The 54,343-nt window shown below is 63.5% G+C and carries 59 protein-coding genes and 2 riboswitches (2 of these 61 running past the window's edge); of the genes, 28 read left to right on the forward strand and 31 right to left on the reverse strand.

Annotated features, from left to right (window positions below):
• From carB to carA, 4 genes are all read right to left on the reverse strand, one after another.
• Positions 1 to 2,768: the 5' portion of a carbamoyl-phosphate synthase large subunit gene (carB, locus tag AB6B38_RS02285; protein ID WP_371394079.1), read on the reverse strand. It extends 475 nt beyond the left edge of the window; only the first 2,768 of its 3,243 coding nucleotides appear in the window; it begins with the start codon at positions 2,766 to 2,768; its stop codon lies beyond the left edge, outside the window.
• A 135-nt stretch (positions 2,769 to 2,903) separates the two neighbouring features.
• Positions 2,904 to 4,490, reverse strand: a complete 1,587-nt coding sequence (locus AB6B38_RS02290) for an ABC transporter substrate-binding protein (RefSeq protein ID WP_371394081.1) — start codon at positions 4,488 to 4,490, stop codon at positions 2,904 to 2,906.
• Positions 4,491 to 4,529: 39 nt separating this feature from the next.
• The gene (locus AB6B38_RS02295) at positions 4,530 to 6,536 is read right to left on the reverse strand and encodes a S8 family peptidase (RefSeq protein ID WP_371394082.1); all 2,007 of its coding nucleotides are present in this window, start codon (positions 6,534 to 6,536) and stop codon (positions 4,530 to 4,532) included.
• 370 nt (positions 6,537 to 6,906) lie between these two features.
• Positions 6,907 to 8,112: a glutamine-hydrolyzing carbamoyl-phosphate synthase small subunit gene (gene carA, locus AB6B38_RS02300; protein WP_371394084.1), complete on the reverse strand. Its 1,206-nt coding sequence runs from the start codon at positions 8,110 to 8,112 to the stop codon at positions 6,907 to 6,909.
• Between the two features lie 169 nt (positions 8,113 to 8,281).
• Here carA and AB6B38_RS02305 point away from each other — a divergent pair, with 169 nt between their 5' ends.
• The 4 genes from AB6B38_RS02305 to AB6B38_RS02320 all read left to right on the forward strand — a co-directional run bounded on the left by AB6B38_RS02305 (position 8,282) and on the right by AB6B38_RS02320 (position 13,540).
• Positions 8,282 to 8,749, forward strand: coding sequence for a GatB/YqeY domain-containing protein (locus tag AB6B38_RS02305; RefSeq protein WP_371394086.1), 468 nt, complete (start codon positions 8,282 to 8,284; stop codon positions 8,747 to 8,749).
• Positions 8,750 to 8,806: 57 nt separating this feature from the next.
• Positions 8,807 to 10,630, forward strand: a complete 1,824-nt coding sequence (gene dnaG, locus AB6B38_RS02310; protein WP_371394087.1) for a DNA primase — start codon at positions 8,807 to 8,809, stop codon at positions 10,628 to 10,630.
• A 66-nt stretch (positions 10,631 to 10,696) separates the two neighbouring features.
• Positions 10,697 to 12,748, forward strand: a complete 2,052-nt coding sequence (gene rpoD / locus AB6B38_RS02315) for an RNA polymerase sigma factor RpoD (RefSeq protein ID WP_371394088.1) — start codon at positions 10,697 to 10,699, stop codon at positions 12,746 to 12,748.
• A 312-nt stretch (positions 12,749 to 13,060) separates the two neighbouring features.
• Positions 13,061 to 13,540, forward strand: a complete 480-nt coding sequence (locus AB6B38_RS02320; RefSeq protein WP_371394089.1) for a hypothetical protein — start codon at positions 13,061 to 13,063, stop codon at positions 13,538 to 13,540.
• A 95-nt stretch (positions 13,541 to 13,635) separates the two neighbouring features.
• Here AB6B38_RS02320 and purL read toward each other — a convergent pair whose 3' ends face one another.
• Genes purL through purQ form a run of 4 tightly spaced genes read right to left on the reverse strand, consistent with a single transcriptional unit; the run spans position 13,636 to position 17,040 of the window.
• A complete protein-coding gene (purL, locus tag AB6B38_RS02325; protein ID WP_371394090.1) occupies positions 13,636 to 15,870 on the reverse strand; it encodes a phosphoribosylformylglycinamidine synthase subunit PurL in 2,235 nt (744 codons plus the stop codon).
• Positions 15,867 to 16,175 carry a type II toxin-antitoxin system HicB family antitoxin gene (locus AB6B38_RS02330; RefSeq protein ID WP_371394092.1) on the reverse strand — a complete coding sequence of 103 codons (309 nt, stop codon included), beginning with the start codon at positions 16,173 to 16,175 and terminating at the stop codon, positions 15,867 to 15,869. Before AB6B38_RS02330 ends, purL begins: the two co-directional genes overlap by 4 nt.
• Positions 16,176 to 16,180: 5 nt before the next feature.
• Positions 16,181 to 16,378 (reverse strand): type II toxin-antitoxin system HicA family toxin, encoded by a 198-nt coding sequence (locus AB6B38_RS02335; protein WP_127566095.1) that lies wholly within the window; start codon positions 16,376 to 16,378, stop codon positions 16,181 to 16,183.
• The gene (gene purQ / locus AB6B38_RS02340) at positions 16,378 to 17,040 is read right to left on the reverse strand and encodes a phosphoribosylformylglycinamidine synthase subunit PurQ (RefSeq protein ID WP_371394094.1); all 663 of its coding nucleotides are present in this window, start codon (positions 17,038 to 17,040) and stop codon (positions 16,378 to 16,380) included. The genes AB6B38_RS02335 and purQ overlap by 1 nt, the downstream gene beginning before the upstream one ends.
• A gap of 158 nt (positions 17,041 to 17,198) precedes the next feature.
• On the opposite strand from purQ, the gene AB6B38_RS02345 reads away from it, so the two are divergent.
• Entirely contained in the window at positions 17,199 to 18,290 is a 1,092-nt protein-coding gene (locus tag AB6B38_RS02345; RefSeq protein WP_371394095.1) for a DUF5694 domain-containing protein, read from the forward strand.
• 4 nt (positions 18,291 to 18,294) lie between these two features.
• Here AB6B38_RS02345 and AB6B38_RS02350 read toward each other — a convergent pair whose 3' ends face one another.
• Both AB6B38_RS02350 and AB6B38_RS02355 read right to left on the reverse strand, forming a co-directional pair.
• Positions 18,295 to 18,591, reverse strand: a complete 297-nt coding sequence (locus tag AB6B38_RS02350) for a type II toxin-antitoxin system RelE/ParE family toxin (RefSeq protein WP_371394096.1) — start codon at positions 18,589 to 18,591, stop codon at positions 18,295 to 18,297.
• Positions 18,575 to 18,829: a type II toxin-antitoxin system ParD family antitoxin gene (locus AB6B38_RS02355; protein ID WP_371394097.1), complete on the reverse strand. Its 255-nt coding sequence runs from the start codon at positions 18,827 to 18,829 to the stop codon at positions 18,575 to 18,577. The genes AB6B38_RS02350 and AB6B38_RS02355 overlap by 17 nt, the downstream gene beginning before the upstream one ends.
• 125 nt (positions 18,830 to 18,954) lie before the next feature.
• On the opposite strand from AB6B38_RS02355, the gene AB6B38_RS02360 reads away from it, so the two are divergent.
• A complete protein-coding gene (locus AB6B38_RS02360; protein ID WP_371394098.1) occupies positions 18,955 to 19,338 on the forward strand; it encodes a VOC family protein in 384 nt (127 codons plus the stop codon).
• Here AB6B38_RS02360 and AB6B38_RS02365 read toward each other — a convergent pair.
• The 3 genes from AB6B38_RS02365 to purC are packed head-to-tail and all read right to left on the reverse strand — an operon-like array spanning position 19,335 to position 20,884.
• Positions 19,335 to 19,838, reverse strand: coding sequence for a hypothetical protein (locus tag AB6B38_RS02365; protein ID WP_371394099.1), 504 nt, complete (start codon positions 19,836 to 19,838; stop codon positions 19,335 to 19,337). The genes AB6B38_RS02360 and AB6B38_RS02365 overlap by 4 nt on opposite strands.
• A 16-nt stretch (positions 19,839 to 19,854) precedes the next feature.
• Positions 19,855 to 20,097, reverse strand: a complete 243-nt coding sequence (purS, locus tag AB6B38_RS02370; protein WP_371394100.1) for a phosphoribosylformylglycinamidine synthase subunit PurS — start codon at positions 20,095 to 20,097, stop codon at positions 19,855 to 19,857.
• A 13-nt stretch (positions 20,098 to 20,110) separates the two neighbouring features.
• The gene (purC, locus tag AB6B38_RS02375; protein ID WP_371394102.1) at positions 20,111 to 20,884 is read right to left on the reverse strand and encodes a phosphoribosylaminoimidazolesuccinocarboxamide synthase; all 774 of its coding nucleotides are present in this window, start codon (positions 20,882 to 20,884) and stop codon (positions 20,111 to 20,113) included.
• Positions 20,885 to 21,156: 272 nt separating this feature from the next.
• On the opposite strand from purC, the gene AB6B38_RS02380 reads away from it, so the two are divergent.
• A complete protein-coding gene (locus tag AB6B38_RS02380; protein ID WP_371394103.1) occupies positions 21,157 to 21,477 on the forward strand; it encodes a DUF1476 domain-containing protein in 321 nt (106 codons plus the stop codon).
• Positions 21,478 to 21,499: 22 nt separating this feature from the next.
• Here AB6B38_RS02380 and AB6B38_RS02385 read toward each other — a convergent pair whose 3' ends face one another.
• The 7 genes from AB6B38_RS02385 to ispH form a co-directional block, all read right to left on the reverse strand.
• Complete coding sequence (locus AB6B38_RS02385) at positions 21,500 to 22,384, reverse strand: aspartyl protease family protein (RefSeq protein WP_371394104.1); 885 nt, start codon at positions 22,382 to 22,384, stop codon at positions 21,500 to 21,502.
• A gap of 239 nt (positions 22,385 to 22,623) precedes the next feature.
• Positions 22,624 to 23,127 carry an MgtC/SapB family protein gene (locus tag AB6B38_RS02390; RefSeq protein ID WP_371394105.1) on the reverse strand — a complete coding sequence of 168 codons (504 nt, stop codon included), beginning with the start codon at positions 23,125 to 23,127 and terminating at the stop codon, positions 22,624 to 22,626.
• A 51-nt stretch (positions 23,128 to 23,178) separates the two neighbouring features.
• Positions 23,179 to 24,477 (reverse strand): adenylosuccinate lyase, encoded by a 1,299-nt coding sequence (gene purB / locus AB6B38_RS02395; protein ID WP_371394106.1) that lies wholly within the window; start codon positions 24,475 to 24,477, stop codon positions 23,179 to 23,181.
• A gap of 61 nt (positions 24,478 to 24,538) precedes the next feature.
• Complete coding sequence (rnhA, locus tag AB6B38_RS02400) at positions 24,539 to 25,000, reverse strand: ribonuclease HI (protein ID WP_371394107.1); 462 nt, start codon at positions 24,998 to 25,000, stop codon at positions 24,539 to 24,541.
• Positions 24,997 to 25,371: a nuclear transport factor 2 family protein gene (locus AB6B38_RS02405; RefSeq protein ID WP_371394108.1), complete on the reverse strand. Its 375-nt coding sequence runs from the start codon at positions 25,369 to 25,371 to the stop codon at positions 24,997 to 24,999. Before AB6B38_RS02405 ends, rnhA begins: the two co-directional genes overlap by 4 nt.
• A complete protein-coding gene (locus AB6B38_RS02410) occupies positions 25,368 to 25,796 on the reverse strand; it encodes a DUF1801 domain-containing protein (protein ID WP_371394109.1) in 429 nt (142 codons plus the stop codon). The genes AB6B38_RS02405 and AB6B38_RS02410 overlap by 4 nt, the downstream gene beginning before the upstream one ends.
• Positions 25,796 to 26,740 carry a 4-hydroxy-3-methylbut-2-enyl diphosphate reductase gene (gene ispH / locus AB6B38_RS02415; RefSeq protein ID WP_371394110.1) on the reverse strand — a complete coding sequence of 315 codons (945 nt, stop codon included), beginning with the start codon at positions 26,738 to 26,740 and terminating at the stop codon, positions 25,796 to 25,798. Before ispH ends, AB6B38_RS02410 begins: the two co-directional genes overlap by 1 nt.
• A gap of 149 nt (positions 26,741 to 26,889) precedes the next feature.
• Here ispH and AB6B38_RS02420 point away from each other — a divergent pair, with 149 nt between their 5' ends.
• The 7 genes from AB6B38_RS02420 to gcvPB all read left to right on the forward strand — a co-directional run bounded on the left by AB6B38_RS02420 (position 26,890) and on the right by gcvPB (position 34,692).
• Positions 26,890 to 27,453 (forward strand): hypothetical protein, encoded by a 564-nt coding sequence (locus AB6B38_RS02420; RefSeq protein ID WP_371394112.1) that lies wholly within the window; start codon positions 26,890 to 26,892, stop codon positions 27,451 to 27,453.
• Positions 27,454 to 27,465: 12 nt separating this feature from the next.
• The gene (gene argS, locus AB6B38_RS02425; protein WP_371394113.1) at positions 27,466 to 29,229 is read left to right on the forward strand and encodes an arginine--tRNA ligase; all 1,764 of its coding nucleotides are present in this window, start codon (positions 27,466 to 27,468) and stop codon (positions 29,227 to 29,229) included.
• Between the two features lie 83 nt (positions 29,230 to 29,312).
• Positions 29,313 to 29,403: riboswitch (glycine riboswitch) on the forward strand.
• Positions 29,404 to 29,519, forward strand: a riboswitch (glycine riboswitch).
• A gap of 65 nt (positions 29,520 to 29,584) precedes the next feature.
• Positions 29,585 to 30,697 carry a glycine cleavage system aminomethyltransferase GcvT gene (gene gcvT, locus AB6B38_RS02430; RefSeq protein WP_371394114.1) on the forward strand — a complete coding sequence of 371 codons (1,113 nt, stop codon included), beginning with the start codon at positions 29,585 to 29,587 and terminating at the stop codon, positions 30,695 to 30,697.
• A gap of 38 nt (positions 30,698 to 30,735) precedes the next feature.
• Complete coding sequence (gene gcvH / locus AB6B38_RS02435; protein WP_371394116.1) at positions 30,736 to 31,101, forward strand: glycine cleavage system protein GcvH; 366 nt, start codon at positions 30,736 to 30,738, stop codon at positions 31,099 to 31,101.
• A gap of 16 nt (positions 31,102 to 31,117) precedes the next feature.
• Positions 31,118 to 31,762: an FMN-binding negative transcriptional regulator gene (locus tag AB6B38_RS02440; RefSeq protein WP_371394117.1), complete on the forward strand. Its 645-nt coding sequence runs from the start codon at positions 31,118 to 31,120 to the stop codon at positions 31,760 to 31,762.
• On the forward strand, positions 31,762 to 33,108 hold the full coding sequence (gene gcvPA, locus AB6B38_RS02445; protein WP_371394118.1) for an aminomethyl-transferring glycine dehydrogenase subunit GcvPA: 1,347 nt from the start codon (positions 31,762 to 31,764) through the stop codon (positions 33,106 to 33,108). The genes AB6B38_RS02440 and gcvPA overlap by 1 nt, the downstream gene beginning before the upstream one ends.
• Positions 33,109 to 33,111: 3 nt before the next feature.
• Positions 33,112 to 34,692, forward strand: a complete 1,581-nt coding sequence (gene gcvPB / locus AB6B38_RS02450; protein WP_371394119.1) for an aminomethyl-transferring glycine dehydrogenase subunit GcvPB — start codon at positions 33,112 to 33,114, stop codon at positions 34,690 to 34,692.
• Between the two features lie 2 nt (positions 34,693 to 34,694).
• Here gcvPB and AB6B38_RS02455 read toward each other — a convergent pair whose 3' ends face one another.
• Positions 34,695 to 35,840 carry an acyltransferase family protein gene (locus AB6B38_RS02455; RefSeq protein WP_371394121.1) on the reverse strand — a complete coding sequence of 382 codons (1,146 nt, stop codon included), beginning with the start codon at positions 35,838 to 35,840 and terminating at the stop codon, positions 34,695 to 34,697.
• Positions 35,841 to 36,153: 313 nt separating this feature from the next.
• Between AB6B38_RS02455 and AB6B38_RS02460 the strand changes: the two genes are divergently transcribed.
• A complete protein-coding gene (locus AB6B38_RS02460) occupies positions 36,154 to 36,429 on the forward strand; it encodes a hypothetical protein (RefSeq protein ID WP_371394122.1) in 276 nt (91 codons plus the stop codon).
• 71 nt (positions 36,430 to 36,500) lie between these two features.
• On the opposite strand, the gene AB6B38_RS02465 is transcribed toward AB6B38_RS02460, so the two are convergent.
• From AB6B38_RS02465 to AB6B38_RS02495, 7 genes are all read right to left on the reverse strand, one after another.
• The gene (locus AB6B38_RS02465) at positions 36,501 to 36,995 is read right to left on the reverse strand and encodes a F0F1 ATP synthase subunit B (RefSeq protein ID WP_371394123.1); all 495 of its coding nucleotides are present in this window, start codon (positions 36,993 to 36,995) and stop codon (positions 36,501 to 36,503) included.
• Positions 36,992 to 37,540, reverse strand: coding sequence for a F0F1 ATP synthase subunit B (locus tag AB6B38_RS02470; protein WP_371394124.1), 549 nt, complete (start codon positions 37,538 to 37,540; stop codon positions 36,992 to 36,994). Before AB6B38_RS02470 ends, AB6B38_RS02465 begins: the two co-directional genes overlap by 4 nt.
• A gap of 108 nt (positions 37,541 to 37,648) precedes the next feature.
• Entirely contained in the window at positions 37,649 to 37,876 is a 228-nt protein-coding gene (locus AB6B38_RS02475) for a F0F1 ATP synthase subunit C (RefSeq protein WP_371394125.1), read from the reverse strand.
• Positions 37,877 to 37,925: 49 nt separating this feature from the next.
• Positions 37,926 to 38,702 (reverse strand): F0F1 ATP synthase subunit A, encoded by a 777-nt coding sequence (locus AB6B38_RS02480; RefSeq protein ID WP_371394126.1) that lies wholly within the window; start codon positions 38,700 to 38,702, stop codon positions 37,926 to 37,928.
• 95 nt (positions 38,703 to 38,797) lie between these two features.
• Positions 38,798 to 39,100 (reverse strand): AtpZ/AtpI family protein, encoded by a 303-nt coding sequence (locus tag AB6B38_RS02485; protein WP_371394127.1) that lies wholly within the window; start codon positions 39,098 to 39,100, stop codon positions 38,798 to 38,800.
• A gap of 125 nt (positions 39,101 to 39,225) precedes the next feature.
• Positions 39,226 to 42,663: a chromosome segregation protein SMC gene (smc, locus tag AB6B38_RS02490; RefSeq protein WP_371394128.1), complete on the reverse strand. Its 3,438-nt coding sequence runs from the start codon at positions 42,661 to 42,663 to the stop codon at positions 39,226 to 39,228.
• 91 nt (positions 42,664 to 42,754) lie between these two features.
• Positions 42,755 to 43,486, reverse strand: coding sequence for a DsbA family protein (locus AB6B38_RS02495; protein ID WP_371394129.1), 732 nt, complete (start codon positions 43,484 to 43,486; stop codon positions 42,755 to 42,757).
• A 159-nt stretch (positions 43,487 to 43,645) separates the two neighbouring features.
• On the opposite strand from AB6B38_RS02495, the gene gatC reads away from it, so the two are divergent.
• The 10 genes from gatC to AB6B38_RS02545 are packed head-to-tail and all read left to right on the forward strand — an operon-like array spanning position 43,646 to position 48,405.
• The gene (gatC, locus tag AB6B38_RS02500; protein ID WP_371394131.1) at positions 43,646 to 43,933 is read left to right on the forward strand and encodes an Asp-tRNA(Asn)/Glu-tRNA(Gln) amidotransferase subunit GatC; all 288 of its coding nucleotides are present in this window, start codon (positions 43,646 to 43,648) and stop codon (positions 43,931 to 43,933) included.
• A 5-nt stretch (positions 43,934 to 43,938) separates the two neighbouring features.
• Positions 43,939 to 44,523, forward strand: a complete 585-nt coding sequence (locus AB6B38_RS02505; protein ID WP_371394133.1) for a hypothetical protein — start codon at positions 43,939 to 43,941, stop codon at positions 44,521 to 44,523.
• Entirely contained in the window at positions 44,516 to 45,994 is a 1,479-nt protein-coding gene (gatA, locus tag AB6B38_RS02510; protein WP_371394134.1) for an Asp-tRNA(Asn)/Glu-tRNA(Gln) amidotransferase subunit GatA, read from the forward strand. Before AB6B38_RS02505 ends, gatA begins: the two co-directional genes overlap by 8 nt.
• Positions 45,985 to 46,305: a hypothetical protein gene (locus tag AB6B38_RS02515; RefSeq protein WP_371394135.1), complete on the forward strand. Its 321-nt coding sequence runs from the start codon at positions 45,985 to 45,987 to the stop codon at positions 46,303 to 46,305. The genes gatA and AB6B38_RS02515 overlap by 10 nt, the downstream gene beginning before the upstream one ends.
• Positions 46,306 to 46,307: 2 nt before the next feature.
• Positions 46,308 to 46,562: a hypothetical protein gene (locus tag AB6B38_RS02520; protein ID WP_371394136.1), complete on the forward strand. Its 255-nt coding sequence runs from the start codon at positions 46,308 to 46,310 to the stop codon at positions 46,560 to 46,562.
• Positions 46,559 to 46,825, forward strand: a complete 267-nt coding sequence (locus AB6B38_RS02525) for a hypothetical protein (RefSeq protein WP_371394137.1) — start codon at positions 46,559 to 46,561, stop codon at positions 46,823 to 46,825. The genes AB6B38_RS02520 and AB6B38_RS02525 overlap by 4 nt, the downstream gene beginning before the upstream one ends.
• The gene (locus AB6B38_RS02530) at positions 46,825 to 47,022 is read left to right on the forward strand and encodes a hypothetical protein (RefSeq protein WP_127566160.1); all 198 of its coding nucleotides are present in this window, start codon (positions 46,825 to 46,827) and stop codon (positions 47,020 to 47,022) included. Before AB6B38_RS02525 ends, AB6B38_RS02530 begins: the two co-directional genes overlap by 1 nt.
• Positions 47,015 to 47,158: a hypothetical protein gene (locus AB6B38_RS02535; RefSeq protein WP_371394139.1), complete on the forward strand. Its 144-nt coding sequence runs from the start codon at positions 47,015 to 47,017 to the stop codon at positions 47,156 to 47,158. Before AB6B38_RS02530 ends, AB6B38_RS02535 begins: the two co-directional genes overlap by 8 nt.
• A gap of 30 nt (positions 47,159 to 47,188) precedes the next feature.
• A complete protein-coding gene (locus tag AB6B38_RS02540; protein WP_371394141.1) occupies positions 47,189 to 47,416 on the forward strand; it encodes a hypothetical protein in 228 nt (75 codons plus the stop codon).
• Positions 47,413 to 48,405: an NADPH:quinone reductase gene (locus AB6B38_RS02545; protein WP_371394143.1), complete on the forward strand. Its 993-nt coding sequence runs from the start codon at positions 47,413 to 47,415 to the stop codon at positions 48,403 to 48,405. The genes AB6B38_RS02540 and AB6B38_RS02545 overlap by 4 nt, the downstream gene beginning before the upstream one ends.
• A 75-nt stretch (positions 48,406 to 48,480) precedes the next feature.
• On the opposite strand, the gene AB6B38_RS02550 is transcribed toward AB6B38_RS02545, so the two are convergent.
• The gene (locus AB6B38_RS02550; RefSeq protein ID WP_371394145.1) at positions 48,481 to 51,018 is read right to left on the reverse strand and encodes a hypothetical protein; all 2,538 of its coding nucleotides are present in this window, start codon (positions 51,016 to 51,018) and stop codon (positions 48,481 to 48,483) included.
• A gap of 250 nt (positions 51,019 to 51,268) precedes the next feature.
• Here AB6B38_RS02550 and AB6B38_RS02555 point away from each other — a divergent pair, with 250 nt between their 5' ends.
• From AB6B38_RS02555 to AB6B38_RS02565, 3 genes are all read left to right on the forward strand, one after another.
• Positions 51,269 to 51,676 (forward strand): NADH:ubiquinone oxidoreductase subunit NDUFA12, encoded by a 408-nt coding sequence (locus AB6B38_RS02555; protein WP_371394147.1) that lies wholly within the window; start codon positions 51,269 to 51,271, stop codon positions 51,674 to 51,676.
• A 7-nt stretch (positions 51,677 to 51,683) separates the two neighbouring features.
• Positions 51,684 to 52,145: an outer membrane lipid asymmetry maintenance protein MlaD gene (mlaD, locus tag AB6B38_RS02560; protein ID WP_371394148.1), complete on the forward strand. Its 462-nt coding sequence runs from the start codon at positions 51,684 to 51,686 to the stop codon at positions 52,143 to 52,145.
• Between the two features lie 91 nt (positions 52,146 to 52,236).
• Positions 52,237 to 52,761, forward strand: a complete 525-nt coding sequence (locus AB6B38_RS02565; RefSeq protein ID WP_371394150.1) for a DUF2155 domain-containing protein — start codon at positions 52,237 to 52,239, stop codon at positions 52,759 to 52,761.
• Here the strand turns inward: AB6B38_RS02565 and aat are convergent.
• Positions 52,728 to 53,378, reverse strand: coding sequence for a leucyl/phenylalanyl-tRNA--protein transferase (gene aat, locus AB6B38_RS02570; RefSeq protein WP_371394151.1), 651 nt, complete (start codon positions 53,376 to 53,378; stop codon positions 52,728 to 52,730). The two genes, AB6B38_RS02565 and aat, sit on opposite strands and share 34 nt — an antisense overlap.
• A 172-nt stretch (positions 53,379 to 53,550) precedes the next feature.
• Positions 53,551 to 54,343 carry the 3' portion of an acetyl-CoA carboxylase biotin carboxylase subunit gene (accC, locus tag AB6B38_RS02575; protein ID WP_371394153.1) on the reverse strand. It continues 560 nt past the right edge of the window, so 793 of the gene's 1,353 nt are visible here — the last part of the coding sequence; its start codon lies off the right edge, out of view; it ends in the stop codon at positions 53,551 to 53,553.

The raw sequence follows: 54,343 nt of genomic DNA on the forward strand, positions 1-54,343 counted from the left end.
CCGGTGGAGCGCATTTCCGGGCCTAGCACCGGGTCGACGCCGGGGAAGCGCGCAAACGGCATCACCGCTTCTTTCACGGCGACGTGCTCGGGCGTGTCATTCCAGACCTTGAAGCTGGAAAGCTTCTCACCTGCCATCACCTTGGCGGCAATGCCCGCAACCGGCGTGCCGATGGCTTTTGCGACGAACGGCACGGTGCGGCTGGCGCGCGGATTGACCTCCAGCACGAAGATCTCGCCGTCCTTGACCGCGTATTGCACGTTCATCAGGCCCTTCACGCCAATCGCCCTGGCCAGCGCGACGGTTTCGGCGCGCAGCTCTGCGATAATCTCCGCAGACAGGGAATGGGGCGGGATGGAGCAGGCGCTGTCGCCGGAGTGAACACCGGCTTCCTCGATATGCTCCATGACGCCGGCAATGCGCACCTCATCGCCATCGCACACCGCGTCGACATCGACTTCGGAGGCGTCGGTGAGATAGCGGTCGAGCAGAAGCGGGCTGTCGCCAGAAACGTGAACCGCGGCGCGAATATAGCGCTCAAGGCTTTCCTGATCGCGCACGATCTCCATCGCCCGCCCGCCCAGCACGAAGGAGGGACGCAGCACCAGCGGGAAGCCGAGCGTCTTGGCGCTTTCCAGTGCTTCTTCTTCAGAGCGCACGATGGCGTTGGGTGGCTGGCGCAGGCCGAGCTTGTCCAGCAGCGCCTTGAAGCGTTCGCGGTCTTCGGCCAGATCAATCGCATCCGGGCTGGTGCCAAGGATCGGAATGCCGGCCTTTTCCAGCGCGCTGGCGAGCTTTAGCGGCGTCTGCCCGCCATATTGCACGACGACACCCAGCAGAGTGCCATTGGCGCGCTCGGCCTCGATCAGTTCCAGCACGTCTTCATCGCTCAGCGGCTCGAAATAGAGCCGGTCTGCCGTGTCGTAGTCGGTGGAGACGGTTTCGGGATTGCAGTTCACCATGATGGACTCAATGCCCATATCGGCGAAGGCAAAAGCCGCGTGGCAGCAGCAATAGTCGAACTCGATGCCCTGACCGATCCGGTTCGGCCCGCCGCCCAGGATGATCGCCTTTTTCGCCTCTGTCGGCTGGCTCTCGCAATTGCCAGTCTCGTAGGTGGAATACATGTAGGCGGTGGGCGTGGCGAACTCGGCTGCACACGTATCTACGCGCTTGTAGACCGGGCGCACGTTCAATGCCCGGCGCGCCTCGCGCACCTTGGCTTCGGTGGATTTCGTCAGCTGGGCAAGGCGCTGGTCCGAAAAGCCCATCGCCTTCAGGCGGCGAAAGCCCTTCGCGTCCTCGGGCAGGCCCAGTGTGGCGATGTCTTCCTCTGCGTGGATGATTTCCTCGATCTGGCGCAGGAACCAGGGCTCATAGGCGCAGGCCGCATAGATATCGTCGACGCTCAGGCCCTCGCGCATGGCTTGGGCAATCACGCGCAAGCGGTCAGGGGTCGGACGGGAGAGCGCGGCCAGGACCGCCTGCCGGCGTCCCTCCGGCCCGTCGGCGGACTCAAAGCCCTCGATCTCGGTCTCATCGAAGCCGCAAAGCCCGGTTTCCAGACTGCGCAGCGCTTTTTGCATGCTTTCCTGGAAGGTGCGGCCAATGGCCATCGCCTCGCCCACCGACTTCATGGAGGTGGAGAGCAGGTTCTGCGCGCCGGGATATTTCTCGAACGCAAAGCGCGGGATTTTCGTGACGACATAGTCGATGGAGGGTTCAAAGCTTGCCGGCGTCGCCCCGCCGGTAATGTCATTGTCGATCTCGTCGAGCGTGTAACCGACAGCCAGCTTCGCCGCGACGCGCGCAATGGGAAAGCCGGTGGCTTTCGATGCCAGCGCAGAGGAGCGCGACACGCGCGGGTTCATCTCGATGACGACCATGCGGCCGTCCTTCGGGTTCACCGCGAACTGCACGTTCGAGCCGCCGGTTTCCACACCGATCTCGCGCAGGACCGCAATCGAGGCGGAGCGCATGCGCTGGTATTCCTTGTCGGTCAGCGTCAGCGCCGGGGCGACGGTGATGGAATCGCCGGTATGCACGCCCATCGGATCGATATTCTCGATGGAGCAGATGATGATGCAATTGTCCGCGCGGTCGCGCACCACCTCCATCTCGAACTCTTTCCACCCCAGCACGCTTTCTTCCACCAGCACCTCGGTGACGGGAGAGGCGGCAAGGCCGGACGACACGATCTCGCGGTATTCCTCGACATTATAGGCGATGCCGCCGCCCGTGCCGCCCATGGTGAAGGAGGGGCGGATGACGGCCGGCAGGCCCAGCTCGTCCAGTACCGCTTCGGCCTCGGCCAGCGAATGCACGGTGCGTGATTTCGGGCTTTCAAGGCCGATAGCGTCCATCGCATCGCGGAAGCGCTGGCGGTTTTCCGCCTTGTCGATGACATCGGCCTTGGCGCCGATCATCTCCACACCGAACAGTTCCAGCACGCCGCGCTTTTCCAGCTCCAGCGCGCAGTTGAGCGCGGTCTGCCCGCCCATGGTGGGCAGCAGCGCGTCGGGCCGCTCCTTCTCGATGATCTTGGCGACCATTTCCGGGGTGATCGGCTCGACATAGGTGGCGTCAGCCAGGCCCGGATCGGTCATGATCGTGGCCGGGTTGGAGTTCACCAGAATGACCCGGTAGCCCTCTTCTTTCAGCGCCTTGACCGCCTGTACGCCCGAGTAGTCGAACTCGCAGGCCTGCCCGATCACGATGGGACCGGCACCGATGATGAGGATGGAGCTGATATCGGTGCGTCTGGGCATGGAGGTGTATCCCGTATGTTGCGCGCGTTGCCGCACTGCCGGGCTTGTGGGGCAAGTCCGGGCGCGGGTCGACTCTGATTACATGCTAGAAGCGGGTGTTAGCGCCAATTTGCCCCCATGGCGAGGGGGTAGGTGTCACCCGAGTGACAAATCCCGCCAGAGCTGGGGCTGGAGGTTGACGTCGCGCCGCCGCACGCGGTCTGAAATCATCCAGAAGGCCCGCTCGTGCAGCAGCGGCACATTGCATTGCTCTTCTAGGAAAACCGCCTCGGCCTCGCGGTGAACGGCGATGCGTTCAGAGCGTGAGACGCGCCCGCGTGCATCTTCCATCAGCTGCGCAAAGCGATCCCGCCCCGGCCCGGACCAGCCGGTGTCGTCGGCAAATCCGCCCGGGGCGAACGGCTCCAGCATGAAATCCGGCTCCGATTTCAGGCCCCGGTTGAAATAGCCGAGCGTCATGTCGAACTCGCCGCCCGCGACGGCCTGATTGATGTCGTGCGGGTAGGAGGAGAGGATGTCGATATCGAGGCCGGCATTGCGCAGATCATCGGCTATCGCGATGGCAATACGCTCCCGGCTGCCCGATGACACCCGCAAGACCAGGCGCAGCGGATTGTCCGGCCCGTAACCGGCCTCGGCCAGCAGGGCACGGGCGGCATCGGCGTCCGGCCCCGGCGCGGTCTGGCCGTTCTCCTCCAGCGCCTGCGCGGTGATGACATGGATGGTGGGCGTGGCTTCGCCGCTGAAGAAGTTTTCCGCGAGGAAATGCCTGTCTACCGCCAGAGAAATGGCGCGGCGCACGCGCACATCGTTCAGGCCGGGGCGGTGGTGATTGAGCTTGAGATAGGTCAGTATGGGCGCGTCAAAGCCGTGCAGCCGGTCACCAATCTCGCGGCGCAGAAAGCCGATCTGTTCGGTCGGCGGCCGGTCAGCCAGGTCCAGATCGCCAGAGCGGAAAAGGCGCGCGCGTGTCGCTTCGTCTTCCACCACATCAACCCGGATATTCTCGATGGAAACACTGCGTTCGGCATGAAAACGCGGGTTTCTGGCGAGCAGGTAAGTCAGGGCGCTGGCCTGGCGCAGAATGTATGGCCCGGCGCTGACCCAGTTGAGTGGCCGTACCCACCGGTCGCCGTGCGCTTCTACGACGTGACGGGGCAGGGGGTAAAACTCGCGCATCAATACCGGGAAGGCCCCGACGGGCGCGTCCAGCTCAAATATGACGGTACGCGGATCCGGCGCGGAGACGCCGATTTCACTTGATGGCAGCCGCCCGGCCAGCGCAGTGCGTGCGCCCCGCACGGCAAAGAAATCGCCCAGATTGGCAAAGCCGGTGCGTGGATCGACGGCGCGCTGCGCGGTCCATACCACGTCGTCAGCGGTCAACGGCATGCCATCAGACCATTGCAGGCCCTCGGCAAGGCGGAAACGCCAGACGCGGCCATCCTCGGAGCGCCAGCTCTGGGCAAGGCCCGGTGCCAGTCCGCCAGACGGGCTATATTCGGTCAGCGGCGCATGAAGCTGCTTGTAGAGGAGGGCCGAGGCAGCGAACTGGCCTTTGAGCGGATCAAGGCTGTCCGGCTCCGTATCAATGGCGACGCGCAAGAGACCGTTCTCGCTGCCCCCGCGCGGCGAGCAGGCACCGAGTGCAAGCGTGCCTGCGCTGGCCGCTCCGCCAAGAAGCGCGCGCCGGGATAGGGGCAGGAGGACATGTTTGCTCATCGCCCTAGTTTTGCGGTGCTACGGACCGTCTGGCAATGCCTACCAGCGCGCGCGTACCGCCGCCCAGCCCAACCCTTCGGAAGGTGCACTGGCAATATGACCGGGCTGATCGGTAAGCCGGGCGGCCAAGGTCATATCCACACGCTCGGTCAGATTGCGCCGCCATGAGGCTTCCAGCGAGATCTCCCGGCCAGAGGGAGACAGGGAGGCCCGGCGCTCCTCATAGATGTAGGCGTAGTCCTCATCCAGCGCGACTGGGACCATCACGCTCACCTCGCCCTGTTCCACCCGCAAAGGCTGGTTCAGGGTGAGGCCAAACAGCCCGCCTGCAACGGGGCGTTCGGCACCGGCGCTCCACGCGCTGGCACGGATATCACGGGTCAGGGCAATGCCGGAGGGCAGGCTGGCCGAGGCGCTGGCCTGTTCGAACCGGGCAGAGGCGCGCCAGCCACCGCCAACAGGGCCAGACCACATCCAGCCGACGAATTGTGTATCCGTCTCGTCAGTGCCGCCGAACCGGCTCGCCAACGGTCCGCCAAGCGCCTGGAATGCCTCCTGCGAGCTGCCGGTCTCGAGCCCGAAAGTATGGCCACGATGACGCAGGTGAGCACCGGCAGCCGAGAACGAACCCAGCTGCGAGCTGGCCGTGCGCGCTGAAAAGCCGAGCGTGCCGGTGTCATAGCTGACCGACGACCATTGCTCGTTACCGGCCAGACCGGCGACGGCACCTGAAGCGGGCACGCGTGACAGGACCGATCCGCCTGCCATGCGTATTGGCGCTTCAGCGGAAAAGCCCCGTCCTGCCGCAACCGATAGCCCGCCCTGGCGGTAGCTAAAGGACAGATCGGGCTGGCTGGCATAGGTTTCGGCGGGCAAATTGGTCAAGGCGTGAAGCCTGCCGGGCTGCATGCGCATGCTGACGGCGGCCGGGCCGACCCGCGTGGTGCTGACATGTGCCAGCGCATTGCCGGCAGCGGTCTCGAAGGCACCCAATGCCGTATCGCCGCTGGCGCGCGGCGGCGCGGTGTCGAAGCTGAAGGCGCGGCCATAACGGTCTTCCAGAAGCGCCCGGTCCAGCAGGCCGTCAGCCCATATCCAGTCACCGGCTGCGCCAGCCGGATCTGCAAGTATGGCCTCTACCGGCACCGGTCCGGCGGTGGTGCCGGCAAACGCGACGCTGGTTGTGCCAATGGGCTGGAAGGCCGCTGCAAGGTCGATCAGCCCCATACCGTATTGGGCGTCGGGTCCGGGCGGGCCGAGGTCCAGCGCTGTGTCGAGGAGAATCTGGAGCGCGTCATTGCCGGTGAGGTTGGGAAAGGCGTCTATCAGCAGGGCGAGTGCGCCCGCGACGTGGGGCGCCGCAAATGATGTACCCGAATAAAGAACGTAGCGCGGATCGCCCTGACTATTGTTGAGGAAGGGTGTGAGGATGCGGCTTCCCGGAGCGGAGAGAAACCAGTTTTCCACGCCCAGTGCACCGTTCGAGTAGTTGGCCCGGACAGCGTTTTCATCTACCGCGCCAACCGCCACAGCAAAGCCTTGCGAGCCCGGATGGGCTGCGAGGCTGGCTGGAAAGGAGGGGGAGTTGGTTGGCGGAGTATCGGCGTCCTCGCGATTGCCCGATGACATGACCATGAACACGCCCGCTTCGGCCGCCCGGCGCATTGCGGCAAAGGTTCGGCTCCGGTCATCATTGGGGTCCGGCGATCTGCCCAGTGAAAGATTGATGATGCGTGCGCCGTTCGACACCGCGTAATCAATGGCGTTGGCGGTATTCCGGTCGCTGAAAAGGCAGTCATCGCCGCCATCGTTCTCGCAGCTTCCCACGCTGTCTGTGCGAATGGCCAGAATGGTGGCTTCAAACGCCACGCCATGGCCGCGAATATTGTTCCGGGCAGCAGCGATAACACCCGCCACGCCTGTTCCGTGGCCGTCAATGTCTTCCACGCCGCGATTGCTGACGATATCGCTGCTTGCCGCTGATATCCGTCCGGTGAATTCGGGGTGTGACTGATTGATGCCCGTGTCGACAACCGCAACGATCACACCGCTCCCGGTCGCGCCGTAGGCATAAGCAGTCGATGCGTTGATCAGACCCAGCCCGTATTGCCGGTTGTATTCCGCAGTCTCGAAATCACTGGGGTCGATCCCGGAGGGCGGTGGAGGCGGCGGAGGAGGCGGAGGAGGTGGTGGCGGTGAAGACGGTAAGGGGGAGGGGGTGGGTGTGACGCTGGGACTTCCACCCCCGCCACAGCCCGTCAGGCCGATCGAGACCGCGGCGAAAACCGAGACAAGCAGGACGTTGCGCCGGATCATCACGATCCCTCCTGAAGCTTTCATCCTGTCCCTGTCCCTGAATCTAGATCAGAAACGGCAGAATGAAAAACAGCTTTGGCGCAACGGGTTTGAACCGGGGTTAATGACCTGCCAGACGTCCGACGAACTGGTCAAACACGGCAAAGGAATCCTGCGGGCCGGGGCTGGCTTCCGGGTGGTGCTGAACGGACATGACCGGCTTGTCCGTCAGGCGGAACCCGCAATTGGTGCCGTCAAACAGGGACACATGTGTCTCCTCGGCATTGTCCGGCAGGCTGTCGCGGTCCACCGCAAACCCGTGATTCATGGAGACGATCTCGACCTGTCCTGAGAGCAGGTTTTTCACCGGATGATTCGCGCCGTGATGACCGTGCGTCATCTTCTGCGTCTTTGCGCCAATGGCCAGGGCGAGCATCTGATGGCCAAGGCAGATGCCCAGCGTCGGTACGCCCGCATCAATAACGCCGCGAATGGTGGCCAGCGCATACTCGCCGGTCGCTGCCGGATCGCCGGGGCCGTTTGACACCACAATACCGGCCGGGGACAGGGAGAGCACATCCTCCACGCTGGCCGTACCCGGCACCAGTTTCACGCGCGCGCCAGCGCCTGCCAGCCGCCGCAGAATGTTGGCCTTCACGCCGTAATCCAGAACCACGACCAGCGGGCCGTCTGCCGGTCCAATGCCGGGGCCGTCCGGCCAGGCCCAGTCAGCTTCCGTCCAGTCGCTGTCGGCATCGGTGAGAACATGGCGGGCAAGCTCTGCGCCTTCCATGCTGGGCGCTTCGAGAGCCGCCTTGCGCAAGGCTTCGGCGTCCAGCTTGCCGCCCGGATCGTGCGCGATCGCGGCGATAGGCATGCCAAGCTCGCGGATGCGCGCGGTGAGCGCCCGGGTGTCAACGCCTGTCACAGCTACGACGCCGCGCGCAGCCAGCCACTCAGCAAAGCTCTGTTCGGCGCGCCAGTTGGCGGGCGGGGTGATGGGCGCTCTGGAGACCATGCCGACAGCAGCCTTGCGGGCGCGGCCGCTGGCCGCCTCCTCGTCGTGCGCATTGGCACCGACATTGCCGATATGGGGGAAGGTGAAGCAGACGATTTGTCCGGCATAGGACGGGTCGGCGAGAATTTCCTGATGCCCGGTCATCGCCGTGTTGAAGCAGAGCTCTCCGGTGGCGATTCCCGATGCCCCGGCACCTTCGCCGGGGATGATCGTGCCGTCTGCCAGCACGATGGCTCCGGTCGCCCCGTCAAGATCGCTGTCGCGCCAGGGGTTTGCGGTCAGCACTTGATTCCCGGCCTGTTCCGTCATATCTCACCGCCTGATTACGCGTGCGCCGCACAAAAAGGGCGGCCCTTTAAACAAACGCGCGGACGGTATGTGAGCCTTGCCTAGACGTCAAGCAAGCTAGAAGCCGAAAAAGAAACCTGAAAACAAAGAGTTACGCGGCGTCGCTGTAACTCGTTCGAATGGAAGAACAATGTCGCTGCGCGACCAGATAACCGAAGACCTGAAAAACGCGATGCGGGCCAAGGACGGCCTGAAGCTGAGCACGCTGCGCCTCGTCCAGGCCGCCATCAAGGACCGGGACATTGCTGCGCGGGCCGAGGACCGCTGTCAGGGCTGCGGGGAGGGCGAGATCATGGCCCTGCTCCAGAAGCTTGTGAAGCAGCGCGAGGAAAGCGCGGAAACCTACGAGAATGCCGGCCGGCTGGACCTTGCCGAACGAGAGCGCGCAGAAGCTGAAATCGTGCGCGCCTATCTGCCCAAGCCGATGTGCGAGCAGGAGATCGAGCAGGCCGCCGAGACGGTCGTCGACGAGCTGGGTGCCACGGGCCTCAAGGATATGGGCAAATGCATGGGCGCGCTCAAACAGCGCTATACAGGCCGCATGGACTTTTCCAAGGCGGGCGAGACGGTGAAAACCTTGCTGCAGACCCGCGCCTGATTCTTCTGTGTGCCGATAATGGGGGGTGCAGGCACGCGCGCCGTGCTATGCTGAATCATGGCTCTTCCCGACGGATTCCTTGACGAAATCAAAGCGCGCATCCGCCTCTCCGATCTGGTGGGGCGGACGGTAGCCCTGCGCCGTCAGGGACGCGAGTTTGCGGGTCTGTCACCCTTCAAGAAAGAGCGCACGCCGTCCTTTTTCGTCAATGACGAGAAAGGCTTCTACCATTGCTTCTCCAGTCAGAAGAATGGTGACGCGGTCAACTGGCTGCAGGAAACCCAAGGTCTCAGCTTCATGGAAGCGGTGGAAACGCTCGCCGCCGAGGCCGGGCTTGCCATGCCTGCGCCTGATCCGGAAGCCGCGCGCAAGGATGAGCGGCGCAAGGAGCTGGCCGAGTGGAACGAGCTGGCCCAGCAATATTTCGTGCGCGAGCTGAACGGACCGCGAGGGGGCGAGGCGCGCGCCTATCTGGAGCGGCGCGGGCTTTCCCCGCACGACTGGGAGAATTTCGGCCTTGGCTATGCGCCGGAAATGCGTACCGGGTTGAAGGACTTTCTCATCAACAAGGGCGCAAAGCCCGATGAGCTGGTGACGGCAGGGCTGCTGATCGCGCCGGAAGATGGCGGAGCGGCGTTTGACCGTTTCCGCGGCCGGGTGATGTTTCCGATCCAGGATCCGCGCGGGCGGCTGGTGGCGTTTGGCGGACGCGCTTTGTCAAAGGATGCGCGCGCCAAATATCTCAACTCGCCAGAGACCCCGCTCTTTCACAAAAGCCATGTCCTCTATCGCTACCCGCAAGCGCGCAGCGCCGCCTCCGATCCCAAGGCGGGCATTCGCGGGCTGATCGTGGCCGAAGGCTATATGGACGTGATTGCGCTGAACCGCGCCGGGCTCGTTCATGCCGTCGCGCCGCTGGGGACAGCGCTGACCGAAGACCAGATACGCCTATTGTGGCGGGCCGGGCCGGAGCCGGTGATCTGCCTTGATGGCGATGCTGCGGGCCAGCGCGCGGCGGGGCTGGCCGCAGAGCGCGCCCTTCCCATGCTGGAGCCGGGCAAGAGCTTGCGGTTTGTGTTTCTGCCGGACGGGCAGGACCCTGATGATGTGCTGAAAGCCAAGGGAGCCGAGGCGCTGCGCGCGCTGGTGGCCGATACGCGCTCACTGGCCGAGCTGCTCTGGGACAAGGAGTTTGCCGCCGAGCCCCTGACCGATCCGGACCGCCGGGCAGGCTTCCGGCGGCGGCTGCGTGCACTGACCTCGAAGATCGCCGATCCGGATGTGCGCGAGGAATACAAGGCCGAGTTTGACCGGCGCCTGGCATCGGCCTTTGGCCGCAAGCCGGCCCGCGCGCCGTGGCGTGGGCGGCAGGATGCCAGCGGTATCTCTGACGGTCCGCCGGTCGCTGAAACGCGCAAGCTGGCGCAGGCGCGGCGTGCGGCGCCGGTGGTGAGGCATTTGCTGCTGGCGGCCATTGAGTGGCCCGAACTGGCGATTAGCGAGACCGAGACGCTTGCCGAGCTGGACTGCGGCCCGCTTGACAGTTTGCGTGACGCTATTCTAGACGCATGCTCGAATGGTCAAGGTGCGGATCATGAGGTTCTCAAGTCCGCTCTCGTGCGGCTGGGACATCATCCGGTCCTTCGCAAGCTGGAAGCTGAACGGGCACCGATGCGCGCAGCCATGGGGGGAGAGGACGCAGACCCGTCGAGCAGGCTGAACGCTTGGCGAAAAGCGGCGGCTTCCTATATGGAAAGGGTTGAAGAGGAACGCATCCGCGGTGAAGCGCGTCTTCTTGAAAGCGAGGCGCTGGCGCGCGGCGATGCCGCTGAAGTGCACCAGCTGATCGCAGGGTATAAGGCCAGCCGCCGTCGCAGATAGCGCACGGGCGGTCGATTTTGTTTGTGGCAGCTGGTATTCCGGCGGCCAAGGGAGTTCAAGTCAGGCATGACCAAAGCAGCGACCGAGACGGCTGAAGCAGCCCCGGAAAATCAGGACGGCCCGCTTCTCGATCTCAATGACCTGTCGGTCAAGGCGATGGTGAAAACCGCCAAGAAGCGCGGCTATGTCACCCATGACGAACTCAACAAGGTTCTCCCGTCAGAAGAATTTTCCTCCGAGCAGATCGAGGATGTGCTCTCCCAGCTGTCGGAGATGGGCATTACGGTCGTCGATTCCGAAGACGATGTTGAAGATGGCGAGGCCGTTGCTGGCGACGGCGAAGGCGACGAGGAAGATGATGGCCGCTCGCGCGCGGTAGCCGCCAAGTCGAAAACCGCCATTGCCGGCCAGAACACCACGTCTGCGCAAGACCGCACCGATGATCCTGTGCGCATGTATCTGCGCGAGATGGGTTCGGTGGAACTCCTGTCGCGCGAGGGCGAGATCGCCATCGCCAAGCGCATCGAGGCGGGGCGCAACGCGATGATCCGCGGGCTTTGCGAAAGCCCGCTGACGTTTGAAGCCATCATGGTCTGGCGCGAAGAGCTGCAGTCCGGCCAGGTGCTGCTGCGTGATATCATCGATCTGGACGCCACTTATGGCGGTGTGCGCGAGGATCACTCCGAAACCGGTGCGCCTGACGCTGGCCGCGGCCCGGCTGCCAATATCCGCGCCCAGGTGCGCTCGCGCGCCGAGGAGAGCGAGGAAAAGGCTGCAAAAGAGGGCGAGGAAGGCGAAGAGAACGAGAACGCCAATTCCACCGAGGATGAGGACGATGATGAGGACGGTGCAAACCTGTCCCTCGCGGCGATGGAAGCCGAGCTGCGCGAAGGCGTCATGGAGACGCTGGACGCTGTGGCCGGCGACTTCACCTCTTTCCGCAAGCTGCAGGACAAGCTCGTCAATCTGCGCATGGAGGGCAAGGACCTCTCCAAAAAGGACCGCGAGACCTATGAGGGCGTGCGCGAGTCCATCGTCGCCAACCTCAACTCCCTGAACCTCAACAACGCCCGTATCGAGGCGCTGGTCGAACAGCTGGATGCCATCAACAAGCGTCTGGTGGTGCTGGAAGGCAAGCTCCTGCGCTCTGCCGAGGCGCATGGTGTGCCGCGCCACGAATTCATGCAAGCCTATCAGGGCCATGAGCTGGATCCGAACTGGCTGGACGACTGGAAAGCCAAGTCGGCTGCGTGGAAGAAATTCGCCGAACGCGAAGAGAAGGAAGCCGCCCAGATCCGCGACCAGATCGCCGAGCTGGCGCAGGAATCCGGCGTGCCGATTGACGATTTCCGCCGCATCGTCGCGACCGTCCAGAAGGGCGCGCGGGAAGCTCGCATTGCCAAGAAGGAAATGGTCGAGGCCAATTTGCGCCTCGTCATCTCCATCGCGAAAAAATACACCAATCGTGGCCTGCAATTCCTGGATCTGATCCAGGAAGGCAACATTGGATTGATGAAGGCGGTCGATAAATTCGAATACCGCCGCGGCTACAAATTCTCCACCTATGCTACCTGGTGGATTCGGCAGGCGATTACCCGCTCCATCGCGGACCAGGCCCGCACGATCCGTATCCCGGTTCACATGATCGAGACGATCAACAAGATCGTGCGTACCAGCCGCCAGATGCTCCACGAGATCGGCCGCGAGCCGACCCCTGAGGAGCTGGCTGAAAAGCTCTCCATGCCGCTGGAAAAAGTGCGCAAGGTAATGAAGATCGCCAAGGAGCCGATCTCCCTTGAAACGCCGATTGGCGATGAGGAAGATTCACACCTCGGCGATTTCATCGAGGACAAGAATGCGGTCCTGCCGATCGATGCGGCGATCCATTCCAACCTGCGCGAGACCACGACGCTGGTGCTCGCCAGCCTGACCCCGCGTGAGGAGCGTGTGCTGCGCATGCGCTTCGGGATCGGCATGAATACCGATCACACGCTGGAGGAAGTCGGCCAGCAATTCTCGGTGACGCGCGAGCGTATCCGCCAGATCGAGGCCAAGGCCCTGCGCAAGCTGAAACACCCCAGCCGCAGCCGCAAACTGCGCAGCTTCCTGGATAGTTAGGGCAGGTTCTTTTCGTACTACGGTTCAGCGCCGCCGGATTTTGTCCGGCGGCGCTTTCCTTTGTGCGCGTGCGATGGTGCGCACTCTACTGCGGTAACTACGCACCCGCAGCACACAACGTCTCTGATTAAAAGCAATCAGATAGATTGTTTTGCAGCGGTCTGCTGGACAGGCGCGCTATTGCATTGCAACATCGAATTCGCAAAAAAATGAACGATGTTCACTTTTCAAACGCCGGTCAAAGCCCTATCTTGCCGGTGCGAGTTCAACGCAACGCCCAGCCAACAGGGCGCCCATCTTTCGGAGACTGACATGTCCTTCAAATTCTCCTCCCCGATCCTGATGACTGCCGCTGCCGCGATGATGGCTGCCGGCCTGTCTGTGGCCAGCGCGACATCTGCCGAGGCGCAGGCATGTGAGCCGGCTTTCGTGTCCCAAAGCACCGCGCACCGCTCGGTGCGTGCTTCTGTCCAGCGTTTCGAGCGCGGCCAGTGGCGCCAAGCTGCCCACTTCGCCAATGAGGCGCTGTCGCGCCGCAATGCGGCCCCGACGATGGCCGCTGCCCGCACCAATCTGTGCGGTGCGCTTGCCAATCTGGGTGATGCTGGTGCAGCCGAAGCCTGTGATGCGGCCGTAGAGGCCAATGAAGGCGGCTGGGAAGCGCTGAACAATCGCGGCGCGGCCCATGCGCTGGCCGGCAATATGGCCGCTGCCTCGGCTGATTTTGCAGCCGCCGCCGCCATTGAAGGCGCTGGCCCGCAAGCGGCTGCCAACGCTGCTGCCTGCCGCTAGAGCAAAAAGAATTTCCGCTGGCCGGGCAAATCCCCCGCCCGGTCAGCGTTGTTGAGCCGGACGCCCCTTCAGATGGAGTCCGGCTCTTTTTTTGCCTATTCTGCCGCGCGGGCCGTCTCTGCGGTCATCAGTGATGGCAGCCAGTTTTCATGGGCCTGTTTGAGGCGGATGAGATCGAGCGCATGGCCACCATTGATGGAAATGGCGCGTCCGCCCGCGATGCCAGCCACACTGACCGGCACATTGGCTGCAATGGCGTTCTGGCGGATGGTTTCCGCCGTCACTGCGTCAGCGGCGACCAGGTAGCGGGCCTGATCCTCACCAAACATCCAGGCATAGGCGGGCAGGGGGCCATTATAGGCGAGCTTCACGCCCATCCCTGAGGCCATGGCCATGTCGGCGATGGCGCAGGCGAGACCGCCGTCGGAAATATCATGGACCACACGCGCATGCCCGGCGCGGATTTCCGTGCGGACAAAGTCGCCATTGCGCTTTTCGGCAGCCAGATCGACATGAGGCGGCGCACCGTCCTCTTTCTCCTCGACATGACGCATATAGAGCGAGGCGCCGAGCTCCCCGCGCGTCTCGCCGATGAGGAGCACCACATCGCCCTCTTTCATGCCGCCGAATCCGGCGCGCTTTGAAAGATCGGGCAGGAGGCCCAAACCGCCGACCGCCGGAGTGGGCGGGATCGCCTTGCCATCGGTCTCGTTATAAAGCGAGACATTGCCCGACACGACGGGGAAGGAAAGCTGTTTGCAGGCTTCAGCCATGCCTTCCACGCAGCCGACAAATTGCCCCATGATTTCCGGGCGTTCGGGATTGCCGAAATTGAGGCAGTCAGTGATGGCGATGGGGTCTGCGCCCACCGCCGTCAGATTGCGCCAGGTCTCGGCGACGGCCTGCTTGCCGCCCTCGAACGGGTCGGCATAGCAATAGCGCGGCGTGCAATCGGTGGTGATGGCGAGCGCCTTGTTGGTGCCGTGCACGCGCACGATGGCGGCATCAGCCGGATCTTCGGAGGATGCTACGGTGTCGGCCATGACGTGGCGGTCATACTGGCCCCAGATCCAGCGTTTGGAGGCCATATCGGGGCTGGCCATGATGGTCAGTAGCGCTTCGCTTAAGTGCTCCGGCCCCTTCATGGAGCGCGGATCAATGCTGGCGCGCGCTTCGGGCTCGAACCACGGGCGGGTATAGGCCGGGGCCTCCTCGCCAATCGGATCGAGCGGCAGATCGCAGACCACTTCGCCCTTGTGTTTGAGGACCATGCGGCCGGTATCGGTCGTCTTGCCGATGGTGGCGACGTCCAGATCCCATTTCCTGAAAATCCGCTCGGCGATGGGTTCCGCGCCGGGCTTCAGGATCATCAGCATGCGTTCCTGCGATTCCGACAGCATCATTTCGTAGGCCGTCATGCCGGTTTCGCGCTGGGGCACGTGGTCGAGGTCCAGCTCGATACCCAGCCCGCCACGCGAGGCCATCTCCACTGACGAGGAGGTGAGGCCCGCGGCGCCCATGTCCTGAATGGAGCTGATCGCGTCCTCTGCCATCAGCTCAAGGCAGGCTTCGATCAACTTCTTCTCGGTAAAGGGGTCACCCACCTGCACGGTCGGGCGCTTTTCCTCACTGCCTTCGCCAAACTCGGCTGAGGCCATGGTCGCGCCGTGAATGCCGTCCCGGCCGGTCTTCGCGCCAACATAAAGCACCGGGAAGCCGGATTCCTTGGCGGCCGCGGTGAAGATGCCCTCGCGTTTCGCCAGACCCACCGCCATCGCGTTGACGAGGATATTGCCGTTATAGCCCTTGTCGAAATTGGTCTCGCCGCCAACGGTCGGCACGCCGACGCAATTGCCATAGCCGCCAATGCCCGCGACAACGCCGGAGACAAGCTGGCGGGTCTTGGGATGGTCCGGCGCGCCAAAGCGCAGCGCATTCATCAGGGCCACAGGGCGCGCGCCCATGGTGAACACGTCGCGCAGAATGCCGCCCACGCCCGTCGCCGCGCCCTGATAAGGCTCGATATAGGAGGGATGGTTGTGGCTCTCCATCTTGAAGACGGCGACATCGCCATCGCCAATATCGACCACACCGGCATTTTCGCCGGGGCCGTAAACGACACGCTCGCCGGTCACCGGGAATTTCTTCAGATGCACCCGGCTCGACTTGTAGGAGCAGTGCTCTGACCACATGACCGAGAAAATGCCGAGCTCGACCATGTTCGGCGCACGGCCCAGCACGCGCAAAATGGTCTCGTACTCGTCTGCCGTGACGTGCTCGAGCGCGATTTGTTCGGTAATGCCGGGGGCGTATTTGGGTTCAACACTCATTCGGCATGCGTCCGTTGCGGCTGGTGGAGCGGGGAGGGATCAGGCAGATAGGCGGTAACCAGAAGGCGGGCAGCCTCCGGCGCGCCAGGTTCAGGCCGGATCACGGAAAGATCTGACGGGGCAGGAACAGGCAGGCCCTCTCCCATCAGCCCTTCGAGATGCAAGGCGAGGGCTTCCTGCGCGTTCAGCGCGGCTTCGCTGGCGCTGTCGCCAGCCGATACGCAGCCGTCAAGATCGGGGAAGTAGACGCTGAAACCGGTTTCAGCATCGCCTTCGAGAATGGCGGGATAGACATGCAGTGTCATCGCACTCAGTCCTTGATTAGTTGCACGCCGCTCGCGCGTTCGATGGAGCGCAGCGTACCACGCTTCAGGTCCTTTTTGGGATGTGGCACCGTCACGATCGCTGCCACCCCGTCTTTCTTCATCTGCACATGGCTGCCACGTTGTCTGATTTTGCGCCAGCCAGCTTTCTCCAGCCTGGCTATGACCTCCCGGCTGGTGAGCATCACTCCCGCCCCAGAAGGCTTTCAAACACGCCGAGGCCGTCCGTGCCGCCATGGAGCGGATCAACCGCGCGTTCGGGGTGGGGCATCATACCGAGCACATTGCCCGCCGCATTGGTGATTCCGGCGATATCGCGGATCGAGCCATTGGGATTGTTCAGATAGCGGAAGGCCACCTGGCCTTCGCCCTCCAGCCGGTCCAGCGTCTCGTTATCGGCGAAATAATTGCCATCATGGTGCGCGACGGGGATGGTCACCTCGCGCGTCTCGCCATAGGCGCGGGTGAAGCGCGAATTGGTGTTCTCGATCTGCAGCGCGGTGCGCTCACAGACAAACAGCAGGCCGGCATTACGCATCAGCGCGCCGGGCAGAAGCCCCGTCTCGATGAGGATCTGGAAGCCGTTGCATACGCCCAGCACAGGCATGCCATCTCCGGCGCGCTTTACCAGATCGCGCGTGATCGGCGAGCGGGCGGCAATCGCGCCGGAACGCAGATAGTCGCCATAGGAGAACCCGCCGGGGATGACGGCGAGATCAAGCCCGTCCGGCAGGCTGGTTTCCTGGTGCCAGATCATGGCCGGGGCCTGCCCCGTAACCATGCGCAAAGCCTCGGCCGCATCGCGGTCGCAATTAGAGCCGGGGAATACAATGACAGCGGTCTTCATGGCGCGAGGCTTTAGCAGGGGATTCCCGTCAAGGCGAGAGGCGGGTGCGGCTAAGGTAACCGCGTTGCATCTTTGCCGCATCCGATGGCAGCATCTGCTGCATCTGACACAGGAAGGCTGGCGCACACGGGTGCCGGTCCGACGGGGAGAATGTCATCATGCTGAAACTTGCCGTTGCCGCGTTGGCCGGTCTCGCAACACTCGCCGCCAATGAAGCGCAGGCGCGTTTCGAGCCCTTCGATCCGCGGCCCTACGCCGCCCAGGTGCATGGGGACGTGACGGAGGCGTATGTGCTGGGCACGGCGCATCTGGCGCAGGCGGAAGGGTTTGATCCGGCGGCGCTCTCCGGTCTGCTGGACCGTCTTGAAGTGCTGGCACCGGACGTCATCACCATTGAGGCGCTTGGCCCGGAAACGATTTTCCTGATGCGGGCCTATGATACCCGCTATGACGGGGCGGCGGGCTTTTTTGCCCGTTCCGCGCTCGAAGGCGTGAGTCTCGCCGGAGAGGAAACCGGCCTTGATATGCCACAAGCCCGCGTCGCTGTAGACGGGGCGCTGGCAGACTGGCCGGACACACCTGTAGCAGCGCAGCGCCGCCATCTCGCCGCGCTCTTCGCGGCGTCCGGCGACATCTTTTCCGCGCTGGTGCAATGGCTGCGCCTTGATGCGGCGGAGCGGGTGGCGGGCGATGGCGTCACCGATGAGCTTGTGGCCCTGCTGGAGAGGGTCTCGGCCTCCCATAACGAGAACGTCCAGATCGCTGTGGCGCTGGCGGTGCGGCTTGGCCAAGAGCGGGTCTACGCTGCCGACGATCACACTGCCTCCTATCTGATGAGCCGGGTGGCCGGACCAATGACTGCCGCGCTGGAGACACCGGAATTTGCCAGCATTTTCGACCACCCGGTTTTCACCACTAGTGCGCTGGGTTCCGATGACTGGCAGAGCCCGGAAGCTATGCTGGACTATTTCCGGCGGCTGAACGCGCCTGAACACGGCGTGATGGATGTGGAAGGGCAGTGGCTGGTGATGATTGACCGGGAATGGCCCGAAGACGCCGGCCGGGTACGTATCGCCGAATGGGATACCCGCAATCTGCGCATGGCCGCCCATATTCGCGAGGCATCGGCCGATGCTGTAGGCGGACGCGTGTTGGCGATCGTCGGTTCCGCGCACAAGCCCTGGCTTGATGCCTATCTGGAGATGATGACCGATATGCGCAGCGGCGACATGCTGGCGGTGCTGGAATAGGGCATTACGCCAGTTCGGGCGGAAGCTGGCGGGCGTGAAGGATACGTAACACGCGCAAGCTGTTGCCTGGTTGGACCATGTAGACGATGCGATGAGATCTGATGGACCGGATCCGCACCCGAGTGCCGGACCAGGCATAAGCTGGCGCGGAATCGGGAAAGGCCAAGAGTAGTTTCAGCCCGTCATCCAGCGCCTGCAAATATCGGCGCGCCGCACTCATTCCGAACTCCATGGCGCCGAAATAGGCGATTTCGTCCAGGTCAGAGAGTGCTGCTGAGGAAAACTCAATCCGGCGCGCCATGGGCCTTCGCGCGCCGGAAGGCGTCCTCCTTCACGTCGTCGAATGACTTTTCGCTGACGCCGCTATCAATGCCTTCCTGGATGAGGCGCTCGAACTCGGCGCGTTTGCGCCTGTTCTCGTCGTCGCGCCGGATCAGGTCGCGCACATAGTCGCTTGCGCTGGCGTACTGGCCGGACCCGACCTGCGCATCCACCACCGATTTCAGGGCGTCGGGCAGGGAGATATTCATAGTGGCCATGGCGGGCGCTCCTCGCTTGTCTGCAGCACGATTGCCAATTTTTGCTAAAAATTGCGCAAAATGCAATTCTCGCCAGCGTCCGGGGCTAGTGATAGCCTCCTCCCAGGTCAGCCGGGGAGGCAGGCATGAGTGTTCTGGGTGTAGGCGGTGTGTTCGTGAAATCAGCGGACCCGGAGGCCAGCAAGGCCTGGTATCGCGATGTGCTGGGCATGGAGCTGAACGAGCATGGCGGCTTCACCTTCCGCCACGGTGAGGCAGCGGCGCGTTATGGCGATGGCGCACGCACCATCTTCGCGCGCTTCAAGGCTGATACAGAGTATTTCCAGCCCTCTGCCCAGCCCTTCATGATCAATCTTCTGGTGGATGATCTTGATGGTCTGCTGGAGCGCATCAAGGCGAAGGGCGTTGAGCTGATCGGCGAGCCGGAGTCTTACGATTATGGCCGCTTCGCCTGGATCATGGACCCGGACGGGGTGAAGATCGAGCTCTGGGAGTCGGTGGAGCTTTAGAGGTTTAGAAAAGCGCCCGTTAGATAGTTGGGACTCAAAATCGCAATGAGGCCGATCAATAGAGGAATTAAGGGGGCGGCATAAATAAAACAAATGTCAATAAATGACATTAAGTTATCGAGAGTGCTTTTTAATAAAATTAATTTTGAATTAACACCCTCGTCTCCTGTGTATCCACTGTTATGCCAGTCCTCATCAGATTCTTTTAAATCGAATTGGCTGTGAAATTTATAGCTTTGGCGGCGAATCTGATTTTCAGCTATTATTGAATAAAGGGATGAATAATAGCGGATGGTGTGCGAAAGACACCAAATGAAAGCTGCTATCAGCAGGGCAAGTGAAAGTCTCTCGATGCCAGAAGTTGAAATCGAAAAACCATAAATGTTTACATGGTCCCCCGAAATAATTTCGTGTTTTAGCGCGATGCTGAAAACGGATAACCCGACCAGATAGCGCTGGCTGTTTCTACCACCAGAGCTGAGCTGGGTGTCGTCTTGCAAAGCTCGACACTCCGCCCTACGCGCTCAGTTCGATGTCGTAGTTTTCGATCACCGGATTGGTCAGCAGCTTGTCGCACATGGCCTTCACGCGCTCGCTGGCTTCTTCTGCATCCAGGCTGGAGAGGTCGAGCTCGATGAGCTTGCCCTGGCGCGCACCGGTCACTTCGTCAAAGCCGAGCGTGCGCAGCGAATTGGCGACGGCGGTCCCTTGCGGGTCCAGCACGCCGGGTTTCAGATAGACGTGGATTTTCGCTTTCATCGTCTCTTTGATCCTATTCGCTTTCTTCAGACTCAGTCTGCGCGCCGTTTGCGCTGTCCATCTCGCGCATGATGCCCAGGCGCCGCGCCACTTCGGCATAGGCTTCGGTCACATTGCCCAGATCGCGGCGGAAGCGGTCCTTGTCCATCTTCTCGTTGGTCGTCATGTCCCACAGGCGGCAGCAATCCGGGCTGATCTCGTCGGCCAGCACCACGCGCGGCATGTCGTTCTGGTCGTAGAGGCGGCCAAATTCCAGCTTGAAGTCCACAAGCCGGATGCCGGCACCGGCAAACAGGCCGGAGACGAAATCGTTCACGCGCAGTGCCAGCGCGATCATCTCGTCGATTTCCTGGGGGCTGGCCCAGTTGAAGGCCGTGATGTGTTCTTCCGACACCAGCGGATCGCCCAGCGCATCATCCTTGAAGTAAAATTCCACGATGGCGCGCGGCAAGGGCTCGCCTTCCGGGATATTGAAGCGCGTGGAGATGGAGCCGGCGGCGACGTTACGCACGACGACTTCCAGCGGAATGATCTCCACCTCGCGTACCAGCTGCTCGCGCATGTTCAGGCGGCGGATGAAGTGCGTCGGCACGCCCATCCGGTTCAGGTGTTCCATGATGAACTCGCTGATCCGGTTATTGAGCACGCCCTTGCCCTCCAGCGTCGCGCGCTTCTGGGCGTTGAAGGCGGTCGCATCATCCTTGAAATGCTGGATGATCGTGCCCGGTTCCGGGCCCTCATAAAGGATCTTGGCTTTACCTTCGTAGAGTTTCTTGCGGCGTGACATGGGGGTCATCGCTCTCCGCTGGGCGTTGGAAAATCGTATCGCTGCGCCATGAGGCCCTTCATGCGCGCGAGTCTTGGGTGCGGGTCAATCGGTGTCGTGTCAAACGCGAAGCGGCCCGTCAATACGGGCCGCCTTTGTTGTTCAGGATACGCGCTTGGCCAGGTGCCCGCAATACCGGCCTGCAATGCGCTGCAAACGATTGATAAAGCCGCGCTGGCGCGATACCCATGGGATCAAACACTCCCCGTTCCATCTGTTACAGGAAACACCCAATGTCCGGCTTTGATGATCGCGAAAAGGCTCACGAAAACCGCTATGCGCGCGAGCAGGAGCTGGAATTCAAGGCCGGTGCGCGCCGCAACCGCCTTCTGGGCCTGTGGGCGGCTGAGAAGCTGGGCCTGGCGGGCGATGACGCTGAAAGCTACGCCAAAGAGGTGATCGCTGCCGATTTCGAGGAAGTGGGCGATGAGGATGTGTTCCGCAAGGTGCGCAAGGATTTCGATGCCAAGGGCGTCGCGGTCTCCGACATCGAGCTGCGCCACGAGATGACGCGGCTGCTCGATTTGGCCCGCGCGCAAATTCAGGCCGAGTAGGCACGCACGGACCCGTCCGGCGTCACCGGCCCGTCTGACAGCTCCAGTTGTCCACGCCCTCGATCCTCGCTGATCGAGAGCCGTAATCCACGGTGATGCGTGCGTGGCGGAGCACATCCATGCCTAGAAGGATGGCCGGTTCGTCTATCAATCCCAACCGGTCAAAGAAATAGACATCGGACACGGTGATCTGGAAGGTGCCTGCACACAGCTCACTGAGCTGGACGCCACCGAAAAGGTGACGCAATTCACCGCGCGTGACGATGCGGCTGGCCACGCCGTCAATATTGGCCGCAATGCCAAGACGGGCGGTGCGGTGTTGCCGGACCAGAGCCCTGTTGACGATCGACGCATTGGCCCCGGTATCCACAAACACGCGGACCGGATCGGGTACGCCGCGTATCCGGCCCTCGCCAGCGATGAGCCCGTCTTCGAAATGGAGCGTCATACCGGCCATTGAGGCGGTTTGAGGCATCAAGCGAAGTTCCAAGGCGGGATAATCGAGGACAATGATCTCGTCGCGGAATGCGTTTGAACCCAGAATGCCTGCGGCGCTGAGGACCGTTTCGTCGTGCTCGCGGAACACGGCCACTTCGACCGCGCGCGGCCCCAGACCGAAGTCAAGATGGTCGATCACGAAGAGGCCGGTATCGAACGGGCCTGTAACCGCATGCCCGGTCTGATCGAAAATTATGTCCCGGTCTGTAATAAGCTGGTTGGCAATCAGGCGCGGCACGCCGGTCTGGTTAGCGCCCGTATCCACGATGAATGGCAGCCGGCAGGCCTCAGGAGATCCGAGGAAGGAGACAGTCCGGCCAAGTGAGACCTCTATGGTGTAATGATTGTCATGGCCGCGCTGCATGGGGATCGTAACGAGTGCTTCCTGCACGCCCCTCGCGGTGGCCAACGGCACAGTGTTCGCGACGCCGGAGCAGAAAATTGCCAGCCCGACGCAGAGGGCCAAACCTGATTTTGCCCGCATACAGCCACCTTCCCCCCTCTGGTTGCGGAGCCGCAACCAAGGGAAAATTACCATATTGGCCAGTGGGGTTCAGCCCGGCTCACGCAGCTGTGTTCATGGCGTGCGCACGCGCGAGAGGCACCAGTCACACCAAAGCAATGGCCGGTCTGGGCGGGTGCAGTCGGCTAGCCGCCATCATCATCACGCGCTGGCGGCGCTTTACTTCCCAGCACATGGCGTTCCAGCGACACCAGCACTGTAAGCACGATCAGCGCCAGTAAGACGGCGCCGCCGCCTATGCCGAATGCACCGGCACCAAATGCCACGCCGACTGCGCCTGACAGCCACAGGGCCGCAGCGGTGGTAACGCCGTGAATATCCTTGCCAGCGCGAATGATGGCACCGGCGGCGATGAAGGCGACGCCCGCAGTGACGGCCTCGATGACGCGAACCGGATCGGCCTGGATTCCTGCCTCGTCATCACCCATCGAGATGGCAATCTGGAAAGCCAGCAGGGTAAAAAGGCAGGCTGCCAACGCCACCAGCATGTTGGTGCGCAGCCCCACGTGCCGGTGCGGGCGCTCGCGCTCGATCCCGATTACGGCGCCTGCGAGCGCCGCCAGTCCCAGCCGCATCAGGCTCTCCAGCATATCGCCGGGCGGTCCTGCATCGTTGAGCCATTCGGGCATGTGCTCCTCCACCCTGTTAACGGGCAGAGGGGGACGAGTGTTCCGGATTGGTTACCCGAACACCCGCGCGAAGATCGTGTCGACATGCTTGAGGTGATACGCCTCGTCAAAGCAGGCATCGATTTGCGCCGGGCTTAGCAGGGCGGTGACTTCGCTGTCGGCTTTGAGGTGATCGGCGAGCCTGCCGCCCTCATCCCAGGTTTTCATGCCATTGCGCTGGACGACGCGATAGGAGTCCTCGCGGCTGGCCCCGGCCTGGGTCAGTGCCAGCAGTACGCGCTGGGAATTATGGATGCCGCCATGGGCTTCCAGATTCTCCCGGCAGCGGTCGGCATGCACGATCAGGCCTTCAATCATCGAGGCGGTGCGGTGCAGGGCAAAGTCGAGATGCACGGTGGCGTCCGGCCCGATGCCGCGCTCGACCGATGAGTGCGAGATATCGCGCTCATGCCACAGGGCAACGTTCTCCATGGCGGGCGTGACGGCGGAGCGCACGAGGCGCGCAAGCCCGGTCAGATTCTCGGTCAGGATCGGGTTGCGCTTGTGCGGCATGGCCGAGGAGCCCTTCTGCCCCGGCGAGAAGTATTCCTGCGCCTCGCGCACTTCAGAGCGCTGGAGGTGGCGCACCTCCACCGCGATGTTCTCGATGGCCGACGCGATCAGGCCCAGCACGGCGAAGAAATTCGCATGCCGGTCGCGCGGGATAACCTGCGTGGAGATGGGTTCGACGGTGAGGCCCAGCTTCTCGGCGACATGGGCTTCCACCGCCGGGTCGACATTAGCGAACGTGCCGATGGCGCCCGAAATGGCGCAAGTTGCCACTTCCTCGCGCGCCCGCACCAGACGCTCGCGGTTACGGGCAAACTCGGCATGGAAGCGCGCAAATTTCAGACCCATCGTGGTCGGCTCGGCATGGATGCCGTGACTGCGCCCGATGCAGACCGTCATCTTGTGCTCCAGCGCGCGCTTTTTCAGCGCCGCCAGCACCCGGTCCATCCCCTCCAGCAGGAGATCGCTGGCGCGGGTCAGCTGCACGGCAAGGCAGGTGTCGAGCACGTCGGAGCTGGTGAGCCCCTGATGGACGAAGCGGGCCTCCTCGCCCACCAACTCGGAGAGGTGGGTGAGGAAGGCGATGACATCGTGCTTCACCTCGCGCTCGATCTCATCAATGCGCGCGACGTCAAACTCCATGTCCTTGGCTTTCCACACGGCCCTGGCGGCAGAGGCAGGGACCACGCCCAGCTCTGCCAGCTTGTCGGTGGCGTGCGCCTCGATCTCGAACCAGATGCGGTAGCGGCTCTGCGGGCTCCAGATCGCTTCCATTTCAGGCCGGGTATAGCGGGGGATCATCAGCGCGCCTCTTTATCCGTCACGGGGGTAGCGCGCTCTGTCGCCCCTCAAGGGCGCAAGGTCAAGGGGCGGGGGTGTCCGCCTCACCCTTCAGCGCCGCAATGCCCGCCCTGGCGAGCGCGTCGGCACGCTCATTGCCCGGATCGCCATTATGGCCCTTCACCCACACCCATTCGATGGAGTGGCGCTTCGTGGCTTCATCCAGCGCCTGCCAGAGATCGGCATTCTTCACCGGCTTCTTGGCGGCCGTTTTCCAGCCATTCTTCTTCCAGCCATGAATCCATTTCGTCACACCGTCGCGCACATAGACACTGTCGGTGACGAGGCGGACATTCGAGGGGCGCTTGAGCGCATTCAGCGCCTCGATGGCGGCTTTGAGCTCCATGCGGTTATTGGTGCTGTCGGCCTCCCCGCCAAACAGCTCTTTTTCATGGCCCTTCCATTCCAGCAGCGCGCCCCAGCCGCCGGGACCGGGGTTTCCCGAACACGCGCCGTCTGTGTGGATGGTGATGAGGCTGCTCACGCCTTGAGTGCCTGCTCGAGCGGCAGTCCTTGTGCCTCGAAAAAGCTCAGCCGGTCGAAATAGCCGCGCTGGTGAAGGATCAGACCGTCCTTGACATGGAAGAACCCGCAACCGCGAAGCCCCAAAGGATCAGACCACTCAAGAATGGCCCACTCCCCGTCCTCCAACAGATTTTCAATCTGGCAGACCATCTTGGCGCGGGCGAATTCCATTTCGAACAGCGCGCGGATCGCCGCCTTGCCTTCCAGCGGGCCGTACGCGATCTGATGGTTGACCGCCCCGTCTGCGTAGCACGCCATCAAGGCGTCGATATCGGCCGCGTTGAACGCGTCGACCCAGGCGAGCACGGTCTGTTTCGGAGATCGGGTCATCGCGCATGCACCGTCCACTGCGTATCAAGGTCTTTCAGGCCTGCCGCGATCAGCTCCCCCAGCACGTTCATATCGATATCGGTGAGGCGCTTCACATAGAGGCAGGACTTGCCCATGGAATGCTTTCCTAGCCGGTCCAAAATGGCGCTGTAATCGGCGTAACCCGGCATGATATAGATGGAGTGCTGGGCCTTGCGGGGTGAAAACCCCGTGGCGAAGAAATCGCCTTCACGTCCGCTCTCATAGCGGTAGTGATAGCGGCCATAGCCCACCATGGAGGCGCCCCACATTACTGGTTCGAAGCCGGTGACCTTGCGGAACAGCGCATCTAGCCGACGCGCTTCCTCGCGCTTTGTATCCGGTTCGATGCTGGCAAGGAAGGCCTCAACAGACCGCTTTTCCGGCTGGGTCTTGTTCTCGCCCATCACGCCACCTCGCGTGGCAGTTTGAACACCACGTCCTCGCTGGCGACGCGCACTTCGGCGATGGTCAGTTTGCGAAAGCCGGCCAGCTGGGTGAGGACGTCCTCGACCAGTTCTTCAGGCGCAGACGCACCCGCGCTGACGCCCAGCGTCTCCACGTCATCAAACCAGCTGCGGTCAAGGTCAGCGGCGCTCTGCACAAGGCGGGCATTTTTGGCGCCTGCGCGCTTGGCGACCTCCACCAGCCGCACCGAGTTGGACGAGTTCGGCGCGCCGACCACCAGCACGAGGTCCGAGCGCGGGGCGAGGGCTTTCACCGCTTCCTGCCGGTTGGTGGTGGCGTAGCAGATATCTTCCTTGTGGGGCGCGGCCATGGCGGGAAAGCGCGCCTGCAATGCCTCCACAATGGCGGCAGTATCGTCCACCGACAGGGTGGTCTGCGTCACGTAAGCGAGCTTTTGCGGATCGCGCGGCGTGAAGCTTTGCGCCTCTTCCACCGTCTCGATCAGGTGGATCGCGCCTTCGGGCAACTGACCCATCGTGCCGATCACTTCAGGGTGTCCGGCATGGCCGATCAGCACTATCTCCAGCCCGTTCCTGTGATGGCGGCTCGCTTCCACATGCACTTTGGAAACCAGCGGGCAGGTGGCGTCCACATAGAGCATGTTGCGGGCCCTGGCCGTCTCCGGCACGCGTTTGGGAACGCCGTGGGCGGAGAAGACGACAGGGCGGTCGTCAGGGCATTCGTCCAGCTCCTTGACGAAGACCGCGCCCATGGCTTTGAGCCGGTTCACCACATGCTTGTTGTGGACGATCTCGTGGCGCACATAGACCGGCGCGCCATAGCGCTCCAGCGCGCGCTCCACGATCTGGATGGCCCGGTCCACACCGGCGCAGAACCCGCGCGGCGCGGCAAGCAGTATGTGGAGGGGCGGCAACGTGCTCACGGTTTTCCTCAGTAGCAATGGCGCGTCGGCGTTGCTCTCGCGCAGTGCAGGGCTTAGACACTAGGGGGTGTAGCAGAGTCCGGCGCGCCCGTAACCCGTACTGCCCCGTGTCTGCAACATGGTGATGAACTGGTTCTTCGGGAGACCCCATGCGCTCAATCGCCGCTGTATTTGCCGCCGCCCTTGTCCTGACCGGATGCCAGAGCGTGCGGGACCGCTTCGACGGACCGCAGCCCAATCCGGGGCCGTGTCCCAATGCGTTGTCGCTGTATGATGCCCACCGTCTGGTGGAGTTCAGCGGCGAGGAGCGTGTTCTGCGCAATGTCGGCTTTACCGGCGAGGTGCTTAATGTGCGCAGTGCCTGCACCTACACTGACAGCAGCGCGTCACCCATCGACATGCAGATGGCCATCCGCTTTGCCTTCGGCCGCGGTGCGGCCGCGCAAGGCAGTGAGAAAACCTATCATTATTTTGTCGCCGTGACGCGCACCGACCGTGCGGTGATCGAGCGTCAGGTCTTCCCGATCACGGTGCGCTTCCCGCCAGGGGAAGACCGGGTCGAACTCACCGAGGAAATCGGTTCAATCACCATTCCGCGTGCAGAAGCGTCAACATCCGGCTCCAATTTTGAAGTCATTGTCGGGTTTGAACTGACTGCCGAACAGGTTGAATTCAACCGCTCCGGCCTGCGTTTCCGCGTCCCTGTCGAATAATTCTGGACCGCCATGACCCGTCTTGCCGATCAGCTCAGCGCCCTGCTGGGCGATGCCTTTGCTGTTATGGAACTTGATCCGGCGCTGGGCCGGGTGTCGGAGAGCGACCGTCCCGATCTGGCGCCCTATCAGTGCAATGGCGCGCTGGCAGCCGCCAAGCAGGCGGGCAAGCCGCCGCGCGCTATTGCGGAGGGGGTGAAGGCGCATCTCGCCGCCACCGCCCCTGATCTCGATATCGAAATAGCCGGGCCGGGCTTCCTGAATATCACGCCATCGGCGCAGCTTTACACCGCGCGGGCACGCGCGATCAGCGCCGATGAGCGCACGGGCGCGGGGCAAGTGGACGCCCCGCTCAAGGTGATGATCGATTTTGGCGGTCCCAATGTCGCCAAGCCCATGCATGTCGGCCACTTACGCTCCTCGGTCATTGGCGACAGCCTGCAACGCCTGATGCGCTTTCTCGGCCATGAGGTGACCAGCGACATCCACTTAGGCGACTGGGGCCTGCAGATGGGCCAGCTCATCACCGAGCTGGAGGATGAGCAGCCGGATCTGCCCTATTTCGATGCCAGCTTTACCGGCCCGTATCCGGCTGATGCACCCGTGACCATCGAAGACCTGGCCCGGCTCTACCCGCAGGCCAGTGCCAAGGGCAAGGAAGACCCGGCCCGGCAGGAGCGCTCGCGCAAGGCCACGGCCGAGCTGCAGGCGGGGCGTGCGGGCTATCGCGCCCTGCTGCGCCACTTCATCAATGTGTCGATTGCCGCACTGAAGGAGGATTTCTCCGCGCTCGGCGTGCATTTCGACCTGTGGAAGGGCGAGAGCGACGTCAATGATCTGATCCCCGGACTAGTGGAGGATTTCAAGGCGCGCGGCGTGGCGGAAGAATCCGAAGGCGCATGGATCGTGCGCGTGGCGCGCGAGGACGACAAGAAGGAGCTTGCTCCCCTCATCCTCGTCAGCTCGCAGGGCTCCGCGCTCTACGCGACGACGGACCTCGCCACCATCCTCGACCGACGCGAAAGCATTGATCCTGATCTGATCCTCTACGTGGTGGATCTCGGCCAGTCGGATCATTTCGAGCAGGTCTTCCGCGCCGCCGTGAAGGCGGGTCTCGCCAGCGAGGGCGGGCTGGAGCATGTGAAATTCGGGACGGTCAATGGCTCGGACGGCAAGCGCCTGCGTACCCGCGCCGGTGGCACGTTCCGGCTGGCAGATCTGATCGGTGAAGCGCGCGAGCGTGCGCGTGCGCGCCTGGCCGAAGCCGGGCTTGGCGAAACGCTGGATGCAGGCGCGCTGGAAGATGTGGCCCGCAAGGTCGCCAATGCGGCGATCAAGTTTGCCGATCTGCAGAACTACCGCACCACGAATTACATTTTCGAGATGGACCGGTTTGTGTCCTTCGAGGGCAAGACCGGGCCTTACCTGCTCTATCAGGCCGTGCGCATCAAATCCCTGATGAGGAAGGCCGCTGGCGAAGGGCTGGAGCCGGGCGAGATCAACATCTCTGCGCCGGAAGAGGCTGCTCTGGTGCGCCGGCTCGACGGCTTCCACGGTGCGTTAATGCGCGCCCATGATGACCGCGCGCCGAACCATATCTGCGAGCACGTCTATGGCCTCTCGCAGGCGTTTTCCAGCTTCTATGCGGCTTGTCCGATTCTGCCTGAAAAGGACGAGGCTGTGCGCCGCTCGCGCCTTGGCCTCGCCGCGCTGACGCTGAAGCAGCTGGAGCTTGGCCTCTCCCTGATCGGTATTGAAGCACCGGAGCGGATGTAGGGCGTTTCCTCCGCTCCCCCCGATTGACTCACGCGCGTGCCGCTCTAGTTTGCGCAGCGACCGGGGAGACCCGTTCGACATAAGGCACCCAAGCGGGAGAGACCGGCCGAAGATGCCGGCGCCGAAGGCGCAACCGCCCCGGAAACGCTCAGGCCGCAGGACCGCTGGGATCGCCGACGCTGGAAAGAGGATTTTGCCTTAGGGCAGCATCCCACCGAAGGAGCAAGCGGCACGTGGGGTCAGCCCCGTTGCAGCGGGAATCTCTCAGGTCACGAGACAGCGGGGGCAGGGCTGCCACGCGAGGCAACTCGCGCACGGCAGTGATTGCAAACCCGCGTTCAGGATTTCGTGACCCATGGCCGACACAGCAGACCTTCTCAAAACCCCGCTTTATGACCTGCATGTCGAGCTTGGCGCGCGCATGGTCGAGTTCGCTGGCTATGCCATGCCGGTGCAGTACCCGGCCGGCATCATGTCCGAGCATCTGCACACCCGGAATCAGGCCGGCCTGTTTGACGTTTCCCACATGGGGCAGGCGCACATCACCGGCGATGAAGCCGCGCTGGAAGCGCTGATTACGGCAGATCTCTCGGTGCTCGGCGCTGGCGAGCAGAAATACACACTCCTCCTGAATGCCGAGGGCGGGATCATGGACGATCTCATGGTCTCGCGGCCCTTTGGCGCGGATGGCGGGATTTTCGCTGTCGTCAATGCTGGCACCAAGGGCAAGGATTTCGCTCATATGCGCGCTGGCTTCGCCGGGCGGGGCACCACCCTTACCGAGCTTGCGGATCGCGCCCTGCTGGCCCTTCAGGGCCCCGCAGCGGCGGCTGTGTTCACCGGGCTGGTGCCGGAGGCGGCAAAGCTGGTCTTCATGCAATGCGGCGTGTTCACGCTGGACGGGGTGGAGATCTACGCCTCGCGCTCTGGCTATACGGGCGAGGACGGGTTTGAGATTTCGATTCCGGCAGACAAGGCCGAGAGAATCGCGCGCCTGCTGCTGTCTGATGAGCGGGTGAAGCCGATTGGTCTTGGCGCGCGTGACAGTCTGCGGCTGGAAGCCGGGCTTTGCCTTTATGGCCACGACATGGACGAGGACCGCACGCCAGTCGAGGCAGCGCTCACATGGGCCATCGCCAAGGTGCGCCGCGAGCGCGCGGACTTTCCGGGCGCGGCCAAAATCCTCAAACAGATCGCGGACGGTCCGGCGCAGAAGCGCGTCGGCATCAAGCCGCACGACAAGTCGCCGGCGCGCGAAGGCGCCGAGATTGTCCATGATGGCGAAGTCGTCGGCATGGTGACATCTGGCGGGTTCGGTCCCAGCTTTGGCGCGCCGGTCGCCATGGGCTATGTCCGCGCAGACCTTGCCAAGCCCGGCACGCCGCTGGAGCTGATGGTGCGCGGCAAGCCGCGCGCGGCTGAAGTTGCCAGCTTGCCCTTCACGCCGCACCGCTTCCATCGCGGCTGATTTTTCAATTTATCGCATCTGTGACAGGAGATTGCGCCATGACCACCCGCTTTACCAAAGACCATGAATGGGTCCGCCTTGAGGGCGATGTCGCCTTTATCGGTATTACCCAGTACGCGACCGAACAGCTCGGCGATGTCATCAGCGTGGAGCTGCCGGACGTCGGCAAGAGCTTCAAGAAGGGCGACGAGATCGCCGTGGTGGACTCGGTGAAAACCGCCGCCGAGGTGTATGCGCCGGTCTCTGGCGAGGTGATCGAAGTCAATGACGGCATCGAGGACGCGCCCCAGATCGTCAATGACGAGCCGCTGGCCGGTGGCTGGTTCGTGAAGCTGAAAATTGCCGACAAGGGCGAGCTGGACGGGCTGATGGACGAAGCCGCCTACGCCAAGCACATCAGCTAGGGATGTTTCTGCGCTGATGGTCTATCCGCCCCGCCAGTTTGCCGTAACGGACCGGGCCGAGGCCGAGACGGTGATGTCGGCCTATCCCTTCGCCACGTTCGTGGCGAGCGGCGCTGAGGGGCTGGTGACGGCGCGCACGCCGGTCGTGCTGGAGCGGGATCGCGAGGGGTGTGTAACCGCGCTGCTCGGCCATGTGTCCCGCGCCAATCCGGTCTGGCAGGCGGTAGGCGACGGGGCTGAGGCTGTCGCGCTCTTTTCAGGACCGCACGCCTATGTCAGCGCGTCGGCGTACCCGTCCAAGGCCGAGCATGGCCGGGCGGTGCCGACCTGGAACTATGTGGCCGCCGAGGCCCATGGACGCCTGACAGCCTTTGACGGTGCGGACGATCTTCGGGCGCTGCTGGAGGCGCTAACGGGCCGGTTCGAGGACGGACGGGCGGAGCCCTGGGCGGTGTCGGACGCGCCGCAGGACTATGTCGATGCGCTGCTGCGCGGGATTACCGGCCTTCGGCTGGCGGTCAGCAGCGCGACGGCGGTGAAGAAACTCAGCCAGAACAAGGCTGGGACGGATTTTGACGGGGTTCTGGCGTTTCTGGACGCCGAACCTGAACCCGATGCCCACCAGACGGCGGGCCTGATGAGAGAGTTGGAGCGAGGTTGATGCGCTATCTGCCGCTTACCCCTGAAGACCGCACCGAAATGCTTGGCGTCATCGGCGTCAGCTCGGTCGATGCGCTGTTTGCCGATGTGCCGCAGGCCGCGCGCCTCGACGGTCCGGTAAACCTGCCCCGCCGGGCGACCGAGCTGGAGGTGGAGCGCGCCTTTGCGGCCATGGCGAAGAAGAATGTCGCTGCCAGCGAAACGGCGTTCTTCGTGGGGGCGGGCGCTTACAAGCACCATATCCCGGCCAGCGTGGATCATCTGATCCAGCGCTCGGAGTTTCTCACCGCCTACACGCCCTACCAGCCGGAAATCAGCCAGGGCACGCTGCAGACCCTGTTCGAGTTCCAGACCCAAGTGGCGCGCCTGACCGGCATGGATGTGGCCAATGCCTCCATGTATGACGGTTCGACCGCGTGCGCGGAGGCTGTGCTGATGGCGGCGCGGGTGACCAAGCGCTCGCGCGCGGTTCTCTCTGGCAATCTCCATCCGCACTATGCCGAAGCGACGCGTACGCTCGCGCGCTACATGAATATCGACGTTGCCGCAGACGCACCGGTGCCGGGTGGTCTGGATGATGTCATCAGCCAGATCGACGAGGAAACCGCCTGCGTCGTGGTGCAGAACCCCGACGTGTTTGGCGGCATCCATGATCTGCGCCCGATTGCCGAGGCAGCTCACGCCAAGGGCGCGCTGCTGATCGCGGTGTTCACCGAGATTGTCTCGCTCGGCCTGATCGAAAGCCCCGGCGCGATGGGCGCGGACATTGTGGTCGGCGAAGGCCAGTCCATCGGGGTCGGCCTGCAGTTTGGCGGACCTTATGTGGGGCTTTTCGCCTGCCGCAATGACAAGAGCTTCATACGCAACATGCCGGGCCGTCTGGCGGGCGAAACAATTGATGCCGATGGACGGCGTGGCTATGTGCTCACCCTTTCCACGCGCGAGCAGCATATCCGCCGCGACCGTGCGACGTCGAACATCTGCACCAATTCCGGGCTGATGGCGCTAGCCTTCACCATCCACATGACGCTGCTGGGCGAGAAGGGCCTCAAACACCTTGCCGCCCTCAATCACGAGCGGGCGGTGGAGCTGGCCGATGCGCTAGGCGGTGTGCCGGGCGTCACGGTCGAGACCGGTGCCTTCTTCAACGAGTTCACGGTGAAGCTGCCGAAAAATGCCGCCGCCGTTACCGAGGCGCTGATCGCCAAGGGCGTGCTGGCGGGTGTTCCGGCCAGCCGCCTCTGGCCCGATGGCGGGCTGGATGACCGGCTCATCATCGCCGCCACCGAAACCAATACTGACGCCGACATTGCGCTCTTCGCGTCCGCCCTCAAAGAGGTGCTTTAACCCATGGCCATGAACCAGCAGGGACGTCCCACCCGTCCGAACGAAAACGCCGCCACGGGCGGTTATGCCGACACTATCTCCGGCTCGCGCGGCCTCGATCAGGCCGAACCGCTGATCTTCGAGCGCGGGCGCACGGACCTCACCGGCGTCGATTTTCCCGAACTTAAAGGCACGAAGACGCGCCTTGGCGGATTGGAGCGCAAGAGTGATATCGGCCTTCCCGGCCTCTCCGAGCCGGAAGCCATGCGCCATTATGTGCGCCTCAGTCGCAAGAATTACGCGATCGATCTGGGCATTTATCCGCTCGGCTCGTGCACGATGAAGCATAATCCGCGCCTGAATGAGAAGATGGCGCGCCTGCCGGGCTTTGGCGATGTCCACCCGCTGCAGCCGCAATCGACGGTGCAGGGCGCGCTGGAGCTGATCGGCGAGCTGGCCCACTGGCTGATGACGCTGACCAATACGCCGTGCGTGGCGATGAGCCCCAAAGCCGGTGCGCATGGTGAGCTGTGCGGCATGATGGCCATTCGCGCGGCGCTGGATGCGCGCGGCGAAACCGGCCGCCGCCGCGTGCTGGTGCCTGAAAGTGCGCACGGCACCAACCCGGCCACCGCCGTTCAGTGCGGTTTCCATTGCGATGAAATCCCGGCCAATGCCGATGGCCGCGTTGATATGGAAGCGTTCAAGGCGAAGCTAGGGCCGGATGTCGCCGGCATCATGCTGACCAATCCCAATACGTGCGGCCTGTTCGAGCGTGACATCAGGGAAATCGCCGATCTGATCCACGAGGCAGGCGGGTATTTCTACTGCGATGGCGCGAACTTCAACGCCATTGTGGGGCGCGTGCGCCCCGGCGATCTTGGCATCGACGCCATGCACATCAATCTGCACAAGACCTTCTCCACCCCCCATGGCGGCGGCGGTCCCGGCTCTGGCCCGACCGTGTTCTCGCAGGCGCTCGCCCCGTTCGCGCCGGTGCCTTACGTGGTGCAGAAGGGCGAGACCTGGCACATGGTCGAGCATGAGGCAGAGGCCCGCGCCGACGGCGCCGAGCCCTTCGGCCGCATGGTCGCCTTCCATGGCCAGATGGGCATGTTCACGCGTGCGCTCTCCTACATGATGAGCCACGGCTCTGACGGGCTGCGCCAGGTGGCCGAAGATTCCGTGCTCAACGCCAACTATGTGCTGGCGCGCCTGAAGCATGTGATGACGCCCGCCTTTGAGGGTACCTGCATGCACGAGGCGCTGTTTGATGACCGCTTCCTGAAAGATACCGGCGTCACCACGCTCGACTTTGCCAAAGCCATGATCGATGAGGGCTATCACCCGATGACCATGTACTTCCCGCTGGTCGTGCATGGCGCGATGCTGATCGAGCCGACCGAGACCGAAAGCAAGTCTGGCCTCGACCGGTTCTGCGACGTGCTGGAGGGCCTCGCAGAGGCGGCGAAATCCGGCGATACGGCGCGTTTCGCGTCCGCTCCGGTCCATGCCCCGGTCAAGCGCCTCGACGAGACGCGCGCGGCCCGCAATCCGGTGCTGGTGTGGCAGGAGAGCGAAGACCAGCCGCAGGCGGCCGAATAGCGCTACCGGTCAGGGAATCCGGTCTGTCCTGTCTGGACGTCCGGATCCTCATGGCCTGCCGGTGCGCGCTTCTGGCGGTGCGGCCCCTCAAACAGGCGGTCGCCCAGCTTTCGCGTAGCTTTCAGGGCTGGATATTCCAGCAGGCGGAACGCTGCGCCTGACACCGCGATGCATGCCACCAGAGACATGATGAGGAAGGCGAAATTCGCCAGCGGTCCGAAATCTGGCAGGACGCTCACCCATACCCGCACCAGAGCTGACAGGACCAGCAGGTGGGAGAGGTAGAGCGCGTATGACCAGTCCCCCAGTATCACCAGCCAGCCGGGCGGTTTCAGCCTGCCCTGCATCTCCAGGCTGACGGCGCCATAAACGATCAATGCCGAAGGGGCACCGAAGGCGGCAACGCGCGCCCAGCCGGATGGGAAGGCTTCGGCGTGCTCGGGCCATATCAGCCACGCAGCGGCGGCCAGCCACAGTGCAGCGATCACGAGGGCGGTGCGGGCAAAGCGTTTCTCGCCCGAACAGATCAGCATGCCGGCCAGCGCGCCCAGAATGAACTCTATCGTTAGTGGGTTCACTATCAGCGCGCCGATGGCAGGCAGGCCATCCAGCATCAGCGAGCCTGCAATCACGCATGCGGCCCAGCCCGCCAGAAGGGCGGGAAGCCAGCGCTCCGGAAAGACGAGGATCAGCGCGAACACCGCGTAGAAATACATCTCGTGGGTCAGCGTCCAGCCCACATGCAGGATTGGCAGCGCATTCTCTATCGGCCACAGGGTAAAGGACTGCCAGATATGCAGATCGGCCAGCTCCCGGGTCAGTGTGGCGGGGATGAATATGTAGGCCGCCAGCGCGAGCGCGGTGAAGAACCAGTAGACCGGGTAGATGCGGGTGAAACGCGCATAGGCAAAGCGCCCGATAAAGCGGACATCTGCGCGCGGCTTGCCTTGCGTGATGTAGACCATCACGAAGCCTGAAATGACGAAGAACAGGTCCACACCGGCAAAGCCCAGCGTCCACTGCCCGCTGGTAACCGGCTCGGCGAAGAAGCGCCCGCTGATCTGCGCGCCATGCCCGGCCAGTACAAGCAGCGCAGCCACAGCCCGCAAGGACTGCAATGCGTGAAGCGGCATGATGGCTGCGTGCATTCGGGCTCCAGATCTGGCCTTGAACGGACGCTATAGAAGCGGCTGGAGGCAGGCAATCGGCGTGCGGCGCAAGCTGGCTCAATCGCGATGAGTTGTATACCCATGTGGGAACCGGCCCTTGCCGGGGCGGGTTATTCGACAGAAGAGCGCCGAGGCCCGCCTGCCGTCCGCATTTGCGCCACAATTGGCATGCGGATGATCGCCAGAATGCAACACGTGCCCGGAATCAGCTGCTGACCGCCTTGCAGCCTCTGGTCAGCGGCTCACATATGGCGGGAGGGTCCGTTCCGCGCCCAGGGAGACAGCTTTGGTCATGAATGATGCAGTCAACGAGTTCAGCAAATCCCGCATTGGCGGGATTATCGTTCTCGTGCTGCGCGCGATTGGCGTTGCGCTGGGCCTGTTCCTGATGGCGGTTTCAATCCCGCTCTTCTTCCTGCCCATCCCGCTGGGCATTCCGCTCTTCATCCTCGCCGCCCTGTTGCTGGCGGCCTCGTCGCGCACCGCCCACGGGGTCGTGACAGGCTTCCTGAAACGCTTTCCGCCGGTCTGGAACCGGGTAAAGCGCATGTTTGGCGAGAAGGACTAAAAAGTCCTCAGGCGCAAAAAAAACGGGGCCAATTGGCCCCGTTTTCGTATCCGGTGATATGAGTACAGGCCCTAGTTCAGCCGTTCGGCCAGCTCGCCAGCGGCGTCTTTCACCAGCGCGTTACGCTGCGTCTTGGTGAGGTTTTCTGACAATAGCTTTGCCGCTGCCTCAACCGCGATGTCCGCGGCCAGCGCTTTCACGTCCTTGGCGGCCTGGGCCTCTGCCTGTGCAATGCGCTGCTCGGCAAGGGCGGTACGGCGCTCGATACGCTGGGCCAGTTCCTTGCGGGCGTTCTCGCGGATGAATTCGGCGTCCAGCTTGGCCTTTTTCACGATCTCTTCGGCTTCGCTGGCCGCATCGCGCTGCTGGCGCTCATACTTGGCCAGCATTTCCTGGGCTTCCTCGCGCAGGCGGCGTGCCTCATCCAGCTCGGTGCGGATGGCATAGGCGCGGCTGTCGAGGCCCTTGGCGATGGCCTTGTGAACGCCGAAACGCCAGATAATGGCGAAGAAGGCGACCAGGCCGATAAAGGCCCAGAAAGACGTGTCCTGAAGAAGATAGCTCATCGTGCTGCCTCCTGGCCGCGAACCGCGTCTACGGCAGATTCAGCGTCTTCGCGCTTCACCTTCAGACCGGCGAGGTGCTCGGTGACCGTGCTGGCAACATCGGCCGCCACATTGCGCACTTCGGACAGGGCCGCATTGCGGGCCTTGGCGATACGCGCCTCGGCATCGCTCTGGCGCTGGTCCAGCTCGGCCTCCATCGATGCGGTTTCGGCGGCTGCTTCGCGTTCGGCTTCTGCGCGGGCTTCTGCGCCCACCGCCTGCGCTTTCGCGCGGGCATCGGCCAGAGACTTTTCGTAAGCCTTCACCGCGTCGTCGGCCTGTGTTTTCAGGCTGGCGGCAGCATCGAGATCGTCAGCAATGCGGTCTTTACGCTCTTCGATGGTCGAGCCGATACGCGGCAGCAACCAGCGTGAGAGCAGGAAGTAGAGGACGGCAAAGCTGATCGCCAGCCAGAAGAGCTGGGATGCGAAATATGTCGGATCGAAGGGCGGGAACACGCCAGCGGCGGCGTCTTCATATCCCGCAGGTGGGCTCGGTTGTGCCATTGCGTGCCGGTCTCCTGTGAACCGCCATAACGCGCCCCTGCGTCAACCGCAGAGGCGCGTCGGTCCGTCTGGAACGGGCCGAGACCCGTCCCGAATAGCTTCCGGTTCCTAGAACGCGAACAGGAGCAGCAGGGCGATCAGCAGCGAGAAGATGCCCATGGCTTCCGTCACGGCGAAGCCGAAGATCAGATTGCCGAACTGCGCCGGGGCTGCAGCCGGGTTACGCATCGCGCCTTGCAGGAACGATCCGAAAATATTGCCCACGCCGATGGCGGCACCCAGCATGCCCAGGCAGGCCAGACCGGCACCAATGTATCTTGCGGCTTCCGCTTCCATTGAGGTAGCTCCTTGATAGTGAAGTAGTTGGGATAACGGGATGGATGGATCAGTGATGCCCGGGATGGAGGGCGTCGTTGAGGTAGATGCAGGTCAGAACGGCGAACACGTAGGCCTGCAGGAAGGCAACCAGGAATTCCAGCGCTGTCAGCGCGATGACCATCAGCAGTGGCAGGATGCCGACCGCGGCCAGTGCGCCGCCCGCCGCGCCCAGCATGACGATGAAGCCGGCAAACACCTTCAGAAGGATGTGACCGGCCAGCATGTTGGCGAACAGACGGATGGACAGCGAGATCGGACGCGACAGGAAGGAGATGATCTCGATCGGCGTCACGATCACGTAGAGCGGGACAGGAACGCCCGCCGGGAAGAAGATGGAGAAGAATTTGAGCCCGTTCTTGAACAGGCCGTATCCGACCACAACCGCCATCACCAGAAGCGCGAGCGCAACCGTGACGATGAGGTGGCTGGTCACGGTGAAGCCGTGGAAATCCGGGGCCGGGAAGTAGGGCATCATGCCCAGCATGTTGGCCATCAGGATGAACGCGAACAGGGTGAAGACCAGCGGGAAGAAGCGCAGCCCGTCAGTGCCCGCAGAACTGCGCACCATGTCGGCGATAAACTCGTAGAGGATTTCGGCGACCGACTGGGCGCGCCCCGGTACCAGGGCAGCGCGCGAGGTCGCTATCGCCAGGAGGCCAACGGTCAGGCCCACGGCCAGCACCATGAAATAGCTGGAATTGGTAAAAGACAGATCCAGCCCGCCCACGCTCAGATCAGCGATGGGATGAATTTCGAACTGCTTGATCGGGTTGGTGTCAGCCACGCCCGGCCCCTCGATTGTGATGCGGCGCGCCGGAAATCCGGCCTGCCCAGAAAACGTGACGTGCGCCTATCGCGACAGAGCGCGAAGCGCAAGAGCTAGTTCTGCATCGACTTCACTGCGCGCACGATATTTACCGCTCCGGCAGCGAAACCGAGTATCATTCCGGCAAGCAGCCCGAAGGGCGACCAGCCGAAAAAATGGTCTGCAAGCAGGCCGAGTCCTGTTCCGGCAAGAACACCGCCGAAAAACTCGGAGCCATAGCGTACCCCTTGAGACCAACCCGATGGCCCGGCATTCTCTTTCGCTTCCCGCTCCTGGCGCGCCTTCAGCTTGCCGGCAAGACGGTGTTCGAAATCGTCGGGGTCTGGATTGTTCGTATGATCGCTAGGGCGGGACATGGCTGCCTGTCACTTCCCGAAAAGGACACTCCCCCCGGAAAGTGCGCGCACACTATAAGCGCGGTATAGGCAAGTCAAGTGACGGGAGACGTGCTTCAAGGCGCTGATAAATAAGGTAATTTTACCTATTCGGCTGCGAGGAGCGCTTCTGCCGCACGCAGGTTTACCGAGACCAGCTGGGATACGCCCTGCTCACCCATGGTAACGCCGAACAGCCGGTCCATCCGGCTCATTGTGACGGGATTGTGGGTGATGATGAGGAAGCGCGTATCGGTCAGCTCGCGCATTTCCTCCAGCATCCGGCAGAAGCGGTCGACATTGGCGTCGTCCAGCGGCGCGTCCACCTCATCGAGCACGCAGACCGGGGCTGGATTGGACAGAAACACCGCAAAAATCAGCGCGGTAGCAGTGAGCGCCTGCTCCCCGCCGGACATGAGCGACATGGTCTCCATCTTCTTGCCCGGCGGGCAGGCCATGATCTCAAGGCCAGCTTCAAGCGGATCATCATGCTCGGTCAGGCGCAGCTCGGCCTCGCCCCCGCCAAAGAGCGTCGCAAAGAGCTGGCGGAAATGTCCGTCCACCACCTCGAATGCGGCCAGAAGCCGCGCCCGGCCTTCGCGCGACAGCGTATCGACCGCCTTGCGCAGGCGCGCGACGGCTTCGACCAGATCGTCGCGTTCGGCGGTCAGCCGGTCGCGCTCGGAGGTGAGTTCCTCGGCTTCCTCGTCCGCGCGCAAGTTTACCGCGCCCAGCCGCTCGCGTGACAGGCGGGTCTCGTCCAGACGGCGCTCCAGTTCAGCGGAAGAGAGGTTTGCGTATTCGCTCTGGCCGGACCGGGTTTGCAGGGCTTGCGGCGTTTCACCGGTTGCATCGGCGAGGCGTTCAGCCGTTTCGGTGATGCGGGTCTGCGCGCCTTCCAGCGTAGCGGCGGCGGCGGCGCGTGCCTCGCGGGCACTGCTTGCCTCGCGCTCTGCGGCGCGCAAGGTCGTATCGGCCTCGCGCAGGGCAGCTTCGGCGGCTTCAACCTCGGAGCGCGCCAGACGCGCACGCGATTCGGCTTCGCCCAGCTGGTCGAAGATCACGCTGCGGCGGTCTTCCAGCCGGGCAGGGACCGCTTCAGCTTCGCCAAGGGCGCTGCGCGTCTCGGCTTCAGCACTGTTGATCCCGGTCAGGCGTTCGGCGGCGCTCTGTGCGCGCCGCGACCATTCGGCTTCCTCGCGCTCCAGCCCGGCAATGCGGTGGCGGCGGCTCTGGGCGTCACGCCGAGCCGATTCGAGGGCGGCGCGGGCATCGGCGGCTGCGGCGCGGGCGCGTTCGGCTTCGGTGCGGGCTGCTTCCAGCGCCACGCTGCCATCATCGGCGTCCATGGCGGCTTTCAGCGCGGTTTCGGCGCGCTCCAGCGCGTCTTTCGCGCCGCTGGCCTCGGTGTCCAGCCGGCGTGCGGTATCTGTCAGATTGGCGCGGCGCGCCTCGGCGCGCACGGCGGCTTCACGGCCCTCGCTCAAGGCCCGTTCGGTCTCGCGCACGTCCCGCTGGGCCTGATCGAGTGCTTCGCGGGCAGCGCGCAGGGCCGTTGCCGATCTACTGGCTGACTGAGCGGCTTTGTCGTGCTCTGCACGCGCGCTGGCCTCGCGTGTCCGCGCCGCTTCCAGCTCGGCCAGAATTGTCTCCAGCCGGTTGCGCGTTTCCAGGCGGATGGCGGCGCTGGACGGTGCACCGGCATTGGCGGCGAACCCGTCCCAGCGGCGCAGCGCGCCTTCCAGCGTCACCAGGCGCTGGCCGGGCTTCAGCATACCGGCCAGCCGGTCGAGATCGGTCTCGTCAACCAGACCGATCGATTCCAGCCGCGCTTTCAGCGCTGAAGGCGCGTCGATAACTTCGCTGAGCGCCGTCACGCCAGAGGGAAGAGCCGGGGGCAGGGCGCTCGTTCCGGTCCAGCGGCGCGCAGCGTCTGCTGACAGCCCGGCCTCCAGATCATCGCCCAGCGCGGCGGCCAGCGCCTTTTCGGTGCCGGGCTTTGCGCGCACCTGCTCAACCAGCCCGTCATCATTATCGCCGGAAGCGACCAGACGGCGCAGGCTGTCGGCTTCGCGTGAGAGCGATTGCGTGTCGGCCTCGGCCGCGCGCAGGGCGTCGCGGGCGGTGTTGGCCGCATCGGTGTGCGCCTGGGCTGCGTCCTCGGCCCTGGCGAACGCCTCGGCGGCCTTTTCGGCTGCGATGCTGGATTCGCTGACCGCGCTTTCCAGGTCCTGAAGGCTGGGGCCGTCAGATTCGGGCAGTTCGGCGGCGCGCGCAGCGGCCTCGTCGGCCTCGCGGCGCAGGGCTTCATGGCGGCGGCGGGCATTGTCGGCGTCGCGCCGCGCGGCTTCGCGGGCAGCCTTCACCTCGGCAAGGCGCGCGCTGGCCTGGTCCAGCGCCTGCTCGGCCTGGTTGCGCCGGGTTTCAGCATCTGTCATCGCCGCTTCGGCTTTGGCCAGGGCTTCAGCGTCGCCCGCCAGCTCGTCCTGCAGCGTCTTGAGCGACGTGCGAACCCGCTCCAGTGACTGCGCCGCTTCCTGAGATAGCTCCGCTTCGCGTGCCTTGTTGACGGCCAGCTCTTCCAGCCGCGCCGTCAGCCGCTCGATATTGGTCCTGGCCTGATCGATATCGCGCTCCAGCGTGTCGCGTTCACGCTCCATCAGGCGCAGGGCGGCCGACGCCTCCGCTTCGCGTTCACGCAAGGGGGCCACCGCGTTTGAGGCTGCCTCGGCGGCGCTGGTGGCTGATGCGGCAAGGCTGGCGGCGTCCGCCACCAGGGCTTCGCAGGCGGCCAGATGCTCGCGGGCGCTGATTGCCGCCTCACTGGCTTCATGCCAGCGGCGCAGCCAGAGCACGGCTTCCAGCTCGCGGATGTCAGCAGACAGCTTGCGGTAGCGCCCTGCCTGCCGGGCCTGTTTCTGCAGGCCCTCATAGCGGCTCTGCAGCGTATCGACGACTTCCTGCAGCCGGTCCAGATTGGTTTCAGCCGCGTTCAGGCGCAGCTGGGCTTCGTGGCGCCGGGCGCGAAGACCGGCCACGCCAGCAGCCTCCTCAAGGACCCGGCGGCGGTTTTCCGGCTTGGCGTTGATAAGCTCGCTGATCTGGCCCTGACGCACGAGGGCGGGCGAGTTCGCGCCGGTACCGGCATCAGCGAAGAGAAGCTGTACGTCCTTGGCGCGTACGTCCTCGCCATTGATCTTGTAGTCAGAACCCTTGCCGCGCGTGATGCGGCGCGTGACTTCCAGAATATCCGCATCGTTGAAGCGGGCGGGTGCACGCCGGTCGGAATTGTCGATTGTCAGGATCACTTCGGCGCGGTCACGGGCCGGGCGGGTCGCGGTGCCGGAGAAGATGACGTCTTCCATCCCGCCGCCACGCAGCGATTTGGCAGAAGTTGCCCCCATCACCCAGCGCAGGGCTTCGAGCACGTTGGACTTGCCACAGCCATTCGGGCCGATAACGCCGGTCAGCCCCGCATCAATGCGCAGCTCCGCCGGGTCGACGAACGACTTGAAGCCTGTAACGCGCAGACGGGTGAACTTCACCAGACGCCTCCAGAAACCCGCCTGAAGCCCCGCGCCGCTGCTTTGCAGTCATCCGCTACTGGCTTCACCATGCCACCGAACCGCGAGGGAGCTATTGCTCGTCGCGAGACCGGAAATACTCGATGATTCGCGAGAAGGTGTCGCCCGTGAATTGCGCCGGGACGAAACCCTGATCGTCCTCAATGGCCGCATTGCCCGCAAAATACACCACGCCGGAGCCGTCCGGGGCGCGGTTGGCTTCCACCCGCTCGCCATTAATGATGAAGCTGGGCGTGGCATTGATGCCATCACGCGCGGCGCGCTGATTGGACTCGTTGATGGCGTCCACCGCGCTCTCATCGGACATGCAGGCGCGGAATTCCTGGTCGGACAGGCCGGCAGAGCGGGCAATCGTCTGGAATTGCTGGCGGGCCTGACCGCGCTGTGCGGCCATGAAGATGGCCTGCTGCTGCTCGAAGAGGACGTCTAGCACGTCGAAATAGCGCTCCTCGCCCGCGCAGCGCGCCAGCATGAAGCCGGCGAGGGCCAGTTCGGCCGAGCCGGTCAGCATTTCGCGGAACACCAGGCGCACCGTGCCGTCTTCGACATAGCGGTTCAGCGTGGGGTAGACGCCATGATGGAAGGCAGCGCAGCCGCCACAGGCCGTCGAGCCGTACTCGATGAACACGACCGGCGCATCGGCCGAGCCGCGCGCAAAATCACCCTCACGCTCGAACTCGCTGCGGTTGTCACTGGCCCCTGAATTGCCGCCACAGGCAGCCAGCGCCAATGCGGTTGCGGCTGCGAAGGCGGGGACGAGTTTGCGGGCGAAATCGAATGCCATGACGATTGCTCCATCAGATGAGCGCGGTGAGCGATTGGGCAGCACTCTACCCATAGGGCGCGCCTTAGCGCCAGAGTTGAGGGCAGGGCGCTTGCGCGAGGGCATGCGCGTTGTTACTCAGGCCGCTCGTTTTCCTGACCCATGTGGAGTGCGCGTCTCATGTCCGTTACCGAGGACGATGTCCGCCGGATCGCCCGGCTTGCCCGTATCGCCGAACCCAAGGACCGGGTGGCCAAGCTCACTGGCGAGCTGAATGGCATCCTCGACTGGGTCGAGATGCTGAACGAGGTGGATGTGGACGGCGTAGAGCCCATGACGACGCCGGTCTCCACTCCGCTGCCCATGCGTGAGGACAAGGTGACCGACGGGGAAATCCCCGAAAAGGTGCTGAAAAACGCGCCGAAGGCCGAAGAAGGCTTTTTCGTCGTCCCGAAGAGCGTGGAGTAGGGGCTGTGGGTATTCTGGCGCAGGATGTGCCGCCCTTTGCGCAGACCTTGGAGTTCGACGTCTCATTCGTTGGAATGGGATGGATGGACCTTGAGGTGCGGACGGGCGTTGGCAGCGCCAAGGTGGAATGGGCGAGCGATATTTGCCCGACCTTCAAAGGATTGGCGTTGTCAGCAATTGCAATAGCTGCTGGAAGCTACGTTCCGTGTACTATTGTCGCGGAACACGAGCCCGGCGAAACGATTGTAAGTGCTGGATTGGCATATATTCACGGCCGGAACGTAGAAAAAACACCGCTTGTTGTCGTAAAAATCACGTCGCCATTTGATGCGGTTGATTTAGATTTTTCCGTTGAGCCAGATGTTTACGTAGAAGCTGTCCGTTCATTGCTCGTCGGTCTCCGGGACCGAATGGGTCTTGAGGCCTACTATAATACTTATCACGAAGAATTTCCTTCAAAAGCGCTTGCCGCGCTGGAGGCCGCAATCCACACCCCGGCGACACCAATACCGCCCCCCGATATGACCGGGGCGATAACCATATGGAATGGCGACCGCGCCGAACCGGACGAAAGCAAAACTGATGACTGATGTATTTTCCCTCTCTCTCCTCGAAGCCCGCGACGCGCTTAGCCGTGGCGATGTCTCCAGCGCGGAGCTGACCGCAGCCCATGTGAAGGCCGCTGAAGCCGCGCAAGGTCCGCTCAATTGCTTCACCGTGATCGACCCCGATCATGCGCTGGGTATGGCGAAAGCCTCCGACGCGCGCCGGGCCAAGGGCGAGGCGGGCGTGCTGGAAGGCGTGCCGCTGGTCATCAAGGATCTGTTTGCGGTGAAGGGCGTGGAGACCACCGCATCCTCCAACATCCTCAAAGGCTTCAAGCCGGAATACGAATCCAGCGTTACGCAAAACCTCTGGAACGCCGGCGCGGTGATGGTGGCGAAATCCTCCATGGACGAGTTCGCCATGGGCTCATCCAACGAGACGGCTGCGACCGGCCCCGTGGTCAATCCGTGGCGCGCCACAGGCTCCACCGAGAAGCTGGTGCCGGGCGGCTCGTCCGGCGGGTCTGTGGCCGCGCTCAGCGCGGGCATCGGCTATGGCGCGACGGGCACCGATACCGGCGGCTCCATCCGCCAGCCTGCGGCCTTTACCGGCCTTGTCGGTGTGAAGCCGACCTATGGCCGCTGCTCGCGCTGGGGCGTGGTGGCGTTCGCCTCCTCGCTCGATCACCCCGGTGCGTTTGGCAAGACGGTGCGCGACAGCGCTCTGCTGACGCAGACCATGGCGGGCCATGATCCGAAGGATTCCACCAGCTATCCCGGCGCCGTGCCGGACATGCTCGGCGCGTGTGACAAGCCGGTCAAAGGCCTGCGCATCGGCGTGCCGAAGGAATACCGCATGGACGGCATGCCGGGCGAGATCGACACGCTCTGGGCCAAGGGCGTGGAGTGGCTAAAGGCGCAAGGATGCGAGATCGTCGACATTTCACTGCCGATGACGAAATACGCGCTGCCCGCCTATTACATTATCGCGCCGGCGGAGGCCTCCTCCAACCTCGCCCGCTATGACGGCATGCGCTATGGCTTGCGCGTCGAGGGTGAAGACCTGATCGATACGTATGAAAAGACGCGCGCGGCCGGCTTCGGCAAGGAAGTGCAGCGCCGCATCCTGATTGGCACCTATGTGCTCTCTGCGGGCTATTACGACGCGTACTACGTGAAGGCGCTCAAAGTGCGCCGCCGCATCTATGAGGATTTCCAGGCCGCGTTCGAAAAGGTGGACGCCATCCTCACCCCCACCACGCCCAGCGCCGCGTTCGGTATTGGCTCGAAATCCAAGGCTGACCCGATCGAGATGTATCTGAATGACATTTTCACCGTGACCGCCAATATCGCAGGCATACCCGCGATGAGCGTGCCCGCGGGCCTCGACAAGGCTGGCCTTCCGCTGGGCTTGCAGGTTATCACCCGCGCGCTGGACGAGGAAACCATGTTTTCCGTTGCCGCCGCGATTGAAGATGCGGCAGGGTTCAGCGCCAAGCCGGAGAGATGGTGGTGATACGTGACGCGCTGAATTTCTTCAGACAGCTCTTTGCCCGCATTGCGGCGGTGCTGGCGGTCATTCTGATGGGGTTTGGCGTGATTGGGGCAGTAGCCGGGTGGATCGCTGCCATGCAGACCGTCGATCCGTTTGGCGACTCGATGAGTATCGAGGGTCGTTGGCACATTCCGGTCAGCTCGGTTTTTCACAGTTTTGTGCCCGGATTCATTGTCCTGTTTCTGGCAATAGCCGCCGAATACGCCTCGCGCATTGCCTCCGACCTGCGCTTCCTTCGGTCAAAGGCCGATACTCGCGGCAAGGAGCTCTGAGCATGCGTGAGATGCTGCGTCTTCCTGTCGGCGTGTTTTTGCTGTTTGGAGCGATCTGCATCGCAACGGCGTTGTGGGACGGGCTGACAGGCTGGAGTGGCTTGGAAACGCTTGTGTCAGCGCTTGAATATCCGTTCCTCGTCGGCTCTATGGCGCGAGGACTTCTTATGATCGCACTGGGCCTCATCATTTTTCAGCTCGCGGCCATATCTGGTCGGCTGCGTACATTGGCGAAATCACAGGGGAAGCCGGCATGAAAGGCAGTCTGATCCGGTTCTTCCGCAATAAAGTCGCGCTCGCTCTGGCAGGTCTCACCTTGGCGATGGGCGCTTGGGGTGTTGCGCTGATCGGATTTGAGATTGTTGGCGGAAACGGCAGTCTCGTGTGGTCGTTGATAAATATGCTCGCGTCTCTGATCCCCATTCTCCTTCTCGCTGTCGTTATTGAATACCTCTCGCGCATTGCTGACGCGCTGGAGAAGCCCGGGGCGCTGGGGTTTGAGGACGAGGCAGGCGAGTGATGGGCGCACACGCTCAGCTTTTCCGCGATGCGCTGCATGCTTTGTCGCTGGGCGCTGCCGCTTTCGCCTTGTTTGGTGATGGTGCATTGGGCACCAATATCGCCTATATTGTGGGGGCGGCGGTGCTGCATTTTCTGGCGCACGTCGTGATCGAAGTGGACCGCACGATACAGCAGGAGCGAGCCGGACATGGATGACCTGACCGCCTGGATCGTACTGGGCTGCATGCTGGCCTTCGGTATTGGTGTTGCCGTCTTCTATGGCGAGCAGGCCCGTCAATTGAAGAACGAGCTGCGCCGCCAGCGCGAAGAGCGTGAGGGCAAGGCGGGCTAGTCCCGGCCGCTTGTTGCAGCCCTGATTTTCATGAACCCCACAGTCCTGCTCATCCCGCTTTGCGGCATCACCATTCTCGGCGCGGCCATGCTGGCCGGGCGGTTTGGTGATGAGACCGCGCCCAAAGCCATAGGTGCGGCACTTTTCCTCTTGGGTGCGGCGAGCATTGGCACCATCCTGTTTGCGCGGCGCATGAAAGCCTGGGTGGACCGGCTGGCCGATGAACAGCGCCGCGCGGATAGGGACGAGGACGCGTGAAAGCCATCTGGTATGAAACGCAAGGCCCAGCCAGCGATGTGCTGACGCTGGGCGAGCGCGCGGAACCTTTGCCCGGTCCCGGCGAGGTTGCCGTCACGGTGCAGGCTTCGGGCGTGAACCCGTCTGATGTGAAAATCCGCTCCGGCGCGCGCGGGCCGATGGCTGTGGACTTGCAAATCCCCCATTCCGATGGCGCAGGCGTTATCAAGGCGGTCGGCGAGGGGGTGGACCCTGCGCGCCTTGGCGAGCGGGTCTGGCTGTTCAGCGCGGCCTATAAGCGCGTTGGCGGCACCTGCGCGGAAGTGTGTGTGCTGCCCGCCGAGCATGCCGTGCCTCTGCCTGACCAGATATCGGTGAAGGCCGGTGCGGCGCTGGGCATTCCGGCCATGACCGCCCATCGCGCCCTGTTCTGCAATGGCGGGGTGGCGGACAAGACCGTGCTGGTTACTGGCGGAGCGGGCGCTGTGGGCCACAGCGCGATCCAGATCGCCAAATGGGCCGGCGCGGAAAAGATCATCACTACAGTCTCCAGCGCCGCTAAAGCGGCCATCGCCATGGCAGCAGGGGCGGACCATGTGATCAATTACCGCCAGCAGGACGTGGTGGAAGCGGTTCTTGCCGACACGCAGGGCGCGGGCGTGGATCATATCGTCGAGGTGGAGCTCGGCGGTAATCTGGCCCAGTCAGCGCAGCTCATCGCCGAACATGGCACCATTGCCTGGTATGGCTCGGAAAGCGTGCGCGAGCCGGTCTTTGCCGCCTATCCGCTGATGTTCCGCAATATCACCCTGCACGGCGTTTTCCTCTACGCGATCACGCCCGAACAGCGCGCCAGCGCCGTAGCTGACATTACCAGCGCGCTGGAAGCGGGGCTTTTGCGTCCGCTCATCGATTCTGTCTGGTCTCTGGAAGAGACTGTGAAGGCCCATGAGCGCGTGGAGAGCGGGGAGCGCTCCGGCGCGGTCATCGTCCAGCCGGGCGGGGCGTGATAGGGCATTTAGCGGGCCACCTGGGGTGTCCCCCCCGTAAACGTGGGAGGACAACGCCTCACCGCATAACGCGCCTCACCCCTCCGGCAGGGCGCCGGACCAGTCGCAGGCTTCGCAGTTCAGCTCGGCACCCGCTTCAACCAGCGTGAAATGTCCGCATCTGGGGCAGGGCTCGCCCGAATAGACCGGTTCGGGCCGTGTAGCGGGCGAGGCATCGCCCTTGCGCCCTGATCCGCTGGCAGGCGGAGGCGTCGTCTTGCGCGGCTGGCTGCCCAGCATCACCACATTGTCGGGCAGTTGCCCGCGCGAAAAGCCTTTCGAGATCAGGCGTGACGCCTCCTCGCCGGTGATGACCTTCTCGCTGGCCACACCATTGCCGATGCCGCCCGGATCGGATTTGCGCGCATCGGTCTGGGCAAGGTCCTCGCGGCCCAGGTAGGACACGCCGAGCTCCCGGAAGAGATAGTCGAGGATAGAGGTCGCGTGCTTGATGGAGTCGTTGCCTTCCACCGGGCCGGCGGGTTCGAAGCGGGTGAACACGTAGGCGTCGACATATTCTTCCAGCGGCACGCCGTATTGCAGGCCGATGGAGATGGAGATGGCAAAATTGTTCATCAGCGAGCGGAAGGCAGCGCCCTCTTTATGCATGTCGATGAAAATCTCGCCGAGTTCGCCATCTTCAAACTCGCCGGTGTGTAGATAGACCTTGTGGCCACCGACAGTCGATTTCTGGATATAGCCTTTGCGCCGGTCGGGCAGCTTGCGGCGGCTGGCTGCGCGCTCCACGGGCCGCTCCACCACGCGCTCGACAATGCGCTCCTCGGTAAAGACGGGGCGCTCGCCCCGGTCGGCGCTGTCAAACTCGATCGTGGCCAGCAGATCGTAGAGCGCCTCGCCCTCGCGGCGGATGCGGATGGCTTTAAGGCCGTCACGCGCTGCCGACAGGATGAGCGCGGACACATCGTCAATCGTGGCGTGGCCCGGCAGGACCAGATTAAGCCCTGCAGGGGCCTCCAGAGCGCTCTCCAGCGCCGCGGCCATGGCAAGGCGGGCTTCGGGCGTCACGGGCGCCAGCGCGGCTCTAAACGCCTCTGGCAGGGCCTCACACGTGTGCAGCTCGCCCGTGCCATGCACCCAGCGCTCTGCCGCCTCGATCTCCAGCGCGGAGACGCCGAACGCTTCCAGGAGGCGCGTGCCTGCCTGCTCCAGCCGCTCCGGGCTCAGCCCGCAGCGCTGGGCGATTTCGTCGCCTACCGTCCAGCGGTTGAAGGCGTGACGCACCGGCGCGCCGTCGGCGATCATCGTCTCGATACGGGCAAGGGCGCCATCGTCCAGCCCCGCCTCTTTCAGCGCGCCCAGCCAGCCGGGATTGAGGCCCGACAGCGTGCCCGCGCCAAAGGCGTGGGCGAGGGCGGCCGTCGCCGTGTCTGCGTCCAGCTCAGCCAGCAGGTCTTGCGTAAAGGCGCGCGCAGCGGGCGAGTTGCTGGCAATGCCTGCCGGGTCGATCCCGTGCGTGGCAAGCGCCAGATAGCCCGCGATTTCGGCGGATACAGGCCCGGTGATGACAGGCGCGGCGCTGGCTTTGCGAGCGAGGCTCGCCAGCGCGGCGGCGCGGGCGCGGCCCTCATCGCTGTCATAGGCAAGCCCTTCCAGCGCGAGCGCCGCGCCAAGCCCTGCCAGCAGCAGGCTGCCTTCGGCCTTGTCTGCCACGAGGCCCCACAGCGTGGCGGCGTTTTCCAGCGCGGCGTCGCCGCCCGCAAAGCCAGAGAGGTCTAGCACGATGGCCGGTTCAGGCAGAACCGCGTCATCAAAGCGCAAGGCGGGCTGGCCATGGGTCCAGATCGTCGCGGCGAGATCACGCAGGAAGGCGCGCGCGCCCTGATCGGTATCGGTCAACAGGTTCGCGCCGATTTCGATCACCGGATTGACCGGCATGTCGGGTACGAAACCTGCGCCATCCTCGATCGTGTCTAGCCCTTGGCGAGCGCGTGCAATCGCGCGCTCGATCATCGCGTCCGGCACACCGTCGCGCCGCGCGGCGCGCACAGAGCGGGCAAGGGCGCGGTTATGGCGCGGGTCAAAGCACTCGCCCTCGCTGCCATCGCAATTGATGCAGGCGAGCGCCACGGCTTCCAGCCGGTCGCGCACGATGCGCGCACCGACATCGCTTGCCGCGCCCGCCATCGCGGCGGTGTTGATCATGCTGATAAGCGCGCCTGCCTCGAACGGCCCGCTGGCGAGTGTTTCCAGCGGCATGTCCGCGTCCGCCTCGCCGCGCCAGAGATGCGGGGCGGGGCAGGCTTCGCGCGCGGCGAGACTGGCCAGGAGCTCTGCCGCCTCGATACTGTCAGGCTTCACGCCCGCCAGAGCGGCCAGCGACGCGGCGGTGCTTTCCAGCGCCTTGCGCCCGTCCAGCGTGCCATGGGCAACATCCGCCCCGGTAAGAAGCCCCAGCGCCGTCACCGCGCTTTCGGGCCAGTCTGCGGGCGCGCTGATCTTGACCGCATGGGGTGTGAGCGCGTCCGGGTCGGCATTGCCTGCCAGATGCTCGGCAAAGTCCAGCCCCGCCAGCGGATCGGCACCTTCTTTGGTCAGGCGGCGTTGGATCGTCATGGCGCGGACACTTCCCTGTTTGCCGCCTTGCTGGCGGCAGCCCTTCCCGCCGCGCCCGAAGGCTTGCGGGCAGCGGACGCGAATCACTCATGGCAAATGATACCGCCTCCGGGGGAGGTGAGTCGAAGGAAGGGGTGGGTTGTCCCTGCGCATTGCAACAACCCTGCAGCCCCGCGCACTGGACGCAGGCGCGCTTGATAGGCATATACCGTCACACCTGATTTGATGTTTCGCGAGGGGCGGACCTGCCATGCTCGACTTCATTGGACGACTGTTTGCCTGGTGGAATGGCGCGACGCTGGGCGCGCTGTGGACGATTAGCCGTGGCGGCAAGCTCGTCGGCGAGGATGATTACGGCAATCGCTATTATCAGGAACGCAAGAGCGGTTCGGGCGCAGACGGCGTGCCGCGCCGCTGGGTGATCTATAATGGCTATGCCGATGCCTCGCGCGTGCCGGCAGACTGGCATGGCTGGCTGCACCACACCTTTGCCGAGGCCCCTGTCGATGCGCCTTTGCCGCGCCGCGAATGGGAGCTGGACCACAAGCCGAACATGACAGGCACACTCCATGCCTACCGCCCGGCGGGCTCGCTGGCCGACCCGCGCCCGCGTGCGCGCTCGACGGCGGACTATGAAAGCTGGAACCCGGAAGGCTAGGCGATTGATGCGCGGCGGAGCGGTCCTCGAAACACTGGTTGGCGTTATCGTGCTGGTTGTCGCGGCGGCGTTCCTGGTGTTCGCGCAAGGGCGTCTCGATTCTGACCCTTCCGTTGGCGGCTATGAGCTGCAGGCGAGGTTCTCCGAAATCGGCGCTCTGACCCGGGGTGCAGAAGTGCGCGTGTCCGGCGTGCCGGTCGGCTCGGTGACAGCGATTGATCTCGATACCGAAACCTATTTCGCCAATGTCAGGCTTCGTCTGCGCCGTGATGTGCTGATCCCGGCCGATTCCACCGCCAAGATCACCGCCTCCGGCCTGCTGGGCGGGGCCTATGTTGAGATCGAGGCGGGCGGCGATGATGACATGATCGCCGAGGGCGGTGAGATCATCTACACGCAAGGCGCAGTCGACCTGTTTGAACTGATCGGCGGCTTTGTGTCGGGCGGGCGTGGCGGCGGCGACAGCTAGGCGCTGCGGGTTCTGGCCACTGGTCCCGGAGATTCGCCCTTGTGCTGCCGCATTGCGCTGGTGAGTATGGGTCGAGGGGAGTTTTCCAACGATGACATTGCTGATCCGCCTTTTGCCCATTTGCGCGTTTGCGCTCGCCAGCCTGCTCCTTGCCTCTGCGGCGCTTGCCCAGGAAGGCGATGAGCCCGGCTCGCTGGAGGAGTGGGCAGAGGATATCGAGGAACCGGACAGCGATTTGACCGCGCCGCTGGAGCAGCAGCAGGAACAGCGTGCCACGCGGCGCTCCGATGAGCTCAGCTCCCGGCCCGGCACCATTGCGGTCCTGCGCGGCCTCGACAAGGTGACGGCGCGCACCCGCGATTTCGAGGTGAATGTTGGCGAAAGCTACCGGTTTGGTGCGCTGGATATCACCGTGCGCTATTGCCGCCGCCGCCCGCCCGAGGAGCCGCCGGAAGTTTTCGTGTTTCTGGAGATCAACGACCAGCGCACGGACGGGTTTGGCATCGGCGCCGAGGGCGAACGCCTGTTCTCAGGCTGGATGTTTGCCTCCAACCCCGCGCTGAACGCGCTCGATCACCCCGTCTATGATGTCTGGGTGATCGACTGCAGGAGCTGAGCCCCGTTCAGGCCCTCCGGCATCGCGAAGAAATTGCCATCTTCTTTCAGCGCATCGCGCAGCAGCCGGTGATAGGCGTTGCGCGTGATGGTCTGCGCGCCAAAGCGCTGCAGATGTTCGGTGATGAACTGGGTATCAAGCAGGGTATAGCCGCCCGCTTTAAGACGGGCGACGAGGTGGACCAGCGCCACTTTTGACGCATCGGTCATGCGCGAGAACATGCTCTCGCCGAAGAACGCGCCGCCCAAACTCACGCCGTAAAGCCCGCCGACCAGATCGCCCTCATGCCAGCATTCCAGCGAATGGGCGTGGCCGCGCTCGTGCAATTCTCCATAGAGATTGCGGATCGGATCATTGATCCAGGTGTTTTCCCGGCCCCGCGCGGGCGCGGCGCAATGATCGACCACGATCGCAAAACAGCGGTTCACGGTGACGTGGAAGCGGTCCTTGCGCACCAGCTTGGCCAGGCTGCGCGGAATATGAAACTGATCGAGCGCAATGACGCCGCGCTCGTCAGGATCAAGCAGGAAGACGCGCGGATCGTCCCGGTCCTCGGCCATCGGGAAGACGCCGCGCGCATAGCATTCCAGCAGCTCTTCTGCGCCAAACCCGCGCATTTAGCTGGTGCCTTCAGCAAGAGCGGATTTCCTCCCCCGTTTACGGGGGAGGTGCCTTCGAAGAAGGCGGAGGGGGGAGCTTTTTTGAAATCCCCCCCTCGGCCCTTCGGGCCACTCCCCCCGTAAACGGGGGGAGACACCGGTGACGGCTTTAGGCTGCACAGCCAAGGGCTTAAGCCTTCGCGTTGCGCTCTGCCAGCCAGCTCTCCAGCCAGCGGATATGGTAATCGCCGCTGACGAAGTCCGGTTCTTCCAGCAGATCGAGATGGAGCGGGATCGTCGTTTCGATACCGCCAATGACCATCTCTTTGAGCGCGCGTTTCAGACGCATGATCGCCTCGTGCCGGTCGCGGCCATGCACGATCAGCTTGCCGATCAGGCTGTCATAATAGGGCGGGATGGAATAACCGGCGTAGAGGCCGGAATCGAGGCGCACGCCGGGGCCGCCGGGCGCGTGGAATTCCGTTACCTTGCCCGGCGAGGGCGTGAAGGTGTAGGGGTTTTCCGCATTGATCCGGCACTCTATGGACCAGCCATTGACCTTGATATCATCCTGGGTGAGCTCCAGCTTCTCGCCTGCGGCCACACGGATCTGCTCGCGCACCAGGTCGATGCCGGTGATGAGCTCGGTAACGGGATGCTCCACCTGCAGGCGGGTATTCATCTCGATGAAGAAGAACTCGCCGTTCTCGTAGAGAAACTCCACCGTGCCGGCGCCGCGATAGCCGATTGCGCCGACCGCCTTGCGCACTATCTCGCCAATGCGTGAGCGTTCCTCAGGGGTGAGGGCCACTGAAGGGGCTTCCTCAAGGACTTTCTGGTGGCGGCGCTGCAGCGAACAGTCCCGCTCGGCCAGATGGAGCACATTGCCGTGCTCATCGGCCATCACCTGTATCTCGATATGGCGCGGCTTGCCCAGATAGCGCTCGATATAGACAGCGCCATCGCCGAAGGCGGCCTGCGCC

The sequence above is a fragment of the Glycocaulis abyssi genome (genome assembly GCF_041429775.1).
In the GTDB taxonomy this organism is placed as follows: Bacteria; Pseudomonadota; Alphaproteobacteria; order Caulobacterales; family Maricaulaceae; genus Glycocaulis; species Glycocaulis abyssi.

Bases quoted from the DNA above. Each gene is read 5' to 3' on its own strand.
- AB6B38_RS02290 (WP_371394081.1), bottom strand. From the start codon at position 4,490: ATGAGCAAACATGTCCTCCTGCCCCTATCCCGGCGCGCGCTTCTTGGC.
- carA (WP_371394084.1), bottom strand. From the start codon at position 8,112: ATGACGGAACAGGCCGGGAATCAAGTGCTGACCGCAAACCCCTGGCGC.
- AB6B38_RS02305 (WP_371394086.1), top strand. From the start codon at position 8,282: ATGTCGCTGCGCGACCAGATAACCGAAGACCTGAAAAACGCGATGCGG.
- dnaG (WP_371394087.1), top strand. From the start codon at position 8,807: ATGGCTCTTCCCGACGGATTCCTTGACGAAATCAAAGCGCGCATCCGC.
- rpoD (WP_371394088.1), top strand. From the start codon at position 10,697: ATGACCAAAGCAGCGACCGAGACGGCTGAAGCAGCCCCGGAAAATCAG.
- AB6B38_RS02320 (WP_371394089.1), top strand. From the start codon at position 13,061: ATGTCCTTCAAATTCTCCTCCCCGATCCTGATGACTGCCGCTGCCGCG.
- purL (WP_371394090.1), bottom strand. From the start codon at position 15,870: ATGAGTGTTGAACCCAAATACGCCCCCGGCATTACCGAACAAATCGCG.
- AB6B38_RS02330 (WP_371394092.1), bottom strand. From the start codon at position 16,175: ATGACACTGCATGTCTATCCCGCCATTCTCGAAGGCGATGCTGAAACC.
- AB6B38_RS02335 (WP_127566095.1), bottom strand. From the start codon at position 16,378: ATGCTCACCAGCCGGGAGGTCATAGCCAGGCTGGAGAAAGCTGGCTGG.
- purQ (WP_371394094.1), bottom strand. From the start codon at position 17,040: ATGAAGACCGCTGTCATTGTATTCCCCGGCTCTAATTGCGACCGCGAT.
- AB6B38_RS02345 (WP_371394095.1), top strand. From the start codon at position 17,199: ATGCTGAAACTTGCCGTTGCCGCGTTGGCCGGTCTCGCAACACTCGCC.
- AB6B38_RS02350 (WP_371394096.1), bottom strand. From the start codon at position 18,591: ATGGCGCGCCGGATTGAGTTTTCCTCAGCAGCACTCTCTGACCTGGAC.
- AB6B38_RS02355 (WP_371394097.1), bottom strand. From the start codon at position 18,829: ATGGCCACTATGAATATCTCCCTGCCCGACGCCCTGAAATCGGTGGTG.
- AB6B38_RS02360 (WP_371394098.1), top strand. From the start codon at position 18,955: ATGAGTGTTCTGGGTGTAGGCGGTGTGTTCGTGAAATCAGCGGACCCG.
- purS (WP_371394100.1), bottom strand. From the start codon at position 20,097: ATGAAAGCGAAAATCCACGTCTATCTGAAACCCGGCGTGCTGGACCCG.
- purC (WP_371394102.1), bottom strand. From the start codon at position 20,884: ATGTCACGCCGCAAGAAACTCTACGAAGGTAAAGCCAAGATCCTTTAT.
- AB6B38_RS02380 (WP_371394103.1), top strand. From the start codon at position 21,157: ATGTCCGGCTTTGATGATCGCGAAAAGGCTCACGAAAACCGCTATGCG.
- AB6B38_RS02390 (WP_371394105.1), bottom strand. From the start codon at position 23,127: ATGCCCGAATGGCTCAACGATGCAGGACCGCCCGGCGATATGCTGGAG.
- purB (WP_371394106.1), bottom strand. From the start codon at position 24,477: ATGATCCCCCGCTATACCCGGCCTGAAATGGAAGCGATCTGGAGCCCG.
- AB6B38_RS02405 (WP_371394108.1), bottom strand. From the start codon at position 25,371: ATGACCCGATCTCCGAAACAGACCGTGCTCGCCTGGGTCGACGCGTTC.
- AB6B38_RS02410 (WP_371394109.1), bottom strand. From the start codon at position 25,796: ATGGGCGAGAACAAGACCCAGCCGGAAAAGCGGTCTGTTGAGGCCTTC.
- AB6B38_RS02420 (WP_371394112.1), top strand. From the start codon at position 26,890: ATGCGCTCAATCGCCGCTGTATTTGCCGCCGCCCTTGTCCTGACCGGA.
- argS (WP_371394113.1), top strand. From the start codon at position 27,466: ATGACCCGTCTTGCCGATCAGCTCAGCGCCCTGCTGGGCGATGCCTTT.
- gcvT (WP_371394114.1), top strand. From the start codon at position 29,585: ATGGCCGACACAGCAGACCTTCTCAAAACCCCGCTTTATGACCTGCAT.
- gcvH (WP_371394116.1), top strand. From the start codon at position 30,736: ATGACCACCCGCTTTACCAAAGACCATGAATGGGTCCGCCTTGAGGGC.
- AB6B38_RS02440 (WP_371394117.1), top strand. From the start codon at position 31,118: ATGGTCTATCCGCCCCGCCAGTTTGCCGTAACGGACCGGGCCGAGGCC.
- gcvPA (WP_371394118.1), top strand. From the start codon at position 31,762: ATGCGCTATCTGCCGCTTACCCCTGAAGACCGCACCGAAATGCTTGGC.
- gcvPB (WP_371394119.1), top strand. From the start codon at position 33,112: ATGGCCATGAACCAGCAGGGACGTCCCACCCGTCCGAACGAAAACGCC.
- AB6B38_RS02455 (WP_371394121.1), bottom strand. From the start codon at position 35,840: ATGCACGCAGCCATCATGCCGCTTCACGCATTGCAGTCCTTGCGGGCT.
- AB6B38_RS02460 (WP_371394122.1), top strand. From the start codon at position 36,154: ATGAATGATGCAGTCAACGAGTTCAGCAAATCCCGCATTGGCGGGATT.
- AB6B38_RS02465 (WP_371394123.1), bottom strand. From the start codon at position 36,995: ATGAGCTATCTTCTTCAGGACACGTCTTTCTGGGCCTTTATCGGCCTG.
- AB6B38_RS02470 (WP_371394124.1), bottom strand. From the start codon at position 37,540: ATGGCACAACCGAGCCCACCTGCGGGATATGAAGACGCCGCCGCTGGC.
- AB6B38_RS02475 (WP_371394125.1), bottom strand. From the start codon at position 37,876: ATGGAAGCGGAAGCCGCAAGATACATTGGTGCCGGTCTGGCCTGCCTG.
- AB6B38_RS02485 (WP_371394127.1), bottom strand. From the start codon at position 39,100: ATGTCCCGCCCTAGCGATCATACGAACAATCCAGACCCCGACGATTTC.
- AB6B38_RS02495 (WP_371394129.1), bottom strand. From the start codon at position 43,486: ATGGCATTCGATTTCGCCCGCAAACTCGTCCCCGCCTTCGCAGCCGCA.
- gatC (WP_371394131.1), top strand. From the start codon at position 43,646: ATGTCCGTTACCGAGGACGATGTCCGCCGGATCGCCCGGCTTGCCCGT.
- gatA (WP_371394134.1), top strand. From the start codon at position 44,516: ATGACTGATGTATTTTCCCTCTCTCTCCTCGAAGCCCGCGACGCGCTT.
- AB6B38_RS02515 (WP_371394135.1), top strand. From the start codon at position 45,985: ATGGTGGTGATACGTGACGCGCTGAATTTCTTCAGACAGCTCTTTGCC.
- AB6B38_RS02520 (WP_371394136.1), top strand. From the start codon at position 46,308: ATGCGTGAGATGCTGCGTCTTCCTGTCGGCGTGTTTTTGCTGTTTGGA.
- AB6B38_RS02525 (WP_371394137.1), top strand. From the start codon at position 46,559: ATGAAAGGCAGTCTGATCCGGTTCTTCCGCAATAAAGTCGCGCTCGCT.
- AB6B38_RS02530 (WP_127566160.1), top strand. From the start codon at position 46,825: ATGGGCGCACACGCTCAGCTTTTCCGCGATGCGCTGCATGCTTTGTCG.
- AB6B38_RS02535 (WP_371394139.1), top strand. From the start codon at position 47,015: ATGGATGACCTGACCGCCTGGATCGTACTGGGCTGCATGCTGGCCTTC.
- AB6B38_RS02540 (WP_371394141.1), top strand. From the start codon at position 47,189: ATGAACCCCACAGTCCTGCTCATCCCGCTTTGCGGCATCACCATTCTC.
- AB6B38_RS02550 (WP_371394145.1), bottom strand. From the start codon at position 51,018: ATGACGATCCAACGCCGCCTGACCAAAGAAGGTGCCGATCCGCTGGCG.
- AB6B38_RS02555 (WP_371394147.1), top strand. From the start codon at position 51,269: ATGCTCGACTTCATTGGACGACTGTTTGCCTGGTGGAATGGCGCGACG.
- mlaD (WP_371394148.1), top strand. From the start codon at position 51,684: ATGCGCGGCGGAGCGGTCCTCGAAACACTGGTTGGCGTTATCGTGCTG.
- AB6B38_RS02565 (WP_371394150.1), top strand. From the start codon at position 52,237: ATGACATTGCTGATCCGCCTTTTGCCCATTTGCGCGTTTGCGCTCGCC.
- aat (WP_371394151.1), bottom strand. From the start codon at position 53,378: ATGCGCGGGTTTGGCGCAGAAGAGCTGCTGGAATGCTATGCGCGCGGC.